The following is a 57,671-nucleotide window of genomic DNA, read 5'->3' on the forward strand; positions in this document are numbered from 1 at the left end:
ATACAGCCTATCACCAGCACCAGACCAATATACAGCAGCGCGGCCAGCTGACTATCGAGCCATCTGATCCCAACAACCATCGCCACCACGGCGCCCAGCAGCAACAACCAGCGCGCTGGCCGGTTGTAACCTCGCTGCGTCGCGACCGACCCATTGCGCAACGAGAGCCGCTGCTTAATACGCTGAAATGCGACCACGGCTATTGCGCCCACCGCTGCGAGAGACAACATGCTGCTGTGCAATAGCAAGGTCGCGAGGGAGAGCTGCGGGTCGTTGAAAGCGCTGTCAAATAGTAACTGATACATGGCACTTAAAGCAGGCGTCAGCCTGGTGGTTAAGGCCGCACCTGTCACAGCCCCTGACGCCGCGCCCAATAACGCAAGTAACAGCATTTCAAACACTAATACCATTAACAGCGTCGACTGATGAATACCTAATTGTCGAAGCTTGACCAGCGTGGGAATGCGCGCTGCCAGCAATAAATTCAGCGCATTAAAAATAATAAATACGCTAACCAACAGCATTAAGGTACCCATCGCCCAGAGATTAAGTCTGAAGCTGTCACTTAAATTAGAGCCATTGGAGCGCTGATCAACCGGCGCGATCTGCAGATGAGCAGGCAGCGCATTAATCAGCTGTTGGCGGGTGCCAGGCGTTAATTTCCGGACCACCGCCAGACCACTCAGAGGGTGCGAGACTGGTGTCACCTCGCCCTGATAATATTCATTGATATCCTGCAGATCAGGCGCGCCGGAAAAGCCCACGGCGTCATCTTGCTGCGCAGATGGGCGTTGAGCTGCGTTGTCATCAGGTAAATGGCTCATTAAGGCCAGTGTGTCCAGGGCCACATCGCCGGATGACGACTGCACATAAGCCACCAGATAATCCATGCCGAGTTGTCGCAACCTGGCATAGTCAGCTTGCGTCAGTGGCGTGTCAGAATCAATAGCACTAACCTGTTCATGCACCGTAACGGGCCCAACGGATAAAGTGTTCAACTGCTCGCCGGCACCATGATTAATTAACGTCACGGCGGTCAGCCCGGCACAGGCAATAAATATAGCCACGATGATAAGCAGCGGTTCCCAGAGTCGCTGGCGGTAGGTGGCAAACTGCACAGCCAGCGCAAGTTTAATAGCACGCCAGAAAGCCGACGAATGCCTACGCTGCACAGAGCTTTCCATGATGCAGAGCGTACTGCTGCCGGGCACGACACGCCACGTCACTGCTGTGTGTCACCACCACCAGAGTGATTTTCTGTGCGTGACAATAGTTAAATAATAAGTCACTGACCACATCACTGGTCTGCTCATCCAAATTTCCGGTGGGTTCATCGGCCAGCACCACAGCCGGACAATGATTCAGCGCCCGCGCGATCGCCACCCGCTGTTGCTCTCCGCCTGACAACTGCCCCACTGGCGCCTGACTGAATGCCGAAAGACCCAACTGAGCGAGCAACTGTTGTTGCCGCTCGGCGCTGTAGTTACCTTTTAAACGGGCAGTAAAGGCGACATTGTCCCACACATTAAAGCACTCAAGCAGGTTGTAGTTTTGAAAAATAACACCAAGGTTGTTCTTGCGAAAATCATCCGCCGCACTGGCGCTTAGACCGTCCAGTTGCTGGTTGGCGATAACAATGCTACCGCTATCGCAAACTTCAAATCCTGCCAGCAAGGCCAGCAACGTCGACTTCCCGCACCCGGAAGCGCCCTGAATGCTGAGCGAAATTCCGGATGGGGCATGCAGCTCTAAATCGCTGATGATGGCGCTGGTAGCGCCGGGATAGCGTTTGGTTAACTGTTGCACCGATAACATAAATTCACTGCCGGTAAGGAAACGGTTTGTTATTCGAACCTGAATAACGGATACCACCATTACGACAGTATAGGAATAACGGTTTAAAACCAAGCCGCGCACAGCCTTAACACAACCGGCCGGGCAGCTCGAGCCTCGCGTGGCATATAATTTGCCTTTATTTTTTGAATCAGTCGCAGAGTCCGCGGGACGCCCCGCCAGGCACGAAGTTAACCTTGCAAATGTGCAAAGAGAGTGCAAATGATCGTTTATTCCTCCCTAAATTGGGTCTTACCTCGCGTTGGCAATCAATTTTGCGCTTGGTTTTGGTGTCTTTTAGTCGGGACTATATTCCTGGGGCAGGTGCCTGCCGCTTTTGCGCAGCGCCAGCACGTGGATTTTACCCAGGCTCAGGCTTACGATGTGCTTTATGATAAATGCGAAGGCTGTCATAACGATTATATCTTTGACGGCAACTGGTCTATCGAAGACATTGATATCAGTGATATTTCGCACGGCAAGCATCAGCCCCGCTGGGAATCCATTCTAAAAGCAATTGAAATGGGCGATATGCCGCCAGCCGATAAAAAACAACTCACCCGACAGGAAAAAGTCTCGTTAATTCAATGGTTAGAGGGCTCCTTAGATACCTACAGCGAACAGAACCCCAACCCGGGCCGCGCCACGCTGCGCCGGCTGAACCGCAGAGAGTATGCCAACTCGGTCAGCGCACTGCTGGCTCTGGATGTAGATATTAGTGCGTCATTACCCGGCGATGATTCGGGCTACGGTTTCGACAATAATGCTGATGTATTGGGCGTCTCCACAACGTTACTGGAGCGCTACCTGTTTGTTGCCGCAAAAGTCAGCCGTCTGGCCACCGGATTGGCAGGTGATACCGCCAGCAAAGTCAGTTACCTTATCCCCAAAGATGGCGCGGTCAAAAACAGCGGTATACCATCGTTTGATCTGCGCATGAGTGACCAACTGCCACTGGACTCCAGAGGCGGTGGCAGCTTCAGGTTTTACGCACCGGTAAGCGGTGTTTATGAAATTGCCGGCTTTATTAATGCCAACACCAATAACGAAGTCGACCGGTTAGACATTCACCGCTACAGTTATAAAGTAACCCTGCCCGCTGGCAGTCATCATATTGGTATGGCTTTTCGTAAAGAACTGGCCCTGCAAGAACATGTACCAAAAGTCCGTCAGGGTACCAGCTATGTGGTGCTACCCGACCGCGCGCCAGACGAACTCACCCTGGACTTTATTGTTGATGGCGCGCGCGTTCATTCGACAACCGTGCCCTCCTACCATATGTCAGAGCGGTTTTCTCAAGCTGCCTTTTTACGCGACGTGCTCGAAATCGAGGTCATTGGCCCCTTGCAACACGCCACTGACCAAGCTGATCCAGCCGCGGGTTATGCGTTAAACCAAACCCCCAGTATGCGTAAAATCTTTGTTTGCGCACCTGCCAGCGAGCCACAAAACTCAATAGCGGAAGTTGACTGCGCCAGGGATATTATTGCCAGGTTGTCCGCCCACGCCTATCGCAGACCTGCCAATGAAGCCGATATTCAACCGTTACTCAATGTATTTAAGACGGTAAGAAAGGATCTCGATTTTACCGCCAGTATCGCCAAAACGATTCAGGCACTGCTCGTATCACCGGGCTTTTTATACCTGCAGGAGCCCACGCCAGAGCACATTGCCGCGGGCACCGTTTATAAAATTAATGATTTTGAGTTTGCTGCCCGACTTGCCCTGTTCCTGTGGAGCAGCCTGCCAGATCAGGTACTGACAGATTTAGCCGCAAACGGCACGCTCAGAGAGCCGGATATCCTGCGCCAGCAAATCAAGCGCATGCTGGCATCTGATAAAGCCAGTGCCCTGACAGAGAATTTTGCCGGCCAATGGCTGTATTTACGCAACCTGCCCTATCATTTTCCGGACGTATTTGCGTTTCCACAATTTAATGTACCGCTCAAACAGTCGATACGGCGCGAAACTGAACTGTTTTTTACGCGCATAGTAAAAGATAACCAGCCAATCTTTGACTTTCTTAATGCAGACTACAGCTATCTGAACGAGCGCCTGGCCAGTCATTATGGTATTGAAGGTGTTAGAGGCCATGCGTTTCGTAAAGTAAACTTAGCGGAACACACCCAACGGGGCGGCTTGTTAGGTCAGGCAAGTATCTTAACCCTGACGTCTAACCCCAATCACACCTCGCCGGTCAAACGGGGCAAATGGATACTGGATAACCTGTTAGCCGCCAGCCCTCCACCACCTCCACCCGACGTACCGGCGTTAGTGGCTGAACACGATGGCATGGCCCTGTCTGCCAGAGAGCAATTAAAGCGCCACCGGGCCGATCCGGTCTGTGCAGCATGCCATGTTCGCATGGACCCCCTCGGCCTGGCACTGGAAAAGTACGATGCCGTTGGCGCTTTCAGAACAACCTACGCCAATCAACCCATCGACGTCACCGCGCAAATGCCAGATGGCACCCACTTTGAAGGGTTACAAGGCTTACACACAGTGTTATGGAATAAACGGGAACGCTTTACCGAAGCTTTTATTGAGCGATTACTGACCTACGCCCTTGGCAGAGGGCTGGAAGCCTACGATCAGCCCACCATCCGCAAGATTGCCAGGCAGGCTGGTAGCGAAAATTATCGCATGCACAGTATTATCGAGGCGGTAGTAACCAGCCTTCCTTTTAATTTTAAAAAAGCACCAGAGGCGCATGATGACACACAACAGATCGCCGAAACACGCTAGCACTGGTTTATCGAGGCGCACCTTTTTACGTGGTCTGGGCGTAACCGTTGCATTGCCTGTCATGGAGTCTTTAGTACCCGTTGCAGCAGCCGCATCGGCACAAGAGCGCCCCAAGCGCATGACCGTCTTCTATTCGCCCAATGGTGTTCGCATGCAACGCTATACACCAACCGTGGTGGGCAAAAATTACGAGATGACCGAGATTTTAAAGCCCCTGGCTAAGGTGCGTGACAAGTTTTCGGTAATATCGGGCCTGGCGCACTATCAGGCCAGTGCCTTTGGCGCGCCGCCAGCCGGTCATGGTCGCAGTTGCCCGGCATTTTTAACCGGCGCCCACGCCAAAGCAACCGAAGGCGCCGATATATATTGCGGCATTTCAGCCGATCAGGTTGCCGCCAGCTATTTTGCTAAAGACACTCAGCTGGCCTCGCTGGAGCTAGGCATTGAACCCCCCAGTTTACTTGGCAGTTGTGATATTAATTACAGCTGTACCTATACCAATACTATTTCCTGGAAGAGCCCAACCCAGGCGTTACCGGCCATGGTGACGCCCAGTGACGTGTTTGAACACCTGTTTGGCGATGGCAATAAAATCGACGAAAAAACCCGCCAAATGCGCCTGGCGCATAAAGGCAGCATTCTCGACTTTATTAATGACGAAGCCAACCGGCTTAACCGCCGGTTGGGCAGCAACGATCGCCACAAAATGGACCAGTTTCTCGAATCCATTCGCGATGTAGAGCGGCGTATTGCCAAAGCACAGGAAACCTCAATAGAAATGAATCTGGATGACTTGTCGGTGCCGGCGAACATTCCTGCCGATTACGAGGAACACGTCAAAATTATGCTGGATTTACAAATGTTGGCTTTGCAGACCGACATGACCCGCGTTAGCACCTTTATGCTGGGACGCGAGTTAAGCAATCACGCCTATACTAATTTGGGTATTCCTGACGGCCATCACGCGTTGAGTCATCATGCCAATGTACCGGTGAAAATCGATAAGCTGGTGCGCATTAATGCGTATCACATGCAGTTATTCGCCGACTATCTGGAAAAAATGGCCAGCATACCCGATGGCGAGTCCACCTTACTCGACAATACATTTGTTATTCGCGGTGCCTGTATTGGCGAGTCTAATGAGCATGACCATATGGACTTACCCATTATCCTGGCCGGCGGCGGCCTGCAAGGAGGGCGGCATATCGCTGCCCAAAAACATACCCCTATGTGTAATCTGCTGCTGACGGTATTGCAGCAAATGGGCGTGCCGGTAAACAGCTTTGGTGACAGTTCAGAACCGCTCGCCGGTTTAGTGTCGTGAGGTCTTGATGGTAATTATGAGCAGAACAATACAACGGGTGTTCAAAGCAGCAAACAACAAAAGATACCTCGCATCAGCCATACTGACTGTCATGGTGCTCAATGGCGTGGCCTGTACCAGTGAGTCGCCGCCGGTGTCGGTAGCACCTGAATTAACCAGCCTCAGGCACGATGAGTTAGTGTTACAAACGAAACACGCTATGTTAAATTTAGACGTTGCCCTGGTTGATAAGTTAAGCAGCATGATTGATGTAAACCGGCCGCTGCCGGATCGCTCGACCTTGCTTGCCTGGGCCATTGAAACCCAGACCCCGGACTTGGTTAATCTATTACTGAACAAAGGCGCAGCGGTGCATATTGCCAACAGCAACCGCTTTAGCCCGATGATCCAGGCGTGCCGATACGGTAACCCGGCCATTATTAACGCGTTGCTCGATCGCGGGGGCGATCCCAATCGCGCCATTGAGGATGGCACCAGCGCTTTGCACCTGTGTGCTGGCTCAGCGCCGGTTGATATTCTGGCCCGAATGGTACGGGATGGCGCCAATATCAATAACGCAAACAGTGCAGGGCAAACTCCGTTAATGTGGGCTGCGAATGCTGGTAGGGTAGATAACTTACACTACCTGGTTGATGCCGGCGCCGACATTAATCAGCAAACCAATCAAGGCTACAGCCCGCTGTTTTTTGCGATAAAAAGCCAACAACTGGATGTCGTTAAAGCGGCAATATCACGCGGTGCCGATGTACTTGCAACGGCAAAAGACGGCACAACCGCCACCCAACTGGCTGTCTATACCCACAACTATGACTTTTTAACCTGGTATGCACGGGAACTCAAAAGCCTGCTCGCCCCTGACGCCATTGCCACTATCCTGAGTGACTTTGACCGCGAGGGATACCAGCTACTGCACGCTGCCGTTCGGGCCAACCAGGCTGAACTGGTGTCGGCATTGCTGGCATTAGGCGCTGACCCCAGACAAGTAAGCGAAGCTTCAACCCTGACATGGCGCTATGAGGCGAACTTTAAAACCCAAAGCTATGTCCCGCCGCGGCTGACGCCCATCGAAATAGCCGAACAAAATGACTTGCCGACGATTGTCTCGCTGCTGCGTGAACAGGCAAAGAGTTGAGCGCACTACTAGCGCTCAAACACTTAGGTATTCGCGGCATCACAGGTATTAGCCCCCCCCCAGTCTTAAACGGGGGGCTTAAAGCGCACCGGACTTTTGTTAGCCGGCATTGCACAACGTGAACACAGCCCTTCGCCAATAACCAAATCATTGTTCATACGCTGGTTAAAGTAAGCAAACAATCAAATAAATTAATTTACAGCAGAACATAGCACTATACACTGAGCCCGATAATAGTGATTGCAACCAACCATTACCAGCATGCGACGTCCTTGGCAGATCTTTACCGTCGGTTCAATGCGAAAAGATCTGGCTGCAACATTGTTGGTCAAAAGTATCGCAGGCATACGTGTGCTTTATCAGTAAGTATTTTAAAAGGTAGATCTCGTGATAGAAACGTGGAGATGGTTCGGACCAGACGACGCTATAACCCTGAAGAAAATCAAACAGGCCGGCGCAACCGGGATTGTGACATCATTGCATGAAGTGGCAACCGGCGATGTGTGGCACAAAGAAGATATCATAGCGCGTAAGCAGTTGATTGAATCAGAAGGGCTAACGTGGGAGGTTATCGAGAGTATACCTGTGCACAACGATATAAAAACCCGCACCGGTAACTACCAGCAGCTCATCGAAAACTACAAAACATCGGTAAAAAACGCCGCTGAATGCGGTGTGTATACTATCTGTTATAACTTTATGCCGGTGGTTGACTGGACCCGCACCAATTTAATGTATCAACTGCCCAACCAAAGCCACGCATTGCGTTTTGAAATGACCGACTTTGCGGCCTACGACATTTTTATTCTGCAGCGCGATGGCGCCCGTGAGTCTTACTCTCCTGAAGTGGTAAAAAAGGCCGAAAACAAATTTGCCGGGTTATCTGACGCAGCCCGTTTAGAGCTTGAAAAGAATATTATTGCCGGATTACCCGGCGGCGAAGGCTCATATACCCGCGACACAATTCGCGGGGCCATCGAACAATTTATTGCTCTGGGCACCGAGGGTTTCAGAGAAAACTTACGCAAGTTTTTACAGGCAGTGATCCCGGTTGCAGAGTCAGTCGGCGCCAGAATGTGTATACACCCTGACGATCCACCGTTTTCGTTATTTGGCTTACCGCGGGTTGTATCAACTGCCGAAGATGCCCGCAAAGTGCTGGATGCCTGTCCCAGTGTAGCCAATGGCCTCACCATGTGCGCCGGCAGTTTTGGTGCCCGGGGTGACAACGATTTGGTCGCCATGGTAAAAGAATTTGCCGAGCGCGTGTATTTTGTGCACCTGCGCAATGTGACCAGAGAGGCTGACGGCTCTTTTTACGAAGCCGACCACCTCGGCGGTGACAACGATATGGTAGGCATTGTACAGGCACTGTTGAGCGAAGAAGCACGGCGCACGTCAAAGGGCGAAACGTCAATACTTGGTAATATTCCCATGCGCCCGGACCACGGACATTTACTCGAAGATGAACTCAATCAGCCCGGCGTAAAACCTGGTTATGGCTATATGGGCCGAATGAAGGGCCTGGCAGAATTACGCGGGGTTATTCATGCAGTGAGTTCATTTATGCGTGCAAGTTAGCACTGTTTAACATCGACACTTCTAAGCGTTAGCAGTATTAACAGTGCCTGAAGCCAGTCATCGCTGTTACAGGATGATGACTAGCGCATCCCGGCACCGAGCGGTTGAGTCGGTCATAGCGTGGCTATGGGATCTACGCCATGCGCCGCTGCACCGCATGGCGCTGCGCTGGAATAGCAAGTAAATCATAAACATTGCAACGCGCGGCACTAAACAGACGGCAATTCATCGGGAACGAGTTAAAAAACCACAAAGTATCAGGGTTTTGTCAGGTTGGAATTGATTCGATAGAAAGACTGTATATATAGATGGTGCGTCTACCCTGACTCGAACAGGGGACCTCTACCATGTCAAGGTAGCGCTCTAACCAACTGAGCTATAGACGCATATTGTGCATCGGTGGTCACCGAATGGCGCGTATAATAGCGATGCCACGGGCGCTGTGCAAGTATAAATTTCGCTATTTGTTTTTAATTGCTTGTTGTTTAATCAGCCGCACTCCTACCCCCGCTCTGCTAAGACGCTTTGCATAAAAAGGGTAATGGTTGAATAACCTCTGCAATGCTGCCTCTACGGACAATATCAATAAAACACTCTCCCAGTCGGTTCGACTCGCTGATTACCCTTTGCCAGTATTTAATCCGGGTGGAAGCATCCATGGTTTCAAAGTCTTTGCGATCCGGAATTTTGCCATAAGGTAAGGATGCAACAAACTCATCTGAGGGCACCAGCATCACCACATTATCAAAACTGGCTGCATGAGGTATTCGGCGTTTGAGTCGTTTATCAAACCAGCCGGGAATAGCCTGGGGATAAAAGTGCGGATACAGAACCAAGCCGTTATCCGGCCCAAAGGATAAATCAAAATGGTAATCGATAATGCCGCCATCGCGGTACATGCCGGCAGGTGCTGCCACCATGCGCTCAACGCCGGTAAGCACCAACGGAATAGAACCTGATGCCAGTAGTGCATCCTTAACGTTGTTGTAACCCAGCGCTATAAATTCGGTGGGTAGCCGGTATGGGTCGGTGATAGACAGGCAACTATCAGGCGCTGAAAACACGCTGCGGGTGTAGAGTTTTTGCAATAAACGCCGATCCATCGCATTCGCAGCAGCACTCAGGCCAAGCCCCGCTAATTGCCGGTACTTACCATAGTGCCGCATCAGCCCATGACAACGCGCCGCAATAACGTGTAACTTCACCCGCTTATTGGTTAACACATCCATTACCCCTTCCTGGCCCATAACGTTGTCAATGAGATCGCGGGCCTTTTCAGTGATTTCTTCGGCACTCGGTTTAGCAGAATAGACTGTTTGGGAATAGGTATCCGCCAGGCGGTTTATTGCTGCCGCAGGATCCTGCTGCACAAAACAGGCAGCCCTGAAGGCGCCGGCAGAGGAGCCAATCACATTCAGCGGTTTGGTTGAGGTAGCAAAAAATTCGGGAAACAGTACGCGATCGATACCCGCCAGCACAAACCATTTGGGTCCGCCTGATGCGCCCAGTATGTGTGAAAACAAACCGGGACTTAAGCCCTCTTGCTCAATCCGTCGCATTGCCGACGGCCCGGCATAAATATCTAGCGGCATTCCCAAAATGTGTAAACCTGTTAAATTATTCGTTTTATTTTGGTATTAATCCTATCCTAACAGTCAGTAGAGGTAAATAATCCTGTAGTACAGGTTAAGTGATTCACTAACGATGCAAATTTCTTTTTAAAAAGTCTGGATTGTTACTATGATTTATGCACACCCACCCACTGCGCACATTATATACAGTTTTAAAAAGCTATATTTTTCAGTATATTACTAACTACACCATAACTACTCAACAAAGTTATCCACAGATATAGTGGATAACCCACAGGCGAAAAATTTACGCTGTGCGCAACGTGTTGTTAACTGATAAAGTAACCCCGGATAATCAATAAACAAGCAACTATGCCTGCCATTTTAAAGAGTAAAATTACTACCCATCCTCCTTCCGATTCAAAGGCGGTTATGCGTCTCATCGCACCGGCAACGGGTGACATTACGCCCCTTCATACCTTAACGCATCCATTGTGTTGTAACGGCTTACTCGGTGATGGTGTTGCCATAATAATGAACAGGGGAGACGTACTTGCGCCCCTCGATTGCGTAGTAGAAAAAGTTGATGTGGCAAAGGCACAGTTGAGACTGGTTAGCACCAAAGGCCTTAAAATACTGCTCCAGCTTGGTGAGCCCGGCGCCATTGTGCTGGGAGAGAGACTTCGGTTTAATGTTAAAGTGGGTCAGCGATGCCAGGCGGGAACGATTGTCGCCCATTGCGATCCGCTGTGGATAAAACTGAATGGCGGCGTTCCGGCGTGCATTATTACCTTGCTGAACACCGGCAAACTGAGCGCCCTGCAGATTATACCGGGCAGCTCAGTCAGAGCGGGTGAAGCAGGGTTTCTTACGCTCTTCGCCTAGCGGCTGGTGCGTAACAAACCTAGTTTGCTGACTTTACCAGCTAAGGGTGTTTTAGCCTTTGTTCAAAGTATGTGTCAGCGTAATCGGTGCATTGATGACTTTGGATATCGGACAGTTTTCCTTGGCATCGTTGGCAATGGCAACAAAATCATCCGGGTCGATATTATCGACAATCGCATCGAGCACTAAATCTGATTTAGTAATCTTAAAGCCATCGCCGTCTTTATCCAGCGTAACATGCGCCTCAACTGATAATTCGCCATGCTCGTAACCGGCTTCGGCCAGGCCAAACGATAAAGCCATAGCAAAACAACTGGCGTGTGAACTCCCTAACAGTTCTTCTGGATTGGTACCGGCCTTGTCTTCGAATCGAGTATTAAAACCATACGGCTGATTGGCCAGCGCGCCGCTCTGCGTGCTTACTTTGCCCTGCCCTTTTTTGCCTAGTGGTTTGTAGTGAGCTGATGCTGTTTTTACAATGCTCATTGATTCCTCCGCGTTAACAGTAAATGCTAATACCAATGTCAGCGCCATCTGACGCCTTTCCACACTGGACTGAAAGCTAACTTAAACATTGTCTAAGAAAACTTGTAACATACTTACCTGTGCACAGGTCATGCCGGTTCGCAAAAGCGCGCTAAAGCCCTTGCCACATATGAACTCACAATGGTCTACCACAATTAAATAGATAAAAAAACTGCACCGGACTGTGTCATAATTACTGCAACTGATAAAAATTTTCATAGTAAGCGCGCATCATTTACAAGCGCTATTAAGGCAAGCTAGACTTGCCGCAAATTAAGTACAATATAAGGCGGCTGCATGACTGTAGTGATGTACGGTATTGCCAACTGCGATACCATTAAAAAAGCAAAAAACTGGCTAACGGAGCATGACATAGATTTTACCTTTCATGATTACCGTAAACAGGGCGTCCCCGCGGATGTATTGTCTCAGGCCATCGCCAACCTTGGCTGGGAAAACCTGGTTAATAAACGCGGCACGACGTACCGCAAACTAACCGATAGCCAAAAGGAATCTTTGTCGGCCGCCACGGCACTGGCGTTACTGCAAGAGCATCCGGCGATGATTAAACGCCCGTTACTGGCCGTTAAGGACGACTTTCATCTGGGTTTTAATACGGTGCAGTATGCAGAGGTATTTGACCTATGACCGACGTACTGGCGCTTGCCAAAGAACTGATTAATCGTCGTTCTGTGACGCCCGAAGACGCGGGGTGTCAGGATTTTATGAAAGACTGGCTGGCGGCCAGCGGCTTTAACAACGAAACCCTGGTTTTTGAAGATACCACCAACCTGTGGTCGCGGCGCGGCACACAAGGGCCGGTTTTTTGTTTTGCCGGGCATACCGATGTGGTGCCATCAGGGCCAGAAGACGCCTGGCAAACACCGCCCTTTGTGGCCACCGAAAAAGACGGCAACTTACACGGCCGTGGTGCAGCGGATATGAAAGGCAGTCTGGCCGCCATGATGGCCGCTACCCGTCAGTTTGTCGCCGACTACCCCGACCATCATGGCAGTATTGCGTATTTAATTACCAGCGACGAAGAAGGCCCGTTTATTAACGGTACTACCCGGGTCATTGATACATTAGAAGCGCGTAACGAAAAAATCACCTGGTGCGTGGTGGGCGAACCCTCCAGTACCGAGGTAGTGGGAGATGTGGTCAAAAACGGGCGACGCGGCTCCCTTACCGGCGATCTGGTGGTGAAGGGTATTCAGGGCCATGTTGCCTATCCTCATTTAGCCCGCAACCCGGTGCATCAGGCAGCCCCTGCTCTGGATGAGCTTGCCAGCGCTCACTGGGATAACGGCAACGAGTTTTTTCCGCCCACCAGCTTTCAGATCTCCAATATTCACGGCGGCACGGGTGCCGGTAACGTGATCCCTGGCGAGCTTCATGTGTGTTTTAATTTTCGCTTTTCGACTGAGGTCACCGATCAGCAACTGATAGCGAAAGTAGAAGATATTCTTACCCGGCATAATCTTGAATACACCATCAAGTGGACCTTTAATGGTCAGCCCTTCTTAACCGACAGTGGCGATTTACTCACTGCTACACAAAAAGCCATTTACACTGAAATGGACTTTGAAACCTGCTTGTCCACCGCCGGCGGCACATCGGACGGCCGCTTTATTGCCCCAACCGGTGCGCAAGTGGTTGAACTTGGTCCGGTCAATGCAACCATCCACAAAATTGATGAACATGTACGTATTAACGACCTTTATCATTTAGAGCGCATTTATTATCGCCTGCTGGAGAACCTGCTGACATGAATCTACGCTCAGCCTGGCTTGGCAATGATGAATCGGCACTGGTCAACATAAACCAGACACACCGACTGCTGCCGGCAGTTGCCGACGCATTCAGCGCCATGCAGCAGGCCGCGTTGGAAATGGGTCAGGATATCCAGATCGCCAGCAGCTATCGCAGCTTTGAGCGTCAGTTATCTATTTGGAACCGCAAATGGCACGGTGAGCTGCCGCTTTATGATCATGACGGAAACACGCTTGATACCGCCGCATTGAGTGATACCGACAAAGTCTATGCAATCCTCATCTGGTCGGCACTTCCGGGGGGCAGCCGTCATCACTGGGGCACCGATCTGGATGTCTACGATCGCGCCTCGGTACAAGCCTGTGGTGGCCGGTTCGACATGGTCGATAGTGAGTATCGTCAGGGTGGCCCCTGCTATGCTCTGGCCCAATGGATGGCACAGCACCTTGAAGCGTTTGGTTTTTACCGTCCGTTTCTCACCGACAAAGGCGGCGTAGCCACCGAACTCTGGCACCTGTCACATGCCAGCAGTGCCGAACCCTTCGAAGCTGTTCGCAGTCAACAGGCGCTCCATGCTCATTTGCGCAATGCGCCAATAGAGGGAAAAGCGACTATACTGCGCTTACTGGATGAACTTTATCCGCGTTTTGTGTTAAATGAGGGGGTTGTCGAACAATGAGTACATGGGCGGTTATCGGCATTATAGCCATTGTGCTGGGCGTTATTGTTAGTAACATTATGCTGTTAAAATACAGTGCCAAATTTAAAATGCCCAAAACCTACACGCCACCCAGTGCGTCGCGTTCTGAGGCTGAGCCGGAGGTTGAGGTTAAGCCTGAGGCGGAAAATGACGATGAAAACTCCCCCCGCTCAACCACAGCAGCAAAAACAAACGTGGAACACGGCAGTGACGCAAAGCCCGATAAGCGTTGAGTCACGCCGGGTCAGTTACTCAACGGTGACCGCTGTGCCGCTAATGCTGACCATTAGCATGCTGTTCTTGTCGCCCAGGATCTCATAATCCAAATCGATCCCTACCACGGCATTCGCACCCATGCCCAGCGCTTCCTGCTCTAATTCGCGAAACGCAATTTGCCGTGCTTTGGTTAACTCATCTTCGTATGAGCCAGAACGACCGCCAACAATGTCCCGAATAGAGGCAAATAAGTCTTTAAACAAATTGGCGCCCATAATTGCTTCGCCAATAACAATTCCGTGATAGGCACTAATCGATTTGCCTTCGATGGTTGGGGTGGTGGTTAAAATCATAACGTTTCCTCAAAAATTACCCGTTGTAGTTGCGCCAGTTGGTGCTGGCTTGTCTCTTTAGCATACCGTACTGGTGGCAGTTTACCCCACACAGGCGCAGGCCACGCTGCATCGTCATGAAAGCGCACCACGTGATGAATATGCAGTTGCGACACCACATTTCCCAGCGCCGCGATATTCATTTTTTGGCCTTTGTATAATGCCATCATAACGCTTGCCACATGACGACTCTCACGACAGTATTGCTGATAGTCTGCGTCATCCAGATCAGTCAGCTCTACTGCTTGGGATCTGCGTGGTACTAAAATGAGCCAGGGATACTGGCTGTCATTCATCAACAATACCCGACAAAGGGGTAAATCACCAACATGCAGCGTGTCTGCCGCTAATACAGGGTCAAGCTCAAACATCCAATGTCTCCAGAGTGGTTGGTACAACCGTCAGCAAGGCCCGCTGTCCCAGCGCGACTTTCGCGTTGGGAAAGACGATAGCTTCGCCATCCTGCTGCGCAACATATTCTGCGCCGGGCTCAGACGCCAGTAGCGTTCCTTGCTTAAAATCGGTAAAGTTGGGGGCATCGTCGCTAAAATGCAACGCAAAATCTTTATGCTGGCGGTTAATCACCTGATTTACTTTGTATACTAACAGTTCACTCATAGTTGCTGCAGGCGCATAATCAGTTTCACTGACCAGTGCGGTTAACGACGCTCTGGCCGCCGCAAAGCTGCGCATATCGTTCTCGCCAAACGGCCTGACCTTGCCCAGCTCAACGGTAAAGCCCCGCGCCTTAAACTGAGCCGAAGAGAAATAACTGAACGTGGTGGTCGGTGCCGAAGACAATAAAAAAGTGTCCACGCCACACGCCGCCAAAAAGCCAAACTGTTTGGCGCTTGGCAGGCGGCCATCGCCCAAATACGGCATGACCACAAATTTGTCATTTTTAGAGTCACGGATCGCGGTGTGTAAATCGTAATGGAGCCGCTCTTCGCCCCCCACCGCCTTAGCAAAAAACTGTGCCACGGTGTCTTCGAGTAATTTAGCGCGCTGACGTTCAGGTGACGAGCCGTTTTGATGAGCACCACTAAATAAACGGTTCATATTTTCTTCAATAAACCGCTCGCCTGCGTTCATTGCAGGTAAATTACCGAATATCATTAATATCTTGTGCTGTACGATAATTGTTCCCTCGACAATCGCATCGAGCATATCTGAGCAGATCTCAATAGGCGCAGTTTCATTACCATGAACACCGCAAGACAACACAATGAACTTGCCAGCCTGAGAGGCAGGTGTGACCTCCACAATACCCGGTGCAAGAATATCAATGGTGGTGTGATTGGGTAATGTTAGGCTTGCCTGATTGGCGAATGTTTCCGGCTGGAAACGTGATAAATGCAGAAACTGGCCGTTTGCCAGAAAAGATGAATCCATAGGTAATACATTACTGGTTCTGGATGGTAGGCACAGTTTACCCTGTTAACCGCGTGCCGAAAAGGCACTTACCAAACTGTTATCTAACCAGCGTAAAAAGACAATGACTGTGGCTTGTATACACACAAACTAACCGGCTAAGCAGGCGATATGTAGCCCGCTATGCAATTTTTTGTCTGGCAGGCGAACCGCCCACAATGATATCGCTTTGGGCTAATTGTATAAACTGGCGGTAAGGAATCGCTTTGGAAAACAAAAACCCCTGCCCTGTAGCAATGCCGATCTCGCGTAAAATATGCAGTTGCTCAATGGTTTCAATACCTTCGGCAATCACTTCACAGTGCTTGGCTGTACCAATTAACCTGGCTGCTTCAATGATCGCACGATTCACCGGATTGTCGGTTAATTCCATGACAAAGGTCTTGTCAATTTTCAACGCATCAATAGTGAGATCGCGAATGTAAGCAAGGTTTGAGTAGCCTTTACCAAAATCGTCGACGGAAATTTTGAGTCCCATCGCATGTAATTCAGCGAGTTGTTTTTTAACCATCAAAGAATTCGACAACGCCACATCTTCGGTCAGCTCCAACTCAATTCGGGACAACTCAATATTATACTGATGACTCAGCAACTGCAGGTTGGCCACTAATTGGGTATCATAAAGTTGGGTGGGAGAGATATTCACTGACAGAGCAAGATTGAGCCCTTCCATGTCAAAGCCCACTAACGCTCTGAATGCTGATTCCAGCGTCCAGTAGCCCAACTCATTCATCATGTTGTAGGACTCTGCAGCTTCGATGAGCGCTCCGGGAAAGAGCAAGCCATCGGTAGGATGGTTCCAGCGCAGCAAACATTCGGCGCCAATGACCTTCAATGAGTGCAAGTCTACCTTAGGTTGATAATACAGCTCGAGTTCATCGCGCACCAGCGCCCGGCGCAGATCCGCTTTAAGAGCCAGACTTCTGCCGGTTGCGGCACAGTCGTGCATGGTTAACTGAGAGTAATTCTGGTATTTGCTTTCTTTGGCTTGTTTGAGCGCAGCTTCGGCGCGTGAAACAAACAAGGTGAGATCAAATTGCCCCGTGGATAAACTCACAACACCAACATTAAAGTCAGCAATAAAGGCATGACCATCGTAATAAAGCGGCGACTTAAAATGCTCAACGATGTATTCGAACTGCTGTTGCAGAAGTACCTGCGAATGCACACCTGGCAGCACCACACCGAACACGTCACCACTAATGCGGCCAAATTCCATGTCATGCTTAAAAAGCTGTTGCAAGCGATTAGCAATCTCTAATAAAAACTGATCGCCAACTTCAATGCCAAAACTGGTTGTTACATCTGAAAAACGCACCACGTCAATCAGCATTAACGACAGCTGTTGATGCTGAGCGCCACAACTGGCTACCTTATCGATAAATGCGTACCGATTTGGAATTGTCGCCATCGAAAGGTGAGACTGCTGCATGACTTCATATACCTTAATAGGCCAGTAATGACACATAAATTACTCTGGCAGTATAAGACCATCGACGCTGTAAGTATGCAAGAAGATTGCTGTATCCTGCCCCATACCACCGTATTTTTTGGTGCTATAAAGAAGCTTTTTGTAGCAGCGAAATTGCACAACAACGCATCAAATAGCAAAAAAGCTGCGACACGCGCAGCTTTTTATAATGATGACGTAGCGTTTGACTCGTCGTCAGTTACTGCCTGAATTACTCTTTTACTACCGGGCACGCATTGAGCTTCCAAATCCGCTCGACATAATCTTTTATCGATCGATCTGAAGTAAACTTACCCATTTTAGCGGTGTTAATAATTGCCATTCTGGCCCAACGCTCTTTGTCTCTGTAGGCTTTATCAACCGCTTCCTGCGCTTCTGAGTAGGCTTCGTAGTCGGCCAATACCAGATATTGATCACCATGGTCCAACAAGCTTTGTTTGATGGATGCCAGGGCACCTGGTTTACCCGGCGTAAAGTAGTCGGTTTCAAGCCAGTCAAGCACGGCCTTAATTTCGGCGTTCTTGTAGTAGTAGTCATAAGGTTTATAACCTGATGCCTTGAGCGCTTTCACTTCATCGACGGTCAGACCGAAGATAAAGATATTCTCATCACCCACTTCTTCAGCAATCTCGATATTAGCGCCATCCAGAGTGCCAATGGTAACCGCACCATTTAAGGCAAGTTTCATATTACCGGTTCCCGATGCTTCTTTGCCGGCGGTACTGATTTGCTCAGACACATCGGCGGCAGGGATCATTTTTTCTGCCAGTGATACACGGTAATTGGGTAAAAATGCAACTTTAAGTTTCTGATTGACCCGCGCGTCATTGTTAATTTTATCGGCCACTTTATTGATGGCAAAAATGATATCTTTTGCCAGCTTGTAACCCGGCGCGGCTTTGGCACCAAAAATAAACACCCGCGGATGCATATCATAATCGGGGTTTTCGAGCAGGCGACGATACAATGCCATAATATATAGCAGCGCTAAATGCTGACGCTTGTATTCGTGAAGCCGTTTGATCTGAACATCAAAAATAGCATCGGTATCCACGTCAATACCCAGCGATTGTTTGATCTCTTCGGCCAGCACTTTTTTGTTTTGCAGCTTGACCTGCATAAACTGTTTTTGAAACGTTTTATTGGACGCGTATTTTTCGATACCCGCAAGCTTTTTAAGGTCGAGAGGCCAGTCATCGCCGACTTTACTATCGATCAGTTTCGATAGCGCCGGGTTACAGGTTTTTAACCAGCGTCTCGGCGTGATGCCATTGGTAACATTGGTGAGCTTGCCCGGCCACAGCTGGTCAAATTCCGGAAACAGATTCTCTTTCACCAGACGCGAATGTAGCTCAGCAACGCCGTTTACGGCATAAGAGCCGACCACCGACAAATGCCCCATGCGTACCATTTTTTCCGGGCCTTCTTCAATAATCGAAAGCCTGGCTTTTACGCTGTTATCACCCGGCCACTTTTTGTCGACCTCTTTCATAAAGCGATGGTTGATTTCGTAAATGATTTCCAAGTGTCGCGGCAGAATTTTTTCCAGCATTCTAGCCGGCCATCTTTCCAGCGCTTCAGGCAGTAATGTGTGGTTAGTGTAGGCAAACACTTTGGTACAGATCGCCCAGGCTTTATCCCAGTCAAGCTCAGCACGGTCCACCAAAATACGCATTAATTCGGGAATGGCAATGGCCGGATGGGTGTCATTAAGCTGAATAACCACTTGATCAACAAAACGGCTCCAGTCGTCGCCATGAGCGCGCTTGTAGCGACGAATAATGTCTTTGAGGGAACAGGCACAAAAGAAATATTGCTGGATTAAGCGAAGCTCTTTACCCGCTTCGGTTTCATCATTCGGGTACAGTACTTTCGAGATGGTTTCAGCTTGTACGTTCTCGACCTGCGCATCGACATAGCCGCCCGCGTTGAATACATCCCAGTTAAAGTAACCTGACGCTTTACTTTGCCATAAACGCAGAACGTTAACGGTTTTACCGCCATAACCCACTACCGGAATATCCCAGGGTATGCCTTTCACGATGTGGCCCGGATGCCATTCTTTTTGAATACGGCCATTCTCACCGTACTTGGTTTCGACATATCCATACAATGAAACTTCCTGAATCGACTCAGGACGGCAAATTTCCCATGGGTTGCCGTAGTCACGCCAACTGTCCGGCCGTTCTATTTGCGCACCGGCCTGAATTTCCTGACGGAATAAACCGTGCTCATAGTGAATACCGTAACCAATGGCCGGTAACTCCATTGTCGCCAGTGAATCAATAAAACAAGCAGCTAAGCGCCCTAGCCCGCCGTTACCCAACGCCATATCAGGCTCTTCTTCCAACACATCGCTAAGACTAATGCCAAGCTCATTCAGCGCAGCGTTAGCTACGTCGAATAAACCAAAGTTTTGCAGGTTATTCGACAACAAGCGCCCCATCAAAAATTCGGCCGAGAAATAGTGCACCGCGCGCGTATCGTTTAAATAGTGGGTTTTCTGGGTCTTGCGTAAGCCCTCTAACACTTGCTCTTGCATCGCCGCGCAAGTGGCTTTCCACCACGCGTGGTTGTTGGCTTTGTTTTCGTCAGTACCCAGCGTGCAGTGAAGGTGCTTAACTACCGCTGCTTTAAACTCGCTTTTGTTGATGGTCACACCGCGATCAACGTTGGTTTTCTTCGCGCTCATGTGTTGGTCTCACTATTGATAGGTTGAAAATAATAATAGCTGTAAATCACAGCAGTATCTGTAATTAAATTACAACTCAATAGTTAGAATATAACAGGGTTAACCAGATGTTTTTGTAAAATCTTTGTTAAAATAACAAAAAATCGACCCTTCGATTAATCACAAGGTCGATTTTTTACACAAAATTTACAAACATGAACAGAAATTGAAATTACTGAAGGCTTATTTAATGATTTTTGCCACTAATTGTTCAGCCTCTTTAATTAAAGCCTGTAAGTGACTTTCACCGTTAAAGCTTTCAGCATAAATTTTGTAGATTTGTTCAGTACCAGAAGGACGGGCTGCAAACCAACCATTGTCCGTTGACACTTTAACACCACCAATGGCGGCATTATTGCCTGGTGCATGGGTTTGCACATTGGTAATGGTTTCACCAGCCAGCGATTCACTGGTGACCACACTGGCGTCCATTGCCGACAATTTGGCTTTTTCTTCCAGCGATGCTGCTACGTCGACGCGCTGATAACACGGCGAACCAAACTGATTAGTCAGTTCGGCGTAATGCTGGCCCGGATCCTTGCCGGTCACGGCCAGTATTTCGGCCGCTAACAAACACATAATGAAGCCGTCTTTGTCAGTGGCCCAGGTCTCGCCATTACGTTGCAGAAAAATACCACCGGCACTTTCTTCACCGGCAAAACCAAGTGACCCGTCTGACAGACCATCAACAAACCACTTAAAGCCCACCGGCATTTCAGCCAGTTCCCGGCCCATATTAGTCACCACCCGGTCTATCATCGAGCTGGATACCAGGGTTTTACCCACTTTTAAACTGGCTGGCCATTCGGGGCGATTTTGATACAAATAATTGATCGCTACCGCCAGATAATGATTAGGGTTCATCAGGCCACTGCTCGGACAAACAATACCGTGGCGGTCAAAGTCCGGATCGTTGCCCCATGCCAGATCAAACTTATCTTTCAGCTCAATCAGCCCCGCCATGGCATAGGCAGAGGAACAGTCCATTCGGAGCTTGCCGTCTTTGTCACGACGCATAAAACCAAATTGCGGATCAACCTGGGGGTTCACGACGGTGATGTTTAAACCGTAGTGCTCGGCAATGTGCGCCCAATAGCCAATACCGGCCCCGCCCAGCGGGTCAGTACCCAGTTTAAGGCCAGCCTTAGCAATGGCCTGCATATCTACCACCTCGGCAAGGTCTTCGATATACGGCACCATAAAGTCGTCTTCGCGCACATACTCCGAAGCCATGGCGGCTTTAAGATCGATACGTTTAACTGCTTTATTTCCCTGAGCAATAAAATGGTTGGCTCGCTCCTGAATAATTTTTGTGACATCACCATCCGCCGGACCACCGTGGGGTGGATTGTATTTAAAACCGCCATCTGATGGTGGGTTATGTGACGGTGTAATCACAACGCCGTCTGCCAGTCCCTCAGTGCGGCCACGGTTGTAACGAATAATCGTGCGCGAAATAACCGGCGTTGGCGTGTACCCCATTGACGCATTATCGGCGCGCTGAATCACTACCTGTACATTATTGGCGCTGAGCACTTCAATGGCGGTAATCATGGCGGGTTCTGACAACGCGTGGGTATCTTTACCAATATATAAAGGGCCAGTAATGTCTTGTTCGGCGCGATACTCAGCCAACGCCTGACAAATTGCCGCAATGTGCATATCGTTAAAGGTGGTTTGTTGCGCAGTCCCGCGGTGGCCTGAAGTGCCAAAACTGACTGCCTGAGCAGCATCGGAGGGATCGGGTTGATAACTAAAATACTGACTTACCAGTTGGGCAACATTGATCAATTGATCCGGTGCAGCGGCCTTTCCAGCTTCCGGGTGTAACGCCATGAAAATATCCTTTTGTCCGTCGTTTTTAAACCTTTTAACTAAGATTCAAAGTTCTCAGTTACCGTATTCACTACCTTATCGCTATATCCAAGGATCTGCAAAACCTGCGACAACATGGCGAGTTTCTTGGCCGTATTGTTGTTGGTTACCACCCAGTAGCCACTGTCAGGAATGGCTTTCGGATTAGTACTGCTACCGGTATTAAGCAATGCCTCTTTACTGCTGGCAAAGTATTTGCGGTTTTTGCCTATGATGGTTTCAACCTGGCTGAAGTCCGTGGGATGTTGCAAATACACTTGTTGCAATATATATAAAAACTGATCAACACGCTTATCAAACTTTGCCAGCGCTGTTTTACTTATATTATTGAGTAACAGCTCTTCATCGGCCTTCGATGCCGGCGCACCGTGCGTTGCCGCAGCGGGGGGGTTACTCACCGCCGGTGCTAAAGCCTTGGCTGCTTTAGTGGGTTTACTGACCGTTTCTGTCGGGGCAACATTAACCGTTTCAGCGACAGTTTGCGCCTTCACTGTGGCAGCAGACACGACGGTAGTAATCACGCCCGGTTCATCAATGAGTAAACGATGTAAAATCTCACTGGCACTTTCGCCAATATGTTTAGTTTGGCTCGCGATGTAAGCATATAGCTCATCATCTATCTCAATTGTTTTCATACAGCTTCCTTTTTTGCCCGGTAGTATAATAAACCCGAGCCAGTAACGCAGCTCTTTAAATGGTCAACCATGGAATTTTTGCAGCAGTTTACAGCCGGCTAGTGTGCACTATTAAGCCACCGCGGGTGTTTGCTGGCCCAAGGGCCTGAATGTGCACAACACAGATCATCAGCCCCTTTTCACCTATACTTAAGTATCAGACTGATTACCTTAACCAAAGGTAAATCAGTTAGAGTAAACATTGAAACCCTATGCGCACGTTTGTGGCAACCTCTTTCCGGACAATATCATGCAACCAGATCTCACACAGGCACTCGACTATCTGGACAGCCAGATAATTGGCAAACAGCATCAAATTAAACTGGCTGTTACCTGTTTGCTTGCCAATGGGCATTTACTCATTGAAGATTTACCAGGCATGGGAAAAACCACGCTGTCACATGCTCTGGCAACCGTGTTTGGCCTGCAGTTTTCACGCATTCAGTTTACCTCAGATCTGCTCCCGGCAGATATGCTTGGCGTGAATATTTATAATACCGCAAAAACCCAGTTCGATTTCCACAAAGGTCCGATCTTTAGTCAGGTTGTATTGGCCGACGAAATTAACCGGGCCAGCCCTAAAACGCAAAGTGCGCTGCTCGAAGCCATGGAAGAAAACCAGGTAACGGTAGACGGCAGCACTCATCCACTGCCGACACCATTTTTTGTTATCGCCACACAAAACCCCAGTTATCAGACGGGTACCTACCCGCTTCCTGAATCACAGCTCGACCGTTTTTTAATGCGCATCAGCCTTGGCTACCCGGATTTGGATGCGGAAAAACGAATGTTAAAAGAGTCCATCAGTTCGAGTGCGCCTGCCACCAGCAAAGGTGCGGCGGCGCTTAGCACCGGGCAACTTCAGGATATTCAAAGACTGGCCAGTCAGGTTCATGTAAGCGAGCCCATTCTCGACTACCTGCTCAAATTAGTTAATCAGAGTCGTGACAATAGTGAATTCCCCTACCCGCTTTCGCCCAGAGCCAGTAAATCGCTCATGCGGGCAGCCCAGGCCTGGGCGTTGTTGCACAACCGCGACTTCGTATTGCCCGAAGACATTCAGGCTATTTTTACCTCGGTAGCAGAACACCGTTTGCGTGGCAGTCAAACTGACTATCGGGATGATGGGTTACTGAGCCAACGTTTGCTGGATATTACCGATCCACTAGCGGCCTGATGATGACGTTTATGCGTGGCACTTTTAACAAGCTCCAGCATCGCTGGCTACAAAAGCGCATCCCCGCGCAACCCCGCTTCGAATTGGGCCTTAATAATGTGTTTGTATTTCCAAGTCGGCTGGGGTTCGGATTTTTGCTCACCTGTGCCGGGATTTTTATTTTAGGCACGAATTATCAAAACAATCTGATGATTCTGCTTTGTCAGTTTTTACTCGCTATTTTTTTACTGCATTTATTTGTCACCTATCGCAACTTTGCCTCTCTTTCCATATCGCTAAAGCGCACCCAGCCGGTATTTGTGAACGAACATGCATTGCTGACACTGCAATTGGATACCCGCCGCGGCGCCGCGAATTTTTACGGTGGCCTTCATGTCGGCCTGATGGGCACCAGTCTTGCGACCCTTAATCGCCGTGCCGACATAGACAAAACAGTAAAATTATTGCTCCCGGCGCCGCGCCGCGGCGTATTTCGCTTACCGCGCCTGACTATCGCCTCAACTTACCCACTTGGCTTGTTTCGCTGCTGGACGCATCTGGATTTTAATCAAACGATGACAGTCTACCCCCATCCCGTCGCTTCAATACCGCAGTTAGCCTCCATGAGTGGTCAGGATGGCGATGCCCCCAGTGATGTCACCGGAATTGATGAATTTGACTCGCTGCGTGCGTTTAAACCCGGCGATCCGATGAATCGGGTTGCCTGGAAACAGGCCGCCAAAGGCGGCGAATTGAGCACCAAAAACTTTACCCAAACCCAGCTAAAAAGCGGCTGGCTCAGTCTCGATAATTATCCCGGCGAGCCGTTGGAAAAAGCCTTAAGTTTGCTGGCGTTTCAGGTGAATAAATTATCGTCCAGCCAGCATGAATTTGGCCTTAAACTGAGTAGTGTCAGCGTAGAGCCAGCCTCCGGTGAAGCTCACAAACACCGCTGCCTGCAGTGTTTAGCCAGTTATCAGCAGCCAGAGCAAGCATATGCAGCCGATTGATAAACCCATCAAGAATCAGCTGGCCAGCGCACTCATTGCGGCGGTGTTTTGCATTCTGAGCATCAGTTTGTACGAGCCTTTGTTGTTCTGGGTATTACTGATTGCATTGTGCGCGACGGGTATACGTTTGATCATGTTTGTCGGCTGGTACCAGCCGGTACCATCGGTACGTACGGTTAACTTACTGGCAATATTGAGTTGTGTTTGTCTGGCGTGGTTCAGCTTTCAGGTTGGGCTGCTTATCACCATGGTAAACCTGCTGATATTAGCCGGTGCGCTAAAACTCATCATACTCAATCGTGCGCGGGATTTGTTTCACTTATTCTGTACCTGCTTATTTATTGTGGGCGTGGGTTTTACGTTTCATCAGTCGGTGGTAATGACCCTCTTCTACAGCCTGCTGACGCTGGCCTTGTTAGTGGCTCTGGGCCGCTATTTTGCGCCATCTCAGGCGCTATCCTGGCATACTAAACGCCTGCTGATAATGAGTTTACAAGCATTGCCGGTTACCCTGATACTGTTTGTGATTGTGCCGAAGTTACCGCCACTATGGAAAATGCCTGTCGCCCAAAGCAACGAAACCGGTCTCAGTGACGCCGTGTCGCCGGGCGATATTGCCAGACTCACCCGCTCTGCAGATCTGGCCTTCAGAGCCACCTTTGAAGGGCCGATGCCAGCCCCTGCAGAGCGCTACTGGCGGGCCATTACGCTGGAGGCTTTTGATGGCAAAGAGTGGACTGTCAGCCCGCTACGAAAGCAAGTTCGCCAACAGTACCGGTATTTAAATTCTGAATTTTCGCCGACCGTCAGTGGCAGTTGGTGGCAATACGAAGTTATTGCCGAGCCCACCAATAATCATTGGTTGTTTGGTATTGCGGTTGCCGTGCCTGCCGACCACAGCAGCGCCGAAACCATTCGTCAAACGGCCGATTATCAATTAGTCAGCGAAACACCACTCACTTCTAAACGCGCCTACCGGTTGCGCTCCTACCCTGATACGGTAAAAAATCAGAGCTTGTTTAGTCTTGATCAGCGCATCAATCTGCAGCTACCGGCAAACGCCGACATTAACCCGAAAACACAGCGCTGGGCAGCGCAAATCGTGGCTGATAATGCGACCCCACAAGCGCAAATCAATGCAGTGATGAATTATTTTGTTGAGCAGCAATTTAGTTACACACTCACCCCACCTCCAATGCCAACCAATACGGTCGACGACTTTTTATTTAATCACCGTGAAGGTTTTTGTGCTCACTACGCCAGCGCCATGGCTTATACGCTGCGGTTAATGGGGATCCCAAGCCGAATGGTAGCGGGTTATCATGGCGGTGAAACCCTGCAACCATCCGTGCTTAGTGTTTATCAGTATGACGCGCATGCCTGGGTAGAAGCCTGGTTTGACGAGCGTGGCTGGGTACGTTTCGATCCGACCGCAATGGCCGCGCCGCAACGTATTGAACTGGGTTTGCAGCAAGCCGTCGATGAAGCAGCATTTTTAGCCAACAACCAACTGGCCAGGCTACAGCAATTTCCTTTGTTTTCAGAGCTGCGTACGGTATTTAGTTTAATCGACTACCAGTGGAGTCGTTGGGTATTGGGCTTTAACGCCGAACGTCAACAAAACTTACTGGAACTGCTGCTAGGTAAAGTCACTACTGAACGTCTGATGTGGCTGATGCTGGGCATTTGCCTGCTTATCGCACTGTTGCTGGCACTTTACTTTGTGCCACACTGGCAGCGTCAGCGCCCACCGGCAAACCGTATCTGGTATCAGCGTGCCGCAGACAAAGCTGAACAACTCACCGGATTAGCGCGCCAGAATCTTGGTCCGCAAGCCTACGCAGATAGAGTCAGTAACGCTCTGGAACCACAAGCCGCCACACAGTTTAATGCGCTCAGTGAAGCGTTCATTGTCCGCCAGTATCGCCCCCATTCTGCCACCAGGTTTTCAGACAGGGCATTTAAAAAGTTGTGCAGGCAGTTTGTTAAGCACGGACGCGCCAAGCCAACTCTTTCGTCGAAGCCTTAAAGTTACAGCTCAACACATCGCAGAACACAGAAAATCGGCGCGCTAAATTTGCCTCAAAAAACTAGCTTAGCTGTTTTGGATAGCTGTTTTGGATAGCTGTTCTGGACAGTCACCTGGATGCTTTTAGCTGCCTGTGATTCTTTGCGGAGTTTGATTCATTGCGGGGCATTTTCCGGCAGCGTTTTTACTTCATTTTTAAAAGTCTTCGTGTCGCTCGCTTATTGGTCTTTTCAGCTTCGCATTTGGGTTTGTTCTCAGTGACCTGCATGTCATCGCTCGCTACCAGCGTATTGAGTTTTACAGAAAACTGATCATCTCGCGCTATCACAATGTTGCGGTAAAAAGAGACCGGGCGTTGTCCTCGCACCTCAATATTCTCTGTGTATTTAGCCCCCCGCTGGATTAAATGCCACGGAATATCTCATTGCCACCCCTCAAAAAATAACGAAAAACAATAATATTTTATTGTTTATCAATAATTTTTTATTGCAAAAAAGAAAACACACGCTAAAGTAAAAGCTCACTCACATACTCAGGGAATAGACAACATGACCACCATTGAACACGCCAGCGGAAACTCCGGCGCTCAGTTACCACCGCCGAAATACACCTTAGGTTTGAAAATATGCTTTGATCTACTGTATTACTTCAGCGTTTTCTCGATGATTGTTGGTGTAGGGGTGTTTCTCGTTGTGGGGTGGAATATACCCGCCGAGATAAGCGAACGACATACCGATGTTAATTATTTGTTTAATGCCAAAATGCTACCCAGTGGGGTAACGGACCCGTCAGTCAGTGAAGTGATGCTGGTTCACGGCATGGTAAAGCTCAATAACACCACAGGTTATGCGGCCTGGTTTATTGCTTATATTGACGTTTTTATTAATGGTATTTTTACGCTGTTAGGGCTGTATAATTTACGCAAGTTGTTTGCCAACCTTTCATTGCATCGCGCCTTTGAAGCGTCCAGCGTGATGTATATTAAACGGCTCGGCATCATCGTATTGAGTTACAGCCTGCTGACGCCAGTCATGACTTATCTTTGTGGCATGGCGATTCTGGCGGACATCGGAACCTTTCACGAACAACTGCAACTGTATCCCTATTTTTCATTTCCGCTTGAAGGGGTGTTAGTGGGAGCGGCATTAATCGTTCTCGCCAGTTTAGTGAAGGATGCGTCAATGATGAAGCAAGAACAGGAGCTGACCATATAATTATGTCTAAAACGATTAAAATCAATCTGGATATGATTATGCTGCAGCGCAAGATGTCACTGACTGAGCTATCAGACAAAGTCGGGATCACGATGGCCAATTTGTCGACGCTCAAAACCGGCAAAGCCAAGGCCATTCGCTTTTCGACCCTGCTGGCACTGTGTGACGCACTCGACTGCGAACCCGGCGATATTATTCAGCGCGAGGACACATAACCCCGGGGTGATACAGAGAGAATTTGTCAGCCGCTATCTTGTTTACCCGAAATAGCGGCAGTTCGTCTGTGCTGATTTGACTTTGCTGGCTATCTTTCGTTTACTCAGGTTTCGGACGGGTCGTATCTGCCCTCCCCACCAATAAAAACGACAACAAGGATAACCATGATTAACCGCACATTACTTGGTCTGGGCTTGCTTTTTGTGTCATTACACAGTGTCGCCAAGCCTGGCTATTTTCGCGATCCGGATCTGCATGATAATACCGTGGTGTTTACCGCCGAAGGCGACTTATGGCTGCATCAGCTCGACACCAGACAAACCCGGCGATTAACCACCAATACCGCGTACGAAAAACAGGCCGCCATTTCCAATGACGGTACCCGGATAGCCTTTACGGCTGACTACGATGGCACCACCGAAATTTATGTTATCCCCATTGGTGGTGGTGTGGCTAAACGCGTGACCTTTGAAAACAGCTACGTGTTTTTGCAGGAATGGACCGCCGACGGCCACATTCTTTACAGCGCCAATAACCGCGTGGGTCCAACGGGTAACTGGACGCTTAAAACGGTTGATCCTGAAAACTTAAATACCAAAGACATCCCCCTTGCCGATGCGGTAGAAGGCAGCGTTGATGGCGACTCAGGTACACTTTATTTTACCCAGTTCGGCTTGCAGGTTACCCGTGATAATGCCCGTTATTATCGCGGCGGCGCACAAGGCGAGCTGTGGCGCTTTAACCCGCAGCAGGACGACGAGGCAACTCAGCTTACCGGCGCTCATGACGCCTCCGCCAGTGAGCCGATGTTTTATGATGGCAAACTGTATTTTATAAGCAATAAAAACGGAAATGCCAATTTATGGGTCATGTCAGCAAACGGCAAAAACCTTAAAGCCGTGACCAATTTTCAGGATTATCCGGTACAGCGTGCAAAGCTCGACAACGGACGAGTTATTTTTCAGCATGGTGCTGATTTAAAAATCTACGACAGTGCTACCGATAAAGTAAAAACCCTCGATATTACCCTGTCGGGCGATTTTCCCCATTTGCGGGATAAATGGGTGACCAAACCTACCAAATACCTGACCTCGGCTGATTTTAACGGTAAAAAGAAACAGGTCGTGCTCACCGCTCGCGGTCAGCTAGCGGTAGCCAGTATCGACGGGCGCCGCTTAATAGAAATAGACACGCCTGCGGCATCGCGCTCGCGAAAAGCCATTTTAAGCCACGATGGTGAGTGGGTTTACGCCATTAATGACTCAAGCGGCGAAATGGAAATCTGGCAGTTTGCCGCCGACGGCTCTCCTCAACGCAAACAACTGACCAACAATGGCGCTATTAGTCGTTGGCAGTTGGTGCTGTCGCCAGACGGTAAAAAAATCGCTTATGATGATTTTAATGGGGATTTATGGCTGCTGGATATTGCGTCTGGTGAGAGTGAAAAGCTCTACTCCGGGCAGAATGAAATGAACCCTTACGCCGATATCGTCTGGAGTAAGGACAGCAATTTACTGGCCATTACCACCGCTAAAATGGGCGATGAACGCCAGCGTATTTACTTGCATGATATTACCAATAATAAGGGCCAGGTGCTCACCAGTGACAAATATAACTCCTATTCACCGGCATTCAGCCCGGATCAGCACTGGCTGTACTTTTTGTCAGACCGGGAGTTCTCGCCCAGTACAACATCTCCCTGGGGTGACCGCAATATGGGCACCAGCTTTGACCGCCGTACACAAATATTTGCCTATGCATTAAAAGCCGATGCCGACTTCCCTTTTCAGCAGCCTGATGAGCTGGCCGATGAGGAGGAAGAAGACACCTCCGAGGACACCACATACGACACGCCTGCAAAAGACAGTGATGATGATAACGACGACGATAACAAGGCAGACACAAACGAAGAAAACAGCGATGCTGACGCGGCGGATGCCACAGAGTCACCGTTATTCGTTGTTGACTGGCAGGGGTTAACTGAACGCTTGTGGCAGGTACCGGTGAAAGCCGGGAACTATCGCGATCTGAGCGTTAACAAACGCTTTTTATATGTTATCGACAGCGTCAGCGAGCCCGGCAGCAGGCCGGTGCTAAAGTCTGTTTCACAAAACCCCAAACCCAAAATACTCACTTTTGTAAGTGGCATTGGCGCTTACCGACTCAACGCCGATGGCGACCAAATGCTGGTACTGAAGCAAAGCAGTAACAACGATCAGATTTACATTGTGCCTGCGCAAAGCACCTTCCCTGCTGACACCAGCAAGCATACCGCCAATGTGAATGACTGGAAGCTGCTGATTTCACCGCAGCAGGAATGGCAACAATTGTTTCACGATGCCTGGTTAATGCATCGCGATTATTTTTACGATAAGAATATGCGCGGTGTTGACTGGCAGGCCATAAAACAAAAATACCAACCCTTGCTTTCGCGCATCACTGACCGCGATGAACTCAATGATCTGCTTGGCATGATGACCGGCGAGCTAAACGTCTTGCATTCACAGGTTTATGGCGGTGATTTCCCCAGTGACAGTGACCGCCCCACTCCGTCGAGTTTAGGTGCTAACCTGGTACAGACCAGCGAAGGCGTGCAAATAGCCAGTATTTATCAGTTTGACCGCGAAGTACCGTCCAAAGCGTCCCCCCTGTTAAAGCCGGGCACCGATGCACAGGAAGGGGATGTGATAATCAGTATTAATGAGCAACCGGTCGACACCCTGGCGGCCTTGAATAACCACCTGCTTAATCAGCAAGGCAAGCAGGTTATTCTGGGCCTGAAACGCGGTGACGAGACCTTCAAAACGGTGGTTTATCCGGTAAGCACCCGCACCGATGCGCGCCTGCGGTATCAGGACTGGACTACCCGAAATCGCCAGAAAGTGCAGCAGGCCAGCGACAATATTGGCTACTTACACTTGTATGCAATGGGGGCTAATGATGTCTCTGACTTTGCCAGAGAGTTTTATGCAGCATATCAAAATGATGGCTTAATCATTGATGTCCGGCGTAACCGCGGCGGCAATGTAGACAGCTGGTTACTGGAAAAACTGTTACGCAAGGTCTGGATGTTCTGGACCATTGATAATGGTCTACCCAGCACCAATATGCAGCAAACTTTCCGTGGCCATTTGGTGGTGTTAGCCGACCAACAAACCTACTCCGATGGTGAAACCTTTACTGCCGGTGTCAAAGCCCTGGAGCTTGGCCCGGTAATTGGTAAACAGACCGCGGGGGCCGGCATTTGGCTGCGCGGGCGAAATCGTCTGGCCGATAATGGCATGGCACGGGTTGCTGAATTACCGGTATTTGCCGCCGATGGTCGCTGGATCACCGAAGGTTTAGGGATTACCCCCGACATTGAGGTCACTAATTTACCCCATGCGACCTATAAGGGTGAAGACGCCCAGCTTGACGCTGCCATAAACTACCTGCAAAAGCGGATTAAGCAGCGCCCGGTAAAACCGCTCACGCCTAAGCCCTACCCGGCAGTTGACGAGCCTGCAGACGATATCAACCGATAACCTGATGGCTTAAATCACTAACAGAAACCGGCATCGGCCGGTTTCTTTTTTTCGACAGGATAACCAGCCGTGTTATGGTAAGCACTTGTCTTATCAACAAATTAACCCATCATGATACGATTAATTGTACTCATAGCCCTGAGCACTTTTATAAGCGCTGCGGCCAACGCTGAACAGGTACTGGCCCGCGACATCGGCATTGCACCGGGTATTCTGCCCACAGGAAAGACCAACACCATTGTGGATGTGCCCGGTGTAAAAGTCGGCCAGCTCACCAAAGTCGCGGGAGACTCGATTCGTACCGGGGTGACGGTTGTCTTACCCCACGGTAATAATCTGTATCAACACAAAGTGCCGGCGGCTATCTATGTCGAAAATGGCTACGGCAAACTCATGGGGTTGTCTCAGGTGACTGAATTAGGCGAAATTGAAACGCCCATTGCCTTGACCAATACCCTGTCGGTACCCACGGTTGCTAACGCGCTGATAAGCTACACGCTCAGCCAAACCGGCAACGAAACGGTGCGCTCGGTGAATGCCGTGGTGGGCGAAACCAACGACGGTCTGCTCAACGATATCCGCGGGCGGCATATTACCCAAAAAGACGTGCTTACCGCCATAGACAGCGCCACCAGCGAAACAGTGATGCAAGGTAACGTGGGTGCCGGTACCGGCACCGTCGCCTTTGGCTTTAAAGGTGGCATTGGCAGCAGCTCCAGACGTTTGCCAGCACCCTTAGGAGGCTACCTGGTGGGTGTGCTGGTACAAACGAATTACGGCGGTGTACTGCAAATAAACGGTATGCCTGTGGGCCAGCAGCTTAATCAGTATTATTTAAAAGACGTATTAGATAAGGGCGATGCGGATGGCTCGGTGATGATTGTGATTGCCACTGACGCGCCCCTTTCAGACCGCAACCTTAAGCGCTTAGCCAAGCGTGCCTTTGCCGGTATAGCCCGCACTGGTGCTTCGTTTACAAATGGGTCGGGCGACTACGCTATTGCGTTTTCGGTGGCTGATTCGACGATAAGAACGCCTGCTCGCAGAGCCCGGATAAGTAGCGTAGACACGCTGCCAAATGGCTTGTTTTCTCCCCTTTCCCAGGCGGTAATCGAAGCCACCGAAGAGGCGGTGTATAACTCATTGTTAATGGCTGAAGATGTAACCAGCCTGGATCCTGTAAGTGGTGAGACGCTCACTGTAAAAGCGCTACCGGTGGAGGCAGTAAAAGCGATGCTGGCAACAGCCCGACCGGCAGACTAAAGCGCTAACAGGCCGTTTGAACAGCCCCGTGTGTGCACGGTCAGACGGTAGCCGGGATAGCCGTTACATTCGCCACAACCCAATGCAGCCTGAGCTCAGCGGCGAGCAGACCCACTTGTGCTTCGATAGCTTTAAGCTTGGCTTTGAGGACCCCCGATTCGCGGGCATTTAGCTTAAACATATCGCTGTCGCCGGCATCAAAACGCGCGCGTTCCAGGCGCGATAATTGTACGGCCAGACGGGCATTTTGTTGTTGCAATGACAGCACTTCACTGGCCTGTTGCCAGTATGCGTGAGCCTGCTCAAACTGCTGCGTGAGCTGATCTCTGGCAAGTTGATATTCATAGCCAAGCACCTTGAGTTCAGATTCAAGCTTACCCAGCTCAGCCTCGGCCTTACGGTTGCCCAGGGTATATGAAAAGGTTAAGCCAATTTTACCTTCTGTTTCGGCCAGCGACTGCGGACCACTGCCCATATCTCTGGCAACCAGCGCTTTAAGGTCGAGCTTTGGCAGCAGCTGGTTTTTGGCCAGGCGGTTTTCGTTTGTCATGATATCCTGCTCGGTACGAATCACTGCTAACGTAGGGTGCTCATTAATGGCATTGCGCAATTGCGCAACGCTCGCAGCCCCGACATCAAAAGGCCAGTCGATACTCTCTGGTAACTGTGCGCCGGGATTAATCACCAGTGACTGTCCTTGTTCATTCCGCCAAAAATAGGCCAATGCCTGGGCGGAGGCCCGCTGGGTTTGCTCCAGTTGCGCCAGGGCCAGTTGCTGCTCCATTACACTGGCTTCAAATTCGGTCAGGATCACCTCCGCCAGATCGCCGCGTTCAACACGCGTGGTAAGCCCCACCCGCCGCTGTTTGAGAGTCTCAAGCAGCGATTTAACCGCCGATACTTTCAGACTCGCTTCATACCACTTTAAATAATGGTTGAGGCCTTTGTACAAGAAGTCATTTAACTTTAACTCATACTCCGCGCGGTATTGCTGAATAGACAAACGCGCATTAGCCACACCGGTTCTGCGTTGATCAATATCGCGGTTTTGCAATAACGATAATGCCACCCCAACGCTTGCCTCGCCGCCAGAAAGAGTATCGTATTGCTGCTCGTATACCGGAAAGTCACCCGCCGCAACCCGGTACTCCGTGATCAGCCGGGCATTCATTTCGCCCAATGGTTGCACATATCGCTGCGCCGCGGCGGTTCCATCATAATAACCACTTACGCGGCTACTGATATCCTGCTCTATGCGCGGATCGAAGGCACTTTGGGCGCTCTGTAGCCCCCAGTTGAGCTGCGTGTTTTTTTCGTTAAGTACGTTTACATAAGGGTGATAACGCTGCATATTTTTTAGCAGCGCCGGAACACTGGGCAACGTCTCTTCGGCCTGCAGGTTGCCGGCAGATACCATGAGCGAAAAAACGGTTAGTAACGCTGCAACACGACGATTAATCATGGATGTATTTCTCTCCTAAGTTAACTACCATCCCGTTTTTGCACCCGCGGCTTCTTCAGCTGGCTTTTGCGGCGGAAAGTTATTTAGCTGACGCCATAATTCGTAACCAAGGCGAACCTCTTCAAGCAAGATCCACGCTTTTACGCGACTGCCCAGACGTGCCACATTCTCTTCTGGCCAGGGGATTTCATTGGGATCCGGTTTTATCCACACCTGAAACTTACCTGTCGCATCGGCCACCGGTTCAACATACGTCACCTCGCCGCCAAAAGTACCGATAGCCGCGCCGGGCCAGCCGCTGAATTGAAATACCGGCCACCCTTCAAATTGCAACCGGGCTTTTGCGCCCGGTTTTACCAGTGGCGCGTCGAGACCATTAACAATAATTTTAACCGTCCGCTCAGCGTTGGCCGGAATAAACTGACCCAGTATATCGCCGGCTTTCACAAAGGTTGACTCGCCACCGGAGAATAGCCGTAATATCGTGCCGTCGACCGGCGCTACCTTGGTCATGGTGGCCTGCCGCGACAACACCATACTTACCGAATTAACATCGGCCAGCGATGACGCTGCCTTGGCTTTAAGCTCCTGCACTTTAATGAGCGCGGCTTCGACATCTTTACGCGACACCAGACCTTGCTCTTGCAGGGCTTTTTGTCGGGCTAAGTTGCTCTCGGCATTGGCCACGGCAGTCTCGTTAGCCAGGTGACGCGACTGCGTTGCAGCCAGCTGCGATTGCAGCTTTTCCAGACGCTGAGCGTCGACATCAATGAGTGTCACAATAGGATCGCCGGCCTTGACCTGCATACCCTCGCGCACATGCCAGGACTTCACCTGACCATCCACCAGCGCCGATATGGCTTGCATGCGGTCAACCGGATCCAGCGAGTCTACTGTACCGGTACCAAATGCGGTTTGAATCCAGGGGGTAAACCATAAGCCGGCGACCACCAGCGTGATCATAAAGGCAATGCTCCAGCACACCACCTTGTGAACGCTGGGAATAATCTGCGCGGGCAACGAGGTGATATTTTGCATAAAACGATCTTCGGCTTTACTCATCGTTATCTCCTCCTGCCTGATTGGCTATCGCCGGGCTGACATCCTCAATATAAAGCACGTCCTGCAGGTTTAACGTGGCAGTAAATACGCCACTTACCGGCATATTGGTAAAATACAACACCGTGCACTCCATCTGCGCAATGCGCATTAACAAGCGTTTTTTAAGATTGTGCGGAATGGCATCGAAATGCTGGTTTAAAATGAGCACCTGAGGTTTAGACAGCACCGCGGCGGCCAGCTTTAACAATAAAAATTCGAGCGGCTGCAGCGGCGAGCCGAGTACCGACACGCGGGTTTCTACGCCCTGTTCGAGATTATCAACAACCTCATTGAGTCCCACTGATTCGAGAGCCGCACTGATTTCGGCAATACTCGCATCGGGCGCCGCCAAACGCAGATATTCTTCTATGGTGCATTCCACAATTAACGAGCGATCAAGTGTACTAATAGCCTGACGTAACTCGTATTTATCGTAGTCGAACAAACTGTACTGGCCGAGCAGGATCTCGCCTTTGGGCGGCCGCTCAAAGCGCTTAAGATAGCTCACCAATTGTTTTTGCACCCAGCTTTTACGGGTGGTAATAAAGTACTTATTGCCAGCGTCCAGGGTCACATCGAGATAACAGGTATCGTCAAAATGTGACATCAGTAAACGTTTGAACACCAGTTTAGATGAGCTTGGAATATGCACGCCCTGGTCGTAACTTTCTTCCTGCGGGATCTCCAGCGCCGAACCAATTTTTTGCGCCGCGCCGTACAGTTCGTAATACAGTTTTAAATACTGAGAGAAGCGTGAAATACCAAAAAATACCGTCGACATAATGAGCTCGGCAGCGACCAGCTGACCTATCGACAACTGGCCCTGTACCACCAAATACCCACCCAGGCCCAGCAACGTGGCACTGGCCAGTGCATAGAGCAACAGAAATGACACCGCTTGCGAAAAGGTAAAGGTAAAATGCCCCTTATGCTCCTTAATATAGTGCTCAATGAAGGTCTCGGTTTTGCGCCCGGCGTAGTCCAGATGATCTGATGATTTAAAAAATTCATGGGCGTCTGCCACGTCGTTCAGCCACTTGGCCGTATCGTATTTGGTTTGCGAAAGCTGAATAGCCGTGCGCTTAGCCCCCGGCCCCCATATTTTCCACACCAGATACATGGTTAACAAAATCATCATGTTAAGAATGAACAAAAATGGGTGATAAAATGACACCAGCGTAAACCCCACCATGATTTGTAGTACCAGCGCGAAGCCGTCTACCATCAGCGACGGAATATTTTTTTGCAGGGTCATGATGTCGAAATAGCGATGGGTAATGGACGTGTTGCGGCGCCCCTCAAAAAAACTGTGCGGAGCCATTATGGTTTTCAGCCCTAGCTGAGATACCAACCGTGTATACACCCGGCGTTCGTAGTATTCCATCACCCGCATGCGCAAGGCACTAAAAATGCCTGACACCAGCAACGTGGCAAACAATACACCCGCCAGAATATTCACCGCCCTTAGCGAGCCAATATTGGCGATACTGTTCACCAGCGTTTGCACAGCAATGGGTATCGCCAGCGTTAACAAACTAATTGCCACACCGTAGGCAATGGCCACCCCAAAGAAACCGCTCTCCGGCTTGAGCAATGACACCAAATATTTTTTCGTTTGCCGTAAATCTATTGCTTTATCCATGCGGAATTTACCTAAATAAATTTAATGCCAAGTAACTTTTACATAAGGCTATGATACAGAAGCAAGAAGAAAGATAAAAACTGTTATATACTTATATTAACATCGATAAAACCTGTCATTTTTACTATGCAACCTGTTAACTATCATCATTTGTATTATTTTTACCTCATTGCACGTGAGGGTAGCATAGCTAAAGCCTCACGCTTACTCCATGTTACCCCGCAAACAGTAAGCGGCCAGCTCAGTACCTTTGAAAAACAGCTTGGCTACCCTTTGTTTGACCGCGTCAGCAAGCGACTCCACCTTAATCGTAAAGGTAAAATGGTGTACCAGCATGCCAGTGAAATATTTCAAAAAGGCAGTCAGCTGGCAGAGCTGCTGCATGCTGATAACGAGGCCATTGAACAATCGTTTGTGGTGGGTGTAACAGATGCTATCCCTAAAGTACTGGCCTATGACTTTGTACATCGCTCGATGAGGCAATTCTCCAATGTACGCTTTATTTTTCGTGAAGGACCATTTGACACACTCGTCAGCGATTTAGCAATTAATCAAATCGATTTGATTATTGCTGACAGAGGCATTGCGCCGGGCACCCAGATTAACGCTAACAGCCATTTTTTGGGTGAATCGCACTTAAGCTTTTTTGCCTGTCCCGACCACCCGGCCATACAACAACCGTTTCCCGCCTCGTTAAATGGTCAGGATTTACTGTTACCCGGCGTTAAATCAGGCATTACGCTGGGCTTAACCACGTGGTTTGAAAGCCAACAGCTGTTTCCTAAAATTGTAGCGGAGTTTGACGATAGCGCCTTACTAAAGTTGTTTGGTAGTGAGGGCTTTGGCATTTTTTGTGCGCCAGCCGCAATTGCCCGTCATGTGGAAGACCACTACAAGGTAGCGTGCTTAGGCAATGTCGAAAACATTACCGAGCGCTACTACGCCATTACCGCCAAAAGTAAAACTCACCACGCCATTGTCACCAGTATTATTAACGAAGCCCAGGACCTGCTGCATAACCAGCAGAGCTGACCTGACCACCATTACTCGCCTCGTCCCCCTTATATGCCGGTATCACCAGCGGCGCTTAACTATTTCGCTCAAGATGGCAGAAATAGCGTATACTGTAGCCAAGTGGTCAGGCATTTCTTGCCACAATATTCAGGCCTGTCACGCCACGTTGCGCTCAGCCCCGCAATAAGCAGCAAAAAGAAAGACAAAACAGTCAACAGGTCCCCAACAAAGTAAGTCATACTATGAATCATAACGATGTATTACGCCGCGTGCGTTTTGCCCTGCGAATAGACGATAAAGCAGCGATCAGTATTTTTCAGTTAGTCGGATACAAAATGGATATTGAGTATCTTAAGGCCAACATGAAAAAAGAAGAAGAACCCGGCTTTTTGCCTTGCCGTGACGGCGTAATGGCCATGTTTTTGGACGGCCTGATTATAAAAATGCGCGGCGAACAGCCTGGCGGCCCGCCGCCACCGCTGGCCAGAGGAGAGTTCCTCAGTAATAACGACATTTTGCGTAAACTGCGTATTGCATTGTCGTTTCGTGACGAAGATATGCTCGAGGTAATGAAGCTCGGCAACTTTAATATGAGCAAAGGCGAAATGTCGGCGTTTTTCAGAAAGCCCGATCACCGCAACTTTAAGCCCTGTGGCGATCAGGTGCTACGCTATTTCTTATTAGGTTTGGCCCGCAAGTTGCGCCCGGATGTAGCCACACCGGACGAAGAGAACCGCCCCAAGGTAAACTCACCAGCTATCAAGAAAGCGCTTAAGAAAAATATAAAACCCAAGCGCACGCCTTCGACAGATCCAAAAAGCAATACAACAGAAAAGCCGGATACCAGCCCAACAGCTAAAAAACCATTGAAAGCACCTTATCGTGGCCCGGAAAAACGCAGCCGCAAAAAGCTCTCACGGGACTAAACCCACCCTGTTGCTAATAATCTTCATAAGTGGCGCTTAACCAACGTTAACCTATTTGAAATTAAAACCGGCTTATGCCGGTTTTATTTTGATGTGTTGTGGTGAAACAGAGGATAGTGTTCGCTGCCAGACAGCTTGTTTCGCGTTGCTCCTTTACCGCTCATGCTGGCGTGGCGGGCAGTAAATCATTTTGCTGCGCGGGTGCAGAGCCGGCCCTGTGTTGACAGCCGGCAACCACTTGTAATCCTCTCATCACACACCACATTTATACGTTGCTGTGCAGGTAAAAAAACGTCTGCATCAGGCACCAACAGCTTTATACCTGCTGCACCAACCCACAAGGAAGTATTTATGCGATTATTTGTTTTACTGCTCACTATGCTGCTCGCTGCTGTATTTTCGCCTAACTCAGTGGCGCAAACCGAATGGCACGTTTCTGAATATATCGAGGCTGAATTACCTGAACTGTCGAGGCACTACCGTGTGTCGCTGCCCGCCGACTACCAGGACAACAGTGCCAGACAATATCCATTGTTACTCATTTTAGACGGCCAGCGGTATGGTGATCTGGTTGCGGGGAACGCACGCTTTTTATCTGGTATTGGCGAAATTCCTGCACACGTTATTGTTGCAGTGGACGCTGTTAACCGCTTGCGTGATTATACACCGACCGACTCGCCCGACTGGGATGGTGACGGCGGTGCTCAACAATTTATGCAGTTTTTAACCACCCAGTTAATGCCTCGTTTAACCCAACAATACCGGCTTGATAGCCACAAGATAATTTGGGGGCACTCGGCAGCAGGACTCTACGTAATGCACCACCTGTATACGGCTCCGACAACCTTTGATGCCTATTTAGTTAACGATGGCTCATTGGGCTGGGATAACCAGTTTGTGGCTACACAACTGGAAAAATATTTAGATAGTCCCTCCCGCCCTGCGCAATACCTATATTTTAATAACAGTTTTTTGCTGGATGATGTGCCCGACGAGGCTAAATTTATAGCGCCAATTAAAGCCCTGCTAAACGCCAAAGCCGGGGCTTCCCTGCGCTGGGATCATCAGAATCTAAGCGACGAAAGCCACGCGTCGATTCCGCTAACCGGCAGCATTAAGGCATTACGGGCACTCTATGCCGGGTATCGTATTCCCGAGAAAGTGGTGTACGCAGGCCTCGACGCCATGACGTTGCATTTGTCGACATATAGAGGAAGGCTTGGCGCTCTGACGGTTATCCCGGAAAATAACCTGCTTGATCTTGGTTTCCATGCGCTGCAGCGTACCCCGCAGGAGTCTATTGAGGTTTTCGACTATTGCGTATCGCTGTACCCGCAGTCGCTGTACGCCTTCGACGGATTATCTCATGCCTACGCCGCCACCGGGCAGACTGATGAGGCGCTCCGCGCGCTCAATCAGGCCATAGAAATAGCAACCCGGGTAAACCCCGAAGAGCTGGCCCGGCTAAAGGAACAAAAATCGGCACTGCTATTAAACCGATAGCAGCCAGACACGCAGGCTCGCGCTGTCGAATCAGCAGTTACTGGACGGTTTTTATTGCAACATCGCGCACTTTATTAAGCGCGTTATTGAGCTTGTCGTTGGAAACGTCATTACACATCCATGCCAGGGCCAGGTCCAGTGTTGGGTATCTGGCAAAGTAAGTATAGGTGCCCAGCCAACCGCCGGAATGGGAAAAGACTTTCAGGTTATTTGATTGCGTACCGACAAACTGGCCGTTGGCATAAAACACCTTCGGCGCTGCCTCAAAGGTACTGTTTGGCGTATTAAATGTAGTGATAAATTGTGCCGGCTGCGCCGTGAGTTTGGGCTGATAAAAGTGATTATTCCAGATAAGCATGTCATCCAGATTGGTGTGCAAACCGCCATCACCAACCCAAAACAGGTTGGTCATATCGGTAACATAATCGCCAGCGTCATTGCGTGTATACCCGTACGCACGGTTTTTAACGATTTCCACCGGGTCGTCACTAAAGAAGGTATTGCGCATACCCAAGGGTTTAAATATGGCCTGTTCACTGTACTCACGCAGGGTTTGCCCTGACACCTCTTCAACCAACATGGATAATAAAAAATAGGCCAGATTGCTGTATTGAAACTTAGTCTCTGGCTCGTGTTCTAACGGCACCGTTTTTACCACGTCATAAAATTCATCAATGGTTAAATAGTCTTCATTGCCTAACCGAAACGGGCCGCCAGCCACTGAGGTTAAATTTACTGATTTTTCATTGGGTTCTTCGCCGGTTGGGGCCGTAATTAAGTCGTAATCGCCCATCCCTGCAACGTGCCCCAGCATGGCCCGCACGGTTACCTTACTTTCATATTCGCGTAATTCAGGTAAATAGGTGTGAATATCGGCGTCTAAGTTAATCTTGCCTTCACTGGCTAGCAGTTGCACTGCCATGGCGGCAAACTGTTTTGAAACAGAGCCCATACGGTGAACCTGCGTGCCGTTGAGGGGTACATCAAGTTCGAGATTACTCATACCATAGCCGGCTTTGTGAATAAATTGCCCCTGATGAATAATCCCCACATTGCAGCCCGGGGCGCCCGGTTCAATGACCTCATTCATGATGGCGTCAACCTTATCGTTAAGCACCGACGCCGACAGTGGCGCACTCGCCATGACTGAACTGCATACAATTAACGAATAGAGAAACTTCATGGCAATTTCCTTATCAATACGGATCTATAATTAGCGCCTGTGAGCCGAACCGACATAACGCGTTCAGGTAACACTTAATTTACATTAGGATGAGTATGCCACAGATTACACACAAGAAAAGCGCAAATGGACAGTCACTCTCTATCCCCAAGCGCAAATGGACAGTCACTCTCTATCCCTGAGGACAGTTGGAATATATTCAAACTTCGGCACAATAAACTTACCGTTGACTCAAGCAGGTGCAAGACAGTGCCCAGACCCCGTAAATGCCTTATCAATCTGTCAGACACCCCGTTTTACCATTGCATATCCCGCTGCGTCCGCCGGGCCTATTTATGTGGTGAGGATAGCGTTACCGGCAAGAGTTACGAGCATCGCCGGCAGTGGGTGGAAGACCGCTTGCTATTGTTAGCTGATGTGTTCTGCGTGGACGTGTGTGCCTATGCTGTTATGAGCAACCACACCCACGTGGTGTTGCGCATCAACAAACAAAAAGCCGATGCTTTGTCGGTTCATGAGGTTATTAAGCGGTGGCATAGGCTCTACAAAGGCGTGCTGTTGTGTCGACGTTATATTCAACCAGATGAATGCGACGTGATGAGCGATGCCGAAATTGAAACCGTAAACGCTATCGCAGCGGTGTACCGACAAAGGCTATACGATATCAGTTGGTTTATGCGCTTGCTCAATGAATTCATCGCCAGGCAGGCGAATAAGGAAGATGACTGTACCGGCCATTTTTGGGAAGGCCGGTTTAAGTCTCAAGCATTGTTGGATGAAGCCTCTTTGGCGGCATGTATGGCTTACGTCGATTTAAATCCGGTACGCGCACAAATAGCGAAAACACCGGAGTCATCTGCCCACACCAGTATTCAAAAAAGAATTGAGGCGGCGAAATCAAATCGACAGCCACGCTCGCTGCTTGGGTTTGCTGGCAATCCAAGAAACAACATGCCCGATGGGTTACCGTTTCGTATTGAGGACTATCTGGCAATTGTCGAATTAACAGGCCGCCATTTCCATCCTGCCAAACTAGGCAAAAACGCAGATTCAGCATTGCCAATTCTTACCCGAATGGGGGTAGACGATGTTGACTGGCATACCCTGGTATCCGGCATTGAGACAGAATTTAAAACCACAGTGAGTACCGAAAAATTAAGCAATATCCACAACAGAAATCGTCGATACCGAACAGCTTAGTCACACAAAAAGCTCAATTTCCATATCATAGCGCTATCGCTAAAATAGCGAACTAAACAGTGTTAAACTTCGACAAACACTTCTAAATACGCCCACGTCAACCTTATCTGCTTTGCTTGATAAATAATTCAGCGCTAACTGCATTGGCATTCTAACTTGCTAATAATATTTGCCACCACTCAAGAGTGACTGTCCCAGAAAGACTCTATAAATAATTCAGCGCTAACTGCACTGGCATTCTAACTTGCTAATAATATTTGCCACCACTCAAGAGTGACTGTCCCAGAAAGACTCTCAAGAGTGACTGTCCCAGAAAGACTTTCCAGAAAGAACATCCCAGAAAGAACAAGAGTGACTGTCCAAGAAAAAAGAAAAAGACGCGACTTAATGTTGAATCAAGAACCAGTTGATAATGCAATTGATTTTGCAGGCATAAAAAAACCGGCAAAAGCCGGTTCCTTTATATCTGGCGGAGAGAGAGGGATTCGAACCCTCGATACGCTATAAACGTATACACACTTTCCAGGCGTGCGCCTTCAGCCACTCAGCCATCTCTCCAAATTGTGTCATAACCGCGCAAGGCTGTTATTTAGTGCGCGTATAGTAGGTAAAGCCGCGCTGTGAATCAAGAACTACCCTCAAAAAATGCGTCAAATGCTGATTAATTAAGCACTACGCGCTTTTTTGTGCCTTTAACCGGGCGGAAAAGTCGAGCATCCGGTTAAGGGGGATTAGCGCCTTTTCACGCAGTGCGTCATCAACAAAAATCTCATGTGTTGCAGCGTCGTCGGTTGAGAGCGACTGATATATCGCTTCTAAGCCGTTCATAGCCATCCAGGGGCAATGTGCGCAACTTTTACAGGTTGCCCCATTCCCGGCAGTCGGCGCTTCCACAAACTGCTTCTCAGGCATTAATTGCTGCATTTTGTAAAAAATGCCTTTGTCGGTGGCCACAATAAACATTTGGTTGGGCATATCCTGCGCCGCCTGAATAAGCTGGCTGGTTGAACCCACCGAATCTGCCATTGCCACTACGCTGGCGGGGGATTCCGGGTGTACCAGTACCGCAGCATCAGGGTACAACGCTTTCATATCTTGTAGCGCTTGTGCGGAGAATTCATCGTGCACAATACACTCGCCCTGCCACATCAGCATGTCGGCGCCGGTCTGTTTGGCGATGTAGGCACCTAAGTGGCGATCCGGCCCCCAGATAATGGGTTTACCCAGGCTATCCAGATGTTCAACGATTTCCAACGCAATGCTCGATGTCACTACCCAGTCGGCGCGCGCCTTAACAGCGGCTGAGGTATTGGCGTACACCACCACCGTGTGATCAGGGTGTTGGTCACAAAACGCCGAGAACGCTTCTACCGGACAACCTAAGTCCAGTGAGCAGGTCGCTTCCATGGTAGGCATTAATACGCGTTTTTCAGGGCTTAGAATTTTGGCAGTTTCGCCCATAAACTTTACCCCTGCCACGAGCAGGGTTTGCTCTTTGGCATCGCGACCAAACCGCGCCATTTCCAATGAGTCGGCCACGCAACCGCCGGTTTCTTCGGCCAGCGCCTGTATTTCAGGATCGGTATAGTAATGCGCAACCATGGTAGCGTTCTTTTCTTTCAGCAACGCTTTAATTTTGCTTTTAAGCTCTGCTTTACGGACGTCAGACAGCACGGCAGGCTTAGCCGGGAATGGATAATCAATCTGGTCAATACGATACGCTAATGTCATGGTTGGTAACACCTAACCTGGTTGTGACTAAACGGGCGGCGATTATACATGAGTGTCATAAAAAATTCATACACCCGTGGGAGTGTTTGTAAAATAATCAGGGAAATAACGCCGGGCTATAACGGTAATACTGGGGTTTATTTTACCACTTTCAAGTTGTTCGGCTGAACCGTTACGCGTGTGATAACCGCGCAATGTCTGTGTCAGCTTTGGTTTCCTGCATAAGGCATGCATTGCCAAACTAAACCAAGGATAACGCTACCTGGTTTTACGCGTATTGTGGCATTGTTTGGTTTTGGTGGTTTAACGTAACCGGGGAATGTTACGATGTTGAAATGGTGGGTCGTGCTGGATTCGAACCAGCGACCAATTGATTAAAAGTCAACTGCTCTACCAACTGAGCTAACGACCCATTTCAAATTGGGCAATAATCGTAAGTGGTGGGTCGTGCTGGATTCGAACCAGCGACCAATTGATTAAAAGTCAACTGCTCTACCAACTGAGCTAACGACCCTTCGATTATCGCTGTCACCTTGTCTGGGCGACGGGCGCATATATTACTCATTTATCATCGCGGTGCAACCTAAAAAACCGATTTATTTGCAGTTTTATGGCAAAAAACGTTTAACCGCTTAAAAACAAGTCAATTCGTGCAGTTATTAAACCGCTGATTGCCATGCTAACTTTACCGCATAAAAAAAGGGAGCATCCGCTCCCTGTTTTAAATTATCTGTACCGTTTACGTTTAAAGTCTAACTTCTGCCAGTTTTCTGGCCGAAGAGTCAGGATAAGAGCTGATGACTTCATTAAACAGTGCTTTCGCTCTGGCCTGATTACCGGTCTTCTCGGCAATAATACCTAACTTTAATAACGCGTCCGGGCGTTTCACCGAGTCAGTAAATTTATTGGCGACCATTTCAAACTGGCTGGCAGCATCCTGCCATTGCTGTTTGTTAAATAATAGCTGGCCTAACCAATAGTGCGCATTCGGAGCGTAGGTGCTGTCAGGAAAGCGTTCAATAAAGGCCTGAAATTCAGGTATGGCTTTATCGTACTCTCTTGATTTCAGGATCAGATTTACCGCTTTCTCGTACGCATCAGACTCTGAGGCGCCACTACTGCTGCTGGCAGGTTGCCCTGCGGTCGGCGTATTGACTGCGGCAGAGGAGCCTGCGGTTGAATCGGTAGCGGTACCACTGGCACTAAAACCATTCTGCTTCAGCGCCTCAACCCGTTTATCGATTTCTAAATACAACTCACGCTGACGGTCGAGTACTTTTTGCAATTGGTTGGTATGTACCTCAACCGCGCCGCGTAGCTCGTCCAGTTCGTTTTGCATATTATCGATTTGCTGCTGTAAACGATGTTGCATGTCCGCCCGGTTGTCTACCTTGCGTTCAAGTACGGTTAGCCGCGATTCGATATCGTTGTCGTTAACGCTGTAAACGGGTGCACCGCTTGACTGTGCCGCCGCACCTAGCGGCAGACACAACAGCGCCATTGCAACACCGGCAATGGCTTGTTGGAACGGTTTATGGACTCTGTTCATGTTATTGATAAACAATGACACCACGACGGTTCTGTGCAAATGCATACTCAGAGGTACCCATTACTTCTGGCTTTTCTTCACCGTAAGAGACTACCGAGATCTGACTTGAGCTAACGCCCGCGTTGAGCAGGTAAGTTTGCACAGACTTGGCACGGCGCTCACCCAGCGCGATGTTGTACTCTGGTGTACCGCGCTTATCGGTATGTCCTTCTACAACCACTTTTTTACCTGGGTTTTTAACCAGGAATTCAGCGTGCTTGTCGAGTACCGGGTAGAACTCTGATTTGATATTAGAGCGATCAAAATCGAAGTAGACAGTCTGCTCATTTTGCAGCGCTTGAAGCTCTTGCTTAACCATCTCTTCTGCCATACGCTGACGCTTAACGGCTTCAGCTTTAACACGCGCTTGCTCTGCTTCTTTTTGTGCCTGCTCTTCAGCGGCTTGTTGTTGTGCAATGCGGTTACGCTCAGCCGCCAGTTCAGCTTCGCTAGGACCTGATGAACATGCCATCATAGTCACCACTGGCAGGGCGATGATGAAGCTCTTCATTACTTTATTCATTTGCATCCTCTTAATCCTTATACTTTTATATTTGTGATTGTATCAAATCTGTTAAAACAAATAGGGTGACCAGCTGGGCGATTTAACTTCCCCATCGGACACCGGTAACCTCGCCTTAAAGCGCCCATCCAGTGACACTAACGACAATACCTGCGTATCGCCATATAATGTACTATAAATTATCATGCTTCCATTCGGAGCGATACTGGGAGACTCATCAAGGGATGTTCTCGTCAGTACCTGAATTGCCCCGCTATTCACATCCTGTCTGGCTATGTGATAGTCCCCCCGGGTCCGGTTCACCAGCACGACTTCTTCGCCGTCAGGGGTAAACGTAGCTCCAAGGTTTTGCTCACCTTCAAAAGTGAGACGTCGCACTTCACCAACATCTAAATTTACGCGATAAATCTGTGGTTTACCACCCCGTTCAGAGCTAAAAATCAGACTCTTACCGTCTGGCGACCATGCAGGTTCGGTATCAATTGCCCGATTTCGTGTAATCCGGCGTAAATTTTTAGTCGCAATATCCATCACATAAATTTCCGGATTGCCGTCTTTCGATAATACCATGGCCAGTTGTTTACCGTCTGGTGAGAACACCGGACTGCCATTAATGCCCGGGAAATTGGTCATTTGCTCACGTTCCATAGTGTAGATATTCTGGATAAATATCTGCGGACGCTTGTTTTCAAAACTTACATAAGCAAGCTTGTCGCCATCAGGCGACCAGGCCGGCGACATCAGCGGCTCCGGAGAGGATAATAAACGGGTTTCATTAAAGCCGTCATAGTCGGCAATCACCAACTGATAAGGCAGTTCCTCGGTGGCACGGTCGCGCACTATCACATAAGCGATACGGGTTAAAAATGCCCCGCGTACGCCGGTTAACTTCTCATAAATGACGTCACTGATACGATGAGAATACTGACGAAAATCATCAGCGCCAATAACCACCTGGCGTTCATCAATAACGTGATCTTTACTGTTCACCAGCTCACCATCTTTACCGAGGATTTTCGACTCGCCGCCGGTAATTTGGCCGCGCAACACATCGATGATTTCAAATGACACCAGATAACGGTCTGCGCCCTGTGGCTTTATGCTGCCCACGACAATGGTATCAATCCCCTTGGCTGCCCATGCTGCATAATCAACCTCGCTGTCAGTGGCCGGGTACTGGGGCATATCACCTTGGGCAACCGGATTAAACTTACCACTGCGGCGCAAATCATTCATCACCACGTCGGTGAGATCACCAGGTAGCATGCCCTCGCCTTGCCATTTAAACGGCACTACCCCAATCGGACGAGCGCTGTCTATCCCTTCAGTAATCACGATTTCTAATGCAGCATGTAACTGACCAACAGTACTGAAATAGATCAGAGTAATCCACAGACCCAGTTTTCTCATAGGCTTTACAACTCCACCTTTAAATTAATGTCTTTTAATTCTGCGTACACCGCTGGATCGTCTGACACCGGCAACCTATCCGGACGCAATACCGCACTTTGTGCCGCCCGGCACAGTGCCGGGTCGCCATCGATAATGGTCACTTTGGTTACCAAACCGGTGGTAGCCAGTCGAATATTCAAGCGACAACTCTTCCCTTTAAAGTCAGCATTCAAATACTTCATTATTTCTTGCTGAATCATTATCTGGTAGCGGTCTACCTCGGACAACACCTGTTTACGGCGCTGCTGTTGCATGGCCGCTTGCTCCTGGGCAAGCTGCTCTTGCATAATTCTTTCCATTTCTGCGCGTTCTTTTGCTTCTTTTGCCTTGCGCGCGGCTTCGGCCTTTTCGGCCGCTTCCCGTTCTTTACGTTCGCGGGCTTTTTGTTCGGCTAAACGTCGCAGTTCTGACTGCCGTTTTGCTTCTGCCGCTTCCCGTGCTTTTTTCTCTCGAGCCTTACGTGCTGCGGCTTCACGACGGCGTTGCTGCTCGGCGGCCTGTTGCTGCTGGCGCTGCTCTTCGGCCCGCGCCTGCGCTTCTGCCTGGGCTTGCGCACGTTTTTGATCAGCAATGGCCTGGGCATCAATAAAGGTCGCCTTTATCACTGGCGCAGGGGTACTGTTGGCCACCGGCATTACCGGTGTCGACGACAAACTGACGCTAATAAGCAACACTACCAGTAATAGTGCATGTAGCCCCAGTGATTTTTTTAATGCAGACTTGTCAGCAGTTGTCACTCTATAAGCCTGTTAATTGTTTTCAACCGGATCGGTCATTAGCCCTACCGACGGTACACCCGCTTTTTGCAGCAGTACCATCAACTGAATTACTTCGTTGTACGCCACCTGGCCATCACCTTTTACCACCACCGGTGTTTGCGGGCTTTTTTCTAACTGTGCCTGCACCAATGCTGTCATTGTGTCTTCGTCTACCGCTTGTTCCTGATCATCGCCAAGGTTGAGGTAGTAGTTTCCCTGAATATCCACCGACGCGATGATCGGTGGCGTATCTTCTTGTTCAATGGGCTGCGCACTGGCTTTGGGCAGATCGACCTTAACCCCTTGTGAAATAAGTGGCGCGGTGACCATGAAAATAATTAACAGTACCAACATGACGTCGATGTAAGGCACCACGTTGATTTCAGAAACCGGACGACGGCGTTTGCGCATATACATAGCGTATTTCTCCTGTCAGATAACGCGACGTTTATGCGTTTGGCTGTGAAGCATGAGCCTGACGCTGCAAGATAGCCGAAAACTCTTCCATAAAGTTAACGTAGCTGTTCTCAAGTCTTTCGACCTGATGACTGAAGCGGTTGTACGCAATAACCGCCGGGATGGCCGCAAATAAACCAATGGCCGTCGCTATCAGTGCCTCGGCAATACCGGGCGCTACCATGGCCAACGTGGCCTGCTGTACCTCACCCAGGGCAATAAACGCATTCATAATGCCCCACACCGTACCAAAAAGACCAATATACGGGCTAATGGAACCTGCCGTGGCTAAAAATGACAGGCGACTTTCCAGGTTATCGACTTCGCGCGACAACGACACCCGCATGGCACGATACGTCCCGTCAACCACCACGTTAGGGTTAGTATTGCTTTTGCGTAAGCGAACAAACTCTTTAAAACCGGCACAAAAGATGTGGCCCATACCGCTGACACTTTCCTCACTGGAAAGCTGTTGATAAAGACGATTCAGATCGGCGCCCGACCAAAACTCATCTTCAAAGGCTTTCATTTCGTCACGGGCACCATTCAATGCTTTTTGACGCTGAAAGATAAATGCCCAGGAGGCAATGGAAACACTGATCAATAGCAACATAACCAGTTGTACAACAAAACTTGCCTGCAGAAACAAGCCAATAAAAGTTAAATCAGATGACACGCGAAAATTCCCCTAACATTGCCTCCGGAATTCGACGTGGCCGCATAGTGGCCAAATCGACACAGGCTATTTTTGCCTGCACGCTGACAAGCAACTTGCCACGTGCATTTATTATATCTTGTTTAAATGTCATGCTAGCGCCCTTCAATTCTACAATGTGAGAAGTAATACTCAACATCTGATTGAAGCGAGCAGGCGCATTATTGTGCATTTCAACGTGTTTGACGACGAAGGCGATGTTTTGTTCCAAAAAAACATCTTGCTCAAAGCCTAGTTCACGTAACCATTCCGTTCTGGCCCGTTCAGCAAACTTGAGATAATTAGCGTAATACACAATACCACCGGCATCGGTATCTTCATAATAAACACGAACATTTAACGTATGCACTGCGTTCGCTCTCCGTTAAAACTGACTAAATTATAAACATGGCGACAAGGCATGGCCTGCAGCCATCACCCTGTGCGTGCGCAATAGTAGAAGAAAACCCGCTTAAGTGTCTAGCGACAGCGCCTTTTCGGCTCCGCCCAAGACCAAGTAAATGTATGGAATGACGACAAGCAGGTCAAACAGGGAAAATCCCGCAAATCTATACATAGCAGTAGCATGAACAACAAAAACCACCCGTTAACAGCTTTTTAACAGATTAGTTATTCTAATGATAAAATGAAATTATTCTCAATTGTGCCAGAACAAAATCTGCCTATAATACGCCTCATCAAGTCGACAGACGAATGAGTTCTCCATTTCTTGTTTGACATGAGTTCCCTGGATTTTTTTCCTTTAACACTTGTTGTTCTCACCCGCTTCCATGAAGCGGGTTTTTTTTGTCTTTTGTTTCAGTTATTAAACACAGATTCAGCCAATACGGCTGGCAGTTGTCATGAGCGCTCAGGCGGTAAACAGGCTAACACCGTTGCCAACCTGAGCCGCTGAGCAAAAATAACATCGCTAAGTGAAGCGGGTAACCGGTTGCGCTTTGACACAGCGCATTACATTCGTTTACTGATCAGGCTGAAAACCAAGGTGTAAATAAGCCCGTTGGGTAGCAATACGTCCACGCGGGGTGCGCTGTAAAAACCCCTGCTGAATTAAAAACGGCTCAATCACATCTTCGATGGTTTCTTTTTCTTCGCCTATGGCTGCCGCCAGGTTATCGAGGCCAACCGGACCGCCATCAAATTTCTCAATAATGGCATTGAGTAACTTACGGTCCATAAAGTCAAACCCTTCTTTGTCAACGTCGAGCATGTCCAGAGCACTTGCCGCCACCCGGGCGTCTACCGTGCCGTCTGCCTTAATCTGGGCAAAGTCTCTGACGCGGCGTAGCAAACGGTTGGCGATCCGCGGTGTTCCTCTGGAGCGCTTAGCCACTTCGTGGGCACCTTCGGTGTTCATTTCTAATTGCAGGTATTGAGCACTGCGGGCCACAATATCGGTGAGATCTTTCACCGAGTAAAACTCCAGACGCTGCACAATGCCAAAGCGATCCCGTAGCGGTGACGTTAACGAACCAGCGCGGGTGGTTGCGCCAATCAACGTAAAGGGCGGTAAATCCAGTTTAATAGAGCGCGCCGCCGGGCCTTCGCCAATCATAATATCGAGCTGGTAATCTTCCATGGCCGGATAAAGAATTTCCTCTACGACCGGGCTTAAACGGTGGATCTCGTCGATAAAGAGTACGTCGTTGCGCTCCAGATTTGTCAGTAGCGCGGCCAGATCGCCGGCTTTTTCCAGCACAGGCCCGGACGTGGTTTTAATATTCACGCCCATTTCATTGGCAACAATGTTCGCGAGGGTGGTTTTACCTAAACCTGGTGGCCCAAAAATTAACAGATGATCAAGCGCATCCTGGCGCTGTCGGGCTGCTTCGATAAAGATTTCCATCTGGTCGCAAACGTGCTGCTGACCGGTGTAGTCATTTAACAGCTTAGGCCGTATGGCGCGATCAATGATGGCATCATCATCGTCTTCAGTGGCAGAAATTAACCGATCCGCTTCAATCATTTATTTTTCTCACTCACAAGGCTGCTTTTAGCGCCTGTCTTATCAAGTCTTCGCTGTTCATATCATCACGGTAAACGGCGTTTACCATTTTACTCGCCTGTGGCGGTTTGTAGCCCAACACAACCAAGGCGCTCATCGCCTCTTCTTTAACACCGGTTAACGGCACAATCGCGTTTTCACCATGGCTGGCACCAATACCACCCGCCAGTAACTGGCTGTCAGTTGAGTTCAGCGATTGGCTGAATTTGGCCAGCCTGTCACGCAGTTCTACCACCAGTCGCTCAGCCGTCTTTTTACCAATACCGGGTAACTTCGTCAGCGTAGTCACATCTTCGTTTTGTACCGCTACCAGAAACTGACTGGCAGACATACCCGACAAAATGGCCAGACCCAGTTTAGGCCCAACCCCGTTGGCCTTGATCAGCTCACGAAACAGGCCGCGCTCTAATTTATCGGCAAAACCAAATAACAGCTGGGCATCTTCGCGCACCACAAAATGGGTATACAAGGTACACAGTTCACCCACTGCCGGCAGTTGGTAAAAGCTGGTCATAGGCAATTGCAACTCATAGCCGACGCCACCAACATCGACCAACACGTCAGGCGGTGACTTTTCTAAAAGCTGGCCGTGAATACGTCCAATCATAACTTCTTCAACTCCGTTACCGTAACCGGCCCCGTACAGTTTTACGGGCCTGTCCGGCCAGTTTCACTAAATTTTGTTCACTGTGCGCATGGCACAGCGCCACGGCCAGCGCATCGGCCGCGTCGGCCTGGGGCGTACCGGACAACGACAGCAAATGCTTCACCATATGCTGTACCTGCAGTTTATCTGCGCCACCGGTGCCAACCACCGCCTGTTTGATTTGCCTGGCAGAATACTCTGCAACCGTTAAACCGGCCTGTGTGCCTGCTATCATCGCAGCACCGCGCGCGTGACCCAGTTTTAGGGCTGAGTCCGGGTTGCGCGCTAAAAATACCTGCTCAATGGCCATACAATCAGGCGTAAACTGTGCAATCAGCTCGCTCACACCAACAAAAATTTTGTCTAAACGGGGCGCTAATGGCTTATCTGTCAGTCTTATACAACCGCTGGCCACATACACCAGTTTGCCCTGCTGGCGACGAATTATGCCGTAGCCCGTGAGGCGGGAACCTGGATCTATACCCAGTATTACCATTATTTTAACTCAGGCACAAATGCCAGTATGGCAGCTTGATTAGAAGGAGACCAAACACGCTCTGCAGCAACCGGCTTTTCAACCCATTGATACGCAGAATGTTCAGTTAAGGTGATCGTGGCGTCGCTGGCAATTTGCACCGCAAAGACGTATTCAGTGTTAATGAACGCATCCGGCGGATAGCGATAGCGCCACTCAGGACGAATTTCAAATTGATTAATATGCTGGCAGTCGACAATGGCCCCCGATTCGGGCGCCATCACTATGCCGGTTTCTTCGCCAACTTCGCGGTAAGCGGCCTGCACTGGCAACTCGCCCTCTTCAATGGTGCCGGTAACCGACTGCCAGAAATTCGCGTCATCGTTGCGTTGCATTATCAGTACCTGGCCACGTTCGTTGTAGAGCACAACCAGTACTGATTCAGGCCGCTTATATTCCATTACCCGGCGTCTTTCTTCACAGTCGCAATAGCTAACTCGGCTAATTGTTGCGGATTGGCCGGACTCGGCGCATCGGTTAACGGACACGCCGCGGTGGTGGTCTTCGGAAACGCCATTACATCACGAATAGACGTAGCGCCAGTCATTAGCATTACCAGGCGATCCAGGCCAAAGGCCAGACCGGCATGCGGTGGCGCACCGTAGCGCAAGGCTTCCAGCAGGAAACCAAATTTGAGCTCGGCTTCTTCTTTATCGATACCCAGTATACTGAATACCGCCGACTGCATAGCCTGGTCGTGGATACGCACCGAACCACCGCCTAACTCAACGCCGTTTAACACCATGTCATAAGCGTCTGACAGCGCCTCTACCGGATTCTCAGCTAACTGCTCAGCAGTTAAATTACGCGGTGCGGTAAACGGGTGATGCAGCGCGTGCAACTGTCCGTCGGCTTCTTCAAACATCGGGAAATCTACTACCCACAATGGCCGCCAATCGCCTTCGAGCAAGTCAAAATCTTCGCCCAGCTTGAGTCGCAGCGCGCCCATTGCCTCAGTGACGACCGTAGCGTTATCGGCGCCAAACAGCAGGATATCACCGTCTTCAGCGTTGGTGCGGGCCAGAATTTCGGTCACAATGTCGGCGTTTAAGAATTTTAAAATGGGTGACTGCAAACCATCAAGGCCGTTGGCTTTTTCGTTCACTTTTACCCATGCCAGGCCTTTAGCACCATAAATACCCACAAACTTGGTGTATTCGTCAATTTGTTTACGCGACAGTGACGCACCACCCGGCACGCGAATCGCCGCAACACGACCTTTCGGATCGTTAGCCGGGCCACTAAACACTTTAAAATCAACACCGGCGAGTAAATCTGCAACGTCGGTTAATTCCAGCGGGTTACGTAAGTCTGGCTTATCACTGCCGTAGCGCTGCATGGCTTCCGCGTAGGTCATACGCGGAAAATCGCCCAGATCAACACCAAGCATCTGAGTAAACAAATCACGAATTAACGCTTCGGTAATACTCATTACGCCATCGGCATCGAGGAAGGTCGTTTCGATATCGATTTGGGTAAATTCAGGCTGACGGTCTGCGCGTAGGTCTTCATCCCTAAAGCACTTAACGATTTGGTAATAACGATCCATGCCTGACATCATCAGCAGTTGTTTAAACAGCTGTGGTGATTGCGGCAGTGCAAAAAACTCGCCTTTATGGGTACGACTGGGCACCAGATAATCGCGGGCACCCTCGGGTGTTGCCTTAGTCAGGATGGGGGTTTCGATGTCTAAAAAGCCTTCGCCCTCAAGAAAACGGCGCACCGCGGCGGTTACTCTGGCGCGAAACTGCAGTTTTTCGCTCATCACCGGACGACGCAGGTCGAGATAACGATAACGCAAACGCTGCTCTTCAGAGTTTTCCTGATTCCAGTCCAGTGGCAATGCCGGTGACTTATTGAACACTTCCAGGCCGGTGCCAAGAATTTCGACTTCACCGGTAGACATCTGGGCATTAACCTGGCCTTCAGGCCGGGCACGAACTGTGCCGGTTAATTTAATACAAAACTCGGCGCGCAGGGTGTTGGCCAGCGCCTGTACTTCGGGTAAATCAGGATCAAACACCACCTGCACTAACCCTTCACGGTCACGCAAGTCGATAAAAATAAGACCGCCCAAATCACGGCGCTTGTTTACCCAGCCACACAGTGTGACCTCTTGTCCAATATAAGATGCGTTAATATTCCCACAGTAATCTGTGCGCATGGTCTTCGACCCCTAGTTTCTTGTTTTAATGCGTTTCGGCCGACGGATAATTAGCCGGCAAATTATTACGTTGCCAATGTCGCTCTGGCGCTGGATAATCTGCATTACGCGAATGTTTGATTTTAAGGTCGCATAGTATAAACAAATGCCACTCAAAGCCCAATGACAAATATCCACTCTGAAGCGACTTTAGGCGCTGTTTTTATCGGTTTGCCAGTGTGGCAGCACAATAGCTGGCCTAAATGCTGGTTTGGTAAACAGTCTGCGCTGCAATTGGCCGACTATTCAGCGCAATTAAACAGTATTGAAGGCAATACCACCTTTTATCATTTACCCACCGCCGAGAGCGTGGAAAGATGGCACCAGGTAACCCCTGATACATTTCGGTTTACCTTTAAGTTTCACGCCGATATCAGCCATAAACAGCGTCTTCGTCATTGTGATGATTTGGTCAGCGCACAGTTGCACCGACTTGAGCGCCTGCAACACAAACTGGGTCAGCTGATGTTGCAACTCCCGGCCAGCTTTGGGCCGGAGGATCTGCCGCTTTTACAGCGCTTCTTACAACAGCTACCGCCGGATTTCAGTTATGGCGTTGAGGTCAGGCACCCGGCGTTTTTTGCCAAGGGCGAGGCAGAAAAAGCGCTCAACCAGTACTTAATAGCGCAGCGGGTAAATCGCATTATCATGGACACCCGCAGCCTCTTTAGTGGCCCGTCAGACACCGCTCTCACCGCCGAAGTCCGCACCAAGAAACCACGCGTACCGGTAAACGTAATTGCCACCGCACAGCAACCCATCGTGCGTTTTGTCGGCAATAACGACCCGCTGGACAATGAACGCTGTTTACAACCCTGGGTTCACAAATGTCACCAGTGGCGCCAGCAACACAAAACCTGCTATTTCTTTTTCCACCGCCCGGATAATCAGCATGCGCCATGGTTGGCGCAGCAGTTTATTGACTTATATAACCAGCAGTATCCTGACACACCTCTAGCGTCGCTAAAGTTTGCGCCGCCACCGGCCCAACAAAACAGTTTGTTTTAAATGCCCGGTTGAAAATATCGTTAGCTACCGAAAGTCGTCAGCCGCCAGATTATGCTTTTTCATGAGTTTATGCATGTCGGTCCGGTTACGACCGGCAAGCTCCGCCGCGCGGGTCACATTACCATCGGTCATTTTAAGTAGCTTAAACAGATACTTTTGCTCAAAGGCATCACGCGCTTCTGTGAGCGTGGGCCAGCTTTGCCGGGTGGCCGATAATGCCTGTTCAACCAAATGCAGCGGCACCACCGGCGTTTGAGTGAGGGCCACACATTGTTCAACCACATTCACCAGTTGACGCACATTGCCAGGCCAGTCACTTTTTACCAGCAGCTGCATTGCATCTTCAGAAAACTGCGTGACATCAACAGCATGGCGCTGTGCACTTTGCTTGAGTAAATCTCTGGCTAACAGCGGAATATCTTCACTGCGCCCTTTCAGAGCCGGCAGCTTTAAATTGACAACATTTAAACGGTAAAACAGATCTTCCCGAAAATTCCCCGCTTCCATTTCTTTGTGCAGATCTTTATGAGTCGCCGAAATCACCCGCACATCAATGTCGACGGATTTACTGCTGCCCACCGGACGCACCTGACGCTCTTGCAGTGCGCGGAGCAATTTCACTTGCAATGTCATCGGCATATCGCCAATTTCGTCAAGAAACAACGTACCACCATGGGCTTCGCGAAATAACCCCTGATTGGCTTGCACGGCGCCGGTAAAAGCCCCTTTTACATGACCAAACAATTCAG

The 57,671-nt window shown here is 49.5% G+C and carries 52 protein-coding genes and 4 tRNA genes (2 of these 56 only partly in view); 23 read left to right on the forward strand and 33 right to left on the reverse strand.

Annotated features, from left to right (window positions below):
- On the reverse strand, positions 1–1,172 hold the 5' portion of the coding sequence (locus tag OIK42_RS11990) for an ABC transporter permease (protein ID WP_273640813.1). Its footprint begins 1,153 nt before the window's first position; 1,172 of the gene's 2,325 nt are visible here — the first part of the coding sequence; the start codon lies at positions 1,170–1,172; the stop codon falls past the left edge of the window.
- Entirely contained in the window at positions 1,162–1,815 is a 654-nt protein-coding gene (locus OIK42_RS11995; RefSeq protein WP_273640814.1) for an ABC transporter ATP-binding protein, read from the reverse strand. Before OIK42_RS11995 ends, OIK42_RS11990 begins: the two co-directional genes overlap by 11 nt.
- Before the next feature lie 342 nt (positions 1,816–2,157).
- On the opposite strand from OIK42_RS11995, the gene OIK42_RS12000 reads away from it, so the two are divergent.
- The 4 genes from OIK42_RS12000 (at position 2,158) to uxuA (ending at position 8,615) form a co-directional block, all read left to right on the forward strand.
- Entirely contained in the window at positions 2,158–4,578 is a 2,421-nt protein-coding gene (locus OIK42_RS12000; RefSeq protein ID WP_273640816.1) for a DUF1592 domain-containing protein, read from the forward strand.
- Positions 4,544–5,902, forward strand: a complete 1,359-nt coding sequence (locus tag OIK42_RS12005) for a DUF1552 domain-containing protein (protein WP_273640817.1) — start codon at positions 4,544–4,546, stop codon at positions 5,900–5,902. Before OIK42_RS12000 ends, OIK42_RS12005 begins: the two co-directional genes overlap by 35 nt.
- 16 nt (positions 5,903–5,918) lie before the next feature.
- Positions 5,919–7,034 (forward strand): ankyrin repeat domain-containing protein, encoded by a 1,116-nt coding sequence (locus OIK42_RS12010; protein WP_273640819.1) that lies wholly within the window; start codon positions 5,919–5,921, stop codon positions 7,032–7,034.
- A 387-nt stretch (positions 7,035–7,421) separates the two neighbouring features.
- The gene (gene uxuA / locus OIK42_RS12015; RefSeq protein WP_273640821.1) at positions 7,422–8,615 is read left to right on the forward strand and encodes a mannonate dehydratase; all 1,194 of its coding nucleotides are present in this window, start codon (positions 7,422–7,424) and stop codon (positions 8,613–8,615) included.
- A gap of 309 nt (positions 8,616–8,924) precedes the next feature.
- Here uxuA and OIK42_RS12020 read toward each other — a convergent pair.
- Together OIK42_RS12020 and OIK42_RS12025 are read right to left on the reverse strand one after the other, a co-directional pair.
- Positions 8,925–9,001 (reverse strand) — tRNA-Val (locus tag OIK42_RS12020).
- Positions 9,002–9,130: 129 nt separating this feature from the next.
- A complete protein-coding gene (locus tag OIK42_RS12025) occupies positions 9,131–10,207 on the reverse strand; it encodes a patatin-like phospholipase family protein (RefSeq protein WP_273640823.1) in 1,077 nt (358 codons plus the stop codon).
- A 411-nt stretch (positions 10,208–10,618) separates the two neighbouring features.
- On the opposite strand from OIK42_RS12025, the gene OIK42_RS12030 reads away from it, so the two are divergent.
- The gene (locus OIK42_RS12030) at positions 10,619–11,071 is read left to right on the forward strand and encodes a PTS glucose transporter subunit IIA (RefSeq protein ID WP_273640824.1); all 453 of its coding nucleotides are present in this window, start codon (positions 10,619–10,621) and stop codon (positions 11,069–11,071) included.
- Between the two features lie 51 nt (positions 11,072–11,122).
- On the opposite strand, the gene OIK42_RS12035 is transcribed toward OIK42_RS12030, so the two are convergent.
- Positions 11,123–11,557 carry an OsmC family protein gene (locus OIK42_RS12035; protein ID WP_273640826.1) on the reverse strand — a complete coding sequence of 145 codons (435 nt, stop codon included), beginning with the start codon at positions 11,555–11,557 and terminating at the stop codon, positions 11,123–11,125.
- Positions 11,558–11,893: 336 nt separating this feature from the next.
- Between OIK42_RS12035 and OIK42_RS12040 the strand changes: the two genes are divergently transcribed.
- Genes OIK42_RS12040 through OIK42_RS12055 form a run of 4 tightly spaced genes read left to right on the forward strand, consistent with a single transcriptional unit; the run spans position 11,894 to position 14,302 of the window.
- Positions 11,894–12,244, forward strand: coding sequence for an ArsC family reductase (locus tag OIK42_RS12040; protein ID WP_273640828.1), 351 nt, complete (start codon positions 11,894–11,896; stop codon positions 12,242–12,244).
- The gene (gene dapE, locus OIK42_RS12045) at positions 12,241–13,368 is read left to right on the forward strand and encodes a succinyl-diaminopimelate desuccinylase (protein WP_273640830.1); all 1,128 of its coding nucleotides are present in this window, start codon (positions 12,241–12,243) and stop codon (positions 13,366–13,368) included. Before OIK42_RS12040 ends, dapE begins: the two co-directional genes overlap by 4 nt.
- The gene (locus tag OIK42_RS12050; protein ID WP_273640832.1) at positions 13,365–14,048 is read left to right on the forward strand and encodes a M15 family metallopeptidase; all 684 of its coding nucleotides are present in this window, start codon (positions 13,365–13,367) and stop codon (positions 14,046–14,048) included. Before dapE ends, OIK42_RS12050 begins: the two co-directional genes overlap by 4 nt.
- Positions 14,045–14,302: a DUF2897 family protein gene (locus OIK42_RS12055; RefSeq protein WP_273640834.1), complete on the forward strand. Its 258-nt coding sequence runs from the start codon at positions 14,045–14,047 to the stop codon at positions 14,300–14,302. The genes OIK42_RS12050 and OIK42_RS12055 overlap by 4 nt, the downstream gene beginning before the upstream one ends.
- 15 nt (positions 14,303–14,317) lie before the next feature.
- On the opposite strand, the gene OIK42_RS12060 is transcribed toward OIK42_RS12055, so the two are convergent.
- From OIK42_RS12060 to OIK42_RS12075, 4 genes are all read right to left on the reverse strand, one after another.
- On the reverse strand, positions 14,318–14,638 hold the full coding sequence (locus tag OIK42_RS12060) for a heavy metal-binding domain-containing protein (protein WP_273640835.1): 321 nt from the start codon (positions 14,636–14,638) through the stop codon (positions 14,318–14,320).
- Positions 14,635–15,048: an HIT domain-containing protein gene (locus tag OIK42_RS12065; protein WP_273640837.1), complete on the reverse strand. Its 414-nt coding sequence runs from the start codon at positions 15,046–15,048 to the stop codon at positions 14,635–14,637. The genes OIK42_RS12060 and OIK42_RS12065 overlap by 4 nt, the downstream gene beginning before the upstream one ends.
- Positions 15,041–16,069, reverse strand: coding sequence for a succinylglutamate desuccinylase (gene astE / locus OIK42_RS12070; RefSeq protein WP_273640839.1), 1,029 nt, complete (start codon positions 16,067–16,069; stop codon positions 15,041–15,043). The genes OIK42_RS12065 and astE overlap by 8 nt, the downstream gene beginning before the upstream one ends.
- A 160-nt stretch (positions 16,070–16,229) precedes the next feature.
- On the reverse strand, positions 16,230–17,540 hold the full coding sequence (locus OIK42_RS12075; RefSeq protein WP_273640841.1) for a putative bifunctional diguanylate cyclase/phosphodiesterase: 1,311 nt from the start codon (positions 17,538–17,540) through the stop codon (positions 16,230–16,232).
- 27 nt (positions 17,541–17,567) lie between these two features.
- Between OIK42_RS12075 and OIK42_RS12080 the strand changes: the two genes are divergently transcribed.
- Complete coding sequence (locus tag OIK42_RS12080) at positions 17,568–17,789, forward strand: hypothetical protein (RefSeq protein ID WP_273640842.1); 222 nt, start codon at positions 17,568–17,570, stop codon at positions 17,787–17,789.
- 1 nt (position 17,790) lies between these two features.
- Here OIK42_RS12080 and OIK42_RS12085 read toward each other — a convergent pair whose 3' ends face one another.
- The 3 genes from OIK42_RS12085 to OIK42_RS12095 all read right to left on the reverse strand — a co-directional run bounded on the left by OIK42_RS12085 (position 17,791) and on the right by OIK42_RS12095 (position 22,820).
- A complete protein-coding gene (locus OIK42_RS12085) occupies positions 17,791–20,271 on the reverse strand; it encodes a glycogen/starch/alpha-glucan phosphorylase (RefSeq protein ID WP_273640844.1) in 2,481 nt (826 codons plus the stop codon).
- Positions 20,272–20,493: 222 nt separating this feature from the next.
- On the reverse strand, positions 20,494–22,146 hold the full coding sequence (gene pgm, locus OIK42_RS12090; RefSeq protein ID WP_273640846.1) for a phosphoglucomutase (alpha-D-glucose-1,6-bisphosphate-dependent): 1,653 nt from the start codon (positions 22,144–22,146) through the stop codon (positions 20,494–20,496).
- A 38-nt stretch (positions 22,147–22,184) separates the two neighbouring features.
- On the reverse strand, positions 22,185–22,820 hold the full coding sequence (locus tag OIK42_RS12095; protein WP_273640848.1) for a SeqA protein: 636 nt from the start codon (positions 22,818–22,820) through the stop codon (positions 22,185–22,187).
- A 289-nt stretch (positions 22,821–23,109) separates the two neighbouring features.
- On the opposite strand from OIK42_RS12095, the gene OIK42_RS12100 reads away from it, so the two are divergent.
- From OIK42_RS12100 to OIK42_RS12130, 7 genes are all read left to right on the forward strand, one after another.
- On the forward strand, positions 23,110–24,036 hold the full coding sequence (locus OIK42_RS12100; protein WP_273640849.1) for an AAA family ATPase: 927 nt from the start codon (positions 23,110–23,112) through the stop codon (positions 24,034–24,036).
- 11 nt (positions 24,037–24,047) lie between these two features.
- Positions 24,048–25,025, forward strand: a complete 978-nt coding sequence (locus tag OIK42_RS12105; RefSeq protein WP_273640850.1) for a DUF58 domain-containing protein — start codon at positions 24,048–24,050, stop codon at positions 25,023–25,025.
- Positions 25,012–27,054 (forward strand): transglutaminase TgpA family protein, encoded by a 2,043-nt coding sequence (locus OIK42_RS12110; RefSeq protein WP_273640852.1) that lies wholly within the window; start codon positions 25,012–25,014, stop codon positions 27,052–27,054. The genes OIK42_RS12105 and OIK42_RS12110 overlap by 14 nt, the downstream gene beginning before the upstream one ends.
- Positions 27,055–27,602: 548 nt before the next feature.
- Positions 27,603–28,268, forward strand: coding sequence for a DUF2975 domain-containing protein (locus OIK42_RS12115; protein ID WP_273640854.1), 666 nt, complete (start codon positions 27,603–27,605; stop codon positions 28,266–28,268).
- Positions 28,269–28,270: 2 nt separating this feature from the next.
- Positions 28,271–28,483: a helix-turn-helix domain-containing protein gene (locus OIK42_RS12120; RefSeq protein WP_273640856.1), complete on the forward strand. Its 213-nt coding sequence runs from the start codon at positions 28,271–28,273 to the stop codon at positions 28,481–28,483.
- Between the two features lie 165 nt (positions 28,484–28,648).
- Positions 28,649–32,008 carry a S41 family peptidase gene (locus OIK42_RS12125; RefSeq protein WP_273640858.1) on the forward strand — a complete coding sequence of 1,120 codons (3,360 nt, stop codon included), beginning with the start codon at positions 28,649–28,651 and terminating at the stop codon, positions 32,006–32,008.
- Between the two features lie 111 nt (positions 32,009–32,119).
- Complete coding sequence (locus tag OIK42_RS12130; protein WP_273640861.1) at positions 32,120–33,271, forward strand: P1 family peptidase; 1,152 nt, start codon at positions 32,120–32,122, stop codon at positions 33,269–33,271.
- Between the two features lie 40 nt (positions 33,272–33,311).
- Here the strand turns inward: OIK42_RS12130 and OIK42_RS12135 are convergent, their stop codons facing one another.
- The 3 genes from OIK42_RS12135 to OIK42_RS12145 are packed head-to-tail and all read right to left on the reverse strand — an operon-like array spanning position 33,312 to position 37,476.
- The gene (locus OIK42_RS12135) at positions 33,312–34,733 is read right to left on the reverse strand and encodes a TolC family protein (protein WP_273640863.1); all 1,422 of its coding nucleotides are present in this window, start codon (positions 34,731–34,733) and stop codon (positions 33,312–33,314) included.
- Between the two features lie 24 nt (positions 34,734–34,757).
- Positions 34,758–35,795, reverse strand: a complete 1,038-nt coding sequence (locus OIK42_RS12140) for an efflux RND transporter periplasmic adaptor subunit (protein WP_273640865.1) — start codon at positions 35,793–35,795, stop codon at positions 34,758–34,760.
- Positions 35,788–37,476, reverse strand: a complete 1,689-nt coding sequence (locus tag OIK42_RS12145) for an ABC transporter transmembrane domain-containing protein (protein ID WP_273640867.1) — start codon at positions 37,474–37,476, stop codon at positions 35,788–35,790. The genes OIK42_RS12140 and OIK42_RS12145 overlap by 8 nt, the downstream gene beginning before the upstream one ends.
- 126 nt (positions 37,477–37,602) lie before the next feature.
- Between OIK42_RS12145 and OIK42_RS12150 the strand changes: the two genes are divergently transcribed.
- The 3 genes from OIK42_RS12150 to OIK42_RS12160 all read left to right on the forward strand — a co-directional run bounded on the left by OIK42_RS12150 (position 37,603) and on the right by OIK42_RS12160 (position 40,919).
- Positions 37,603–38,508 (forward strand): LysR family transcriptional regulator, encoded by a 906-nt coding sequence (locus tag OIK42_RS12150; protein ID WP_273640869.1) that lies wholly within the window; start codon positions 37,603–37,605, stop codon positions 38,506–38,508.
- Positions 38,509–38,732: 224 nt separating this feature from the next.
- Entirely contained in the window at positions 38,733–39,416 is a 684-nt protein-coding gene (locus OIK42_RS12155; RefSeq protein WP_273640870.1) for a YehS family protein, read from the forward strand.
- A gap of 351 nt (positions 39,417–39,767) precedes the next feature.
- On the forward strand, positions 39,768–40,919 hold the full coding sequence (locus OIK42_RS12160; RefSeq protein ID WP_273640872.1) for an alpha/beta hydrolase-fold protein: 1,152 nt from the start codon (positions 39,768–39,770) through the stop codon (positions 40,917–40,919).
- 37 nt (positions 40,920–40,956) lie between these two features.
- On the opposite strand, the gene OIK42_RS12165 is transcribed toward OIK42_RS12160, so the two are convergent.
- Positions 40,957–42,102: a serine hydrolase domain-containing protein gene (locus OIK42_RS12165; RefSeq protein ID WP_273640875.1), complete on the reverse strand. Its 1,146-nt coding sequence runs from the start codon at positions 42,100–42,102 to the stop codon at positions 40,957–40,959.
- Between the two features lie 249 nt (positions 42,103–42,351).
- Between OIK42_RS12165 and OIK42_RS12170 the strand changes: the two genes are divergently transcribed.
- Positions 42,352–43,302, forward strand: coding sequence for a transposase (locus tag OIK42_RS12170; RefSeq protein ID WP_273640877.1), 951 nt, complete (start codon positions 42,352–42,354; stop codon positions 43,300–43,302).
- A 351-nt stretch (positions 43,303–43,653) separates the two neighbouring features.
- On the forward strand, positions 43,654–43,809 hold the full coding sequence (locus OIK42_RS12175) for a hypothetical protein (RefSeq protein ID WP_273640878.1): 156 nt from the start codon (positions 43,654–43,656) through the stop codon (positions 43,807–43,809).
- Here the strand turns inward: OIK42_RS12175 and OIK42_RS12180 are convergent.
- The 16 genes from OIK42_RS12180 to aspS all read right to left on the reverse strand — a co-directional run bounded on the left by OIK42_RS12180 (position 43,770) and on the right by aspS (position 55,875).
- Positions 43,770–43,860 (reverse strand) — tRNA-Ser (locus OIK42_RS12180). The genes OIK42_RS12175 and OIK42_RS12180 overlap by 40 nt on opposite strands.
- A gap of 114 nt (positions 43,861–43,974) precedes the next feature.
- Positions 43,975–45,033 carry a quinolinate synthase NadA gene (gene nadA / locus OIK42_RS12185; protein ID WP_273640879.1) on the reverse strand — a complete coding sequence of 353 codons (1,059 nt, stop codon included), beginning with the start codon at positions 45,031–45,033 and terminating at the stop codon, positions 43,975–43,977.
- Positions 45,034–45,369: 336 nt separating this feature from the next.
- Positions 45,370–45,445, reverse strand: a tRNA-Lys gene (locus OIK42_RS12190).
- A gap of 26 nt (positions 45,446–45,471) precedes the next feature.
- Positions 45,472–45,547 (reverse strand) — tRNA-Lys (locus tag OIK42_RS12195).
- A 231-nt stretch (positions 45,548–45,778) separates the two neighbouring features.
- Positions 45,779–46,534 (reverse strand): tol-pal system protein YbgF, encoded by a 756-nt coding sequence (gene ybgF, locus OIK42_RS12200; protein ID WP_273641520.1) that lies wholly within the window; start codon positions 46,532–46,534, stop codon positions 45,779–45,781.
- 49 nt (positions 46,535–46,583) lie between these two features.
- Positions 46,584–47,150 (reverse strand): peptidoglycan-associated lipoprotein Pal, encoded by a 567-nt coding sequence (pal, locus tag OIK42_RS12205; protein ID WP_273640881.1) that lies wholly within the window; start codon positions 47,148–47,150, stop codon positions 46,584–46,586.
- Positions 47,151–47,195: 45 nt separating this feature from the next.
- Positions 47,196–48,554, reverse strand: coding sequence for a Tol-Pal system beta propeller repeat protein TolB (gene tolB / locus OIK42_RS12210; protein WP_273640882.1), 1,359 nt, complete (start codon positions 48,552–48,554; stop codon positions 47,196–47,198).
- A 5-nt stretch (positions 48,555–48,559) separates the two neighbouring features.
- Positions 48,560–49,333 (reverse strand): cell envelope integrity protein TolA, encoded by a 774-nt coding sequence (tolA, locus tag OIK42_RS12215; protein ID WP_273640884.1) that lies wholly within the window; start codon positions 49,331–49,333, stop codon positions 48,560–48,562.
- A 12-nt stretch (positions 49,334–49,345) separates the two neighbouring features.
- Positions 49,346–49,771, reverse strand: a complete 426-nt coding sequence (gene tolR / locus OIK42_RS12220) for a protein TolR (RefSeq protein WP_273640885.1) — start codon at positions 49,769–49,771, stop codon at positions 49,346–49,348.
- A gap of 31 nt (positions 49,772–49,802) precedes the next feature.
- Complete coding sequence (gene tolQ, locus OIK42_RS12225; protein WP_273640886.1) at positions 49,803–50,486, reverse strand: protein TolQ; 684 nt, start codon at positions 50,484–50,486, stop codon at positions 49,803–49,805.
- Entirely contained in the window at positions 50,476–50,874 is a 399-nt protein-coding gene (gene ybgC, locus OIK42_RS12230) for a tol-pal system-associated acyl-CoA thioesterase (protein ID WP_273640888.1), read from the reverse strand. The genes tolQ and ybgC overlap by 11 nt, the downstream gene beginning before the upstream one ends.
- 612 nt (positions 50,875–51,486) lie before the next feature.
- Complete coding sequence (ruvB, locus tag OIK42_RS12235) at positions 51,487–52,491, reverse strand: Holliday junction branch migration DNA helicase RuvB (protein WP_273640891.1); 1,005 nt, start codon at positions 52,489–52,491, stop codon at positions 51,487–51,489.
- A gap of 13 nt (positions 52,492–52,504) precedes the next feature.
- Complete coding sequence (ruvA, locus tag OIK42_RS12240) at positions 52,505–53,137, reverse strand: Holliday junction branch migration protein RuvA (protein ID WP_273640893.1); 633 nt, start codon at positions 53,135–53,137, stop codon at positions 52,505–52,507.
- Between the two features lie 16 nt (positions 53,138–53,153).
- Positions 53,154–53,675, reverse strand: coding sequence for a crossover junction endodeoxyribonuclease RuvC (ruvC, locus tag OIK42_RS12245; protein WP_273641522.1), 522 nt, complete (start codon positions 53,673–53,675; stop codon positions 53,154–53,156).
- Entirely contained in the window at positions 53,672–54,112 is a 441-nt protein-coding gene (gene nudB / locus OIK42_RS12250) for a dihydroneopterin triphosphate diphosphatase (protein WP_273640894.1), read from the reverse strand. The genes ruvC and nudB overlap by 4 nt, the downstream gene beginning before the upstream one ends.
- Positions 54,112–55,875: an aspartate--tRNA ligase gene (aspS, locus tag OIK42_RS12255; RefSeq protein WP_273640895.1), complete on the reverse strand. Its 1,764-nt coding sequence runs from the start codon at positions 55,873–55,875 to the stop codon at positions 54,112–54,114. The genes nudB and aspS overlap by 1 nt, the downstream gene beginning before the upstream one ends.
- Before the next feature lie 162 nt (positions 55,876–56,037).
- Here aspS and OIK42_RS12260 point away from each other — a divergent pair, with 162 nt between their 5' ends.
- On the forward strand, positions 56,038–56,922 hold the full coding sequence (locus OIK42_RS12260; protein WP_273640897.1) for a DUF72 domain-containing protein: 885 nt from the start codon (positions 56,038–56,040) through the stop codon (positions 56,920–56,922).
- A gap of 24 nt (positions 56,923–56,946) precedes the next feature.
- Here the strand turns inward: OIK42_RS12260 and OIK42_RS12265 are convergent, their stop codons facing one another.
- Positions 56,947–57,671, reverse strand: the 3' portion of a protein-coding gene (locus OIK42_RS12265; protein WP_273640899.1) for a sigma 54-interacting transcriptional regulator. Its footprint extends 616 nt past the window's final position; only the last 725 of its 1,341 coding nucleotides appear in the window; its start codon lies beyond the right edge, outside the window; it ends in the stop codon at positions 56,947–56,949.

The organism is Alteromonas gilva (genome assembly GCF_028595265.1).
Classification (GTDB): domain Bacteria; phylum Pseudomonadota; class Gammaproteobacteria; order Enterobacterales; family Alteromonadaceae; genus Alteromonas; species Alteromonas gilva.

Bases quoted from the DNA above. Each gene is read 5' to 3' on its own strand.
- OIK42_RS11995 (WP_273640814.1), bottom strand. From the start codon at position 1,815: ATGTTATCGGTGCAACAGTTAACCAAACGCTATCCCGGCGCTACCAGC.
- OIK42_RS12005 (WP_273640817.1), top strand. From the start codon at position 4,544: ATGATGACACACAACAGATCGCCGAAACACGCTAGCACTGGTTTATCG.
- OIK42_RS12010 (WP_273640819.1), top strand. From the start codon at position 5,919: ATGAGCAGAACAATACAACGGGTGTTCAAAGCAGCAAACAACAAAAGA.
- OIK42_RS12025 (WP_273640823.1), bottom strand. From the start codon at position 10,207: ATGCCGCTAGATATTTATGCCGGGCCGTCGGCAATGCGACGGATTGAG.
- OIK42_RS12030 (WP_273640824.1), top strand. From the start codon at position 10,619: ATGCGTCTCATCGCACCGGCAACGGGTGACATTACGCCCCTTCATACC.
- OIK42_RS12035 (WP_273640826.1), bottom strand. From the start codon at position 11,557: ATGAGCATTGTAAAAACAGCATCAGCTCACTACAAACCACTAGGCAAA.
- OIK42_RS12040 (WP_273640828.1), top strand. From the start codon at position 11,894: ATGACTGTAGTGATGTACGGTATTGCCAACTGCGATACCATTAAAAAA.
- dapE (WP_273640830.1), top strand. From the start codon at position 12,241: ATGACCGACGTACTGGCGCTTGCCAAAGAACTGATTAATCGTCGTTCT.
- OIK42_RS12050 (WP_273640832.1), top strand. From the start codon at position 13,365: ATGAATCTACGCTCAGCCTGGCTTGGCAATGATGAATCGGCACTGGTC.
- OIK42_RS12055 (WP_273640834.1), top strand. From the start codon at position 14,045: ATGAGTACATGGGCGGTTATCGGCATTATAGCCATTGTGCTGGGCGTT.
- OIK42_RS12060 (WP_273640835.1), bottom strand. From the start codon at position 14,638: ATGATTTTAACCACCACCCCAACCATCGAAGGCAAATCGATTAGTGCC.
- OIK42_RS12065 (WP_273640837.1), bottom strand. From the start codon at position 15,048: ATGTTTGAGCTTGACCCTGTATTAGCGGCAGACACGCTGCATGTTGGT.
- astE (WP_273640839.1), bottom strand. From the start codon at position 16,069: ATGGATTCATCTTTTCTGGCAAACGGCCAGTTTCTGCATTTATCACGT.
- OIK42_RS12075 (WP_273640841.1), bottom strand. From the start codon at position 17,540: ATGCAGCAGTCTCACCTTTCGATGGCGACAATTCCAAATCGGTACGCA.
- OIK42_RS12080 (WP_273640842.1), top strand. From the start codon at position 17,568: ATGACACATAAATTACTCTGGCAGTATAAGACCATCGACGCTGTAAGT.
- OIK42_RS12085 (WP_273640844.1), bottom strand. From the start codon at position 20,271: ATGAGCGCGAAGAAAACCAACGTTGATCGCGGTGTGACCATCAACAAA.
- pgm (WP_273640846.1), bottom strand. From the start codon at position 22,146: ATGGCGTTACACCCGGAAGCTGGAAAGGCCGCTGCACCGGATCAATTG.
- OIK42_RS12095 (WP_273640848.1), bottom strand. From the start codon at position 22,820: ATGAAAACAATTGAGATAGATGATGAGCTATATGCTTACATCGCGAGC.
- OIK42_RS12100 (WP_273640849.1), top strand. From the start codon at position 23,110: ATGCAACCAGATCTCACACAGGCACTCGACTATCTGGACAGCCAGATA.
- OIK42_RS12105 (WP_273640850.1), top strand. From the start codon at position 24,048: ATGCGTGGCACTTTTAACAAGCTCCAGCATCGCTGGCTACAAAAGCGC.
- OIK42_RS12110 (WP_273640852.1), top strand. From the start codon at position 25,012: ATGCAGCCGATTGATAAACCCATCAAGAATCAGCTGGCCAGCGCACTC.
- OIK42_RS12115 (WP_273640854.1), top strand. From the start codon at position 27,603: ATGACCACCATTGAACACGCCAGCGGAAACTCCGGCGCTCAGTTACCA.
- OIK42_RS12120 (WP_273640856.1), top strand. From the start codon at position 28,271: ATGTCTAAAACGATTAAAATCAATCTGGATATGATTATGCTGCAGCGC.
- OIK42_RS12125 (WP_273640858.1), top strand. From the start codon at position 28,649: ATGATTAACCGCACATTACTTGGTCTGGGCTTGCTTTTTGTGTCATTA.
- OIK42_RS12130 (WP_273640861.1), top strand. From the start codon at position 32,120: ATGATACGATTAATTGTACTCATAGCCCTGAGCACTTTTATAAGCGCT.
- OIK42_RS12135 (WP_273640863.1), bottom strand. From the start codon at position 34,733: ATGATTAATCGTCGTGTTGCAGCGTTACTAACCGTTTTTTCGCTCATG.
- OIK42_RS12140 (WP_273640865.1), bottom strand. From the start codon at position 35,795: ATGAGTAAAGCCGAAGATCGTTTTATGCAAAATATCACCTCGTTGCCC.
- OIK42_RS12145 (WP_273640867.1), bottom strand. From the start codon at position 37,476: ATGGATAAAGCAATAGATTTACGGCAAACGAAAAAATATTTGGTGTCA.
- OIK42_RS12150 (WP_273640869.1), top strand. From the start codon at position 37,603: ATGCAACCTGTTAACTATCATCATTTGTATTATTTTTACCTCATTGCA.
- OIK42_RS12155 (WP_273640870.1), top strand. From the start codon at position 38,733: ATGAATCATAACGATGTATTACGCCGCGTGCGTTTTGCCCTGCGAATA.
- OIK42_RS12160 (WP_273640872.1), top strand. From the start codon at position 39,768: ATGCGATTATTTGTTTTACTGCTCACTATGCTGCTCGCTGCTGTATTT.
- OIK42_RS12165 (WP_273640875.1), bottom strand. From the start codon at position 42,102: ATGAAGTTTCTCTATTCGTTAATTGTATGCAGTTCAGTCATGGCGAGT.
- nadA (WP_273640879.1), bottom strand. From the start codon at position 45,033: ATGACATTAGCGTATCGTATTGACCAGATTGATTATCCATTCCCGGCT.
- ybgF (WP_273641520.1), bottom strand. From the start codon at position 46,534: ATGGCGCTGTTGTGTCTGCCGCTAGGTGCGGCGGCACAGTCAAGCGGT.
- pal (WP_273640881.1), bottom strand. From the start codon at position 47,150: ATGCAAATGAATAAAGTAATGAAGAGCTTCATCATCGCCCTGCCAGTG.
- tolB (WP_273640882.1), bottom strand. From the start codon at position 48,554: ATGAGAAAACTGGGTCTGTGGATTACTCTGATCTATTTCAGTACTGTT.
- tolR (WP_273640885.1), bottom strand. From the start codon at position 49,771: ATGTATATGCGCAAACGCCGTCGTCCGGTTTCTGAAATCAACGTGGTG.
- ruvB (WP_273640891.1), bottom strand. From the start codon at position 52,491: ATGATTGAAGCGGATCGGTTAATTTCTGCCACTGAAGACGATGATGAT.
- ruvA (WP_273640893.1), bottom strand. From the start codon at position 53,137: ATGATTGGACGTATTCACGGCCAGCTTTTAGAAAAGTCACCGCCTGAC.
- nudB (WP_273640894.1), bottom strand. From the start codon at position 54,112: ATGGAATATAAGCGGCCTGAATCAGTACTGGTTGTGCTCTACAACGAA.
- aspS (WP_273640895.1), bottom strand. From the start codon at position 55,875: ATGCGCACAGATTACTGTGGGAATATTAACGCATCTTATATTGGACAA.
- OIK42_RS12260 (WP_273640897.1), top strand. From the start codon at position 56,038: ATGACAAATATCCACTCTGAAGCGACTTTAGGCGCTGTTTTTATCGGT.